48 protein-coding genes and 1 pseudogene (2 of these 49 only partly in view) are annotated in these 57,671 nt (G+C 33.8%); 23 read left to right on the top strand and 26 right to left on the bottom strand.

The annotated features are described in order from the left end of the window. The 8 genes from J7574_RS01050 to uvrC all read right to left on the bottom strand — a co-directional run. Window positions 1-12: the 5' end (the start) of a peptidoglycan DD-metalloendopeptidase family protein gene (locus tag J7574_RS01050; protein ID WP_290963043.1), read on the bottom strand. 1,209 nt of this gene lie to the left of the window's left edge; the window shows 12 of its 1,221 coding nt (coding positions 1-12); the start codon lies at window positions 10-12; its stop codon lies beyond the left edge, outside the window. 24 nt (window positions 13-36) lie between these two features. Then, complete coding sequence (locus J7574_RS01045; protein ID WP_290963041.1) at window positions 37-978, bottom strand: tryptophan 2,3-dioxygenase family protein; 942 nt, start codon at window positions 976-978, stop codon at window positions 37-39. Then, the gene (locus tag J7574_RS01040; protein ID WP_290963038.1) at window positions 978-1,748 is read right to left on the bottom strand and encodes a DUF3108 domain-containing protein; all 771 of its coding nucleotides are present in this window, start codon (window positions 1,746-1,748) and stop codon (window positions 978-980) included. The genes J7574_RS01045 and J7574_RS01040 overlap by 1 nt, the downstream gene beginning before the upstream one ends. 297 nt (window positions 1,749-2,045) lie before the next feature. Beyond that, window positions 2,046-3,206 (bottom strand): 4-hydroxyphenylpyruvate dioxygenase, encoded by a 1,161-nt coding sequence (gene hppD / locus J7574_RS01035; RefSeq protein ID WP_008465353.1) that lies wholly within the window; start codon window positions 3,204-3,206, stop codon window positions 2,046-2,048. Between the two features lie 88 nt (window positions 3,207-3,294). Beyond that, window positions 3,295-3,654, bottom strand: a complete 360-nt coding sequence (locus tag J7574_RS01030) for a four helix bundle protein (protein WP_290963035.1) — start codon at window positions 3,652-3,654, stop codon at window positions 3,295-3,297. Between the two features lie 137 nt (window positions 3,655-3,791). Further along, on the bottom strand, window positions 3,792-4,949 hold the full coding sequence (locus J7574_RS01025; protein WP_290963033.1) for a homogentisate 1,2-dioxygenase: 1,158 nt from the start codon (window positions 4,947-4,949) through the stop codon (window positions 3,792-3,794). A 318-nt stretch (window positions 4,950-5,267) separates the two neighbouring features. Continuing rightward, window positions 5,268-7,562: a patatin-like phospholipase family protein gene (locus tag J7574_RS01020; RefSeq protein WP_290963031.1), complete on the bottom strand. Its 2,295-nt coding sequence runs from the start codon at window positions 7,560-7,562 to the stop codon at window positions 5,268-5,270. A gap of 6 nt (window positions 7,563-7,568) precedes the next feature. Next, on the bottom strand, window positions 7,569-9,362 hold the full coding sequence (gene uvrC / locus J7574_RS01015; RefSeq protein WP_290963029.1) for an excinuclease ABC subunit UvrC: 1,794 nt from the start codon (window positions 9,360-9,362) through the stop codon (window positions 7,569-7,571). Window positions 9,363-9,497: 135 nt separating this feature from the next. On the opposite strand from uvrC, the gene J7574_RS01010 reads away from it, so the two are divergent. From J7574_RS01010 to J7574_RS01000, 3 genes and pseudogenes are all read left to right on the top strand, one after another. Then, window positions 9,498-10,478, top strand: coding sequence for a succinylglutamate desuccinylase/aspartoacylase family protein (locus J7574_RS01010; RefSeq protein ID WP_290963027.1), 981 nt, complete (start codon window positions 9,498-9,500; stop codon window positions 10,476-10,478). After that, window positions 10,465-11,037, top strand: coding sequence for a 5-formyltetrahydrofolate cyclo-ligase (locus J7574_RS01005; protein ID WP_290963025.1), 573 nt, complete (start codon window positions 10,465-10,467; stop codon window positions 11,035-11,037). The genes J7574_RS01010 and J7574_RS01005 overlap by 14 nt, the downstream gene beginning before the upstream one ends. A 479-nt stretch (window positions 11,038-11,516) precedes the next feature. Continuing rightward, a pseudogene (locus J7574_RS01000) lies at window positions 11,517-12,905 on the top strand (von Willebrand factor type A domain-containing protein); the annotation flags it as partial. A gap of 75 nt (window positions 12,906-12,980) precedes the next feature. On the opposite strand, the gene J7574_RS00995 reads toward J7574_RS01000, so the two are convergent. The 10 genes from J7574_RS00995 to J7574_RS00950 all read right to left on the bottom strand — a co-directional run bounded on the left by J7574_RS00995 (window position 12,981) and on the right by J7574_RS00950 (window position 23,491). Further along, window positions 12,981-13,499 carry a hypothetical protein gene (locus J7574_RS00995; RefSeq protein ID WP_290963023.1) on the bottom strand — a complete coding sequence of 173 codons (519 nt, stop codon included), beginning with the start codon at window positions 13,497-13,499 and terminating at the stop codon, window positions 12,981-12,983. 41 nt (window positions 13,500-13,540) lie between these two features. Next, window positions 13,541-14,287, bottom strand: coding sequence for a tetratricopeptide repeat protein (locus J7574_RS00990; RefSeq protein WP_290963021.1), 747 nt, complete (start codon window positions 14,285-14,287; stop codon window positions 13,541-13,543). 86 nt (window positions 14,288-14,373) lie between these two features. Beyond that, complete coding sequence (locus J7574_RS00985) at window positions 14,374-16,122, bottom strand: BatD family protein (protein ID WP_290963019.1); 1,749 nt, start codon at window positions 16,120-16,122, stop codon at window positions 14,374-14,376. Between the two features lie 108 nt (window positions 16,123-16,230). After that, a complete protein-coding gene (locus tag J7574_RS00980; protein WP_290963017.1) occupies window positions 16,231-17,001 on the bottom strand; it encodes a tetratricopeptide repeat protein in 771 nt (256 codons plus the stop codon). A 157-nt stretch (window positions 17,002-17,158) separates the two neighbouring features. Then, window positions 17,159-18,193 (bottom strand): VWA domain-containing protein, encoded by a 1,035-nt coding sequence (locus tag J7574_RS00975; protein ID WP_290963015.1) that lies wholly within the window; start codon window positions 18,191-18,193, stop codon window positions 17,159-17,161. A 139-nt stretch (window positions 18,194-18,332) separates the two neighbouring features. Continuing rightward, a complete protein-coding gene (locus tag J7574_RS00970) occupies window positions 18,333-19,334 on the bottom strand; it encodes a VWA domain-containing protein (protein ID WP_290963014.1) in 1,002 nt (333 codons plus the stop codon). After that, a complete protein-coding gene (locus tag J7574_RS00965; RefSeq protein WP_290963012.1) occupies window positions 19,334-20,968 on the bottom strand; it encodes a hypothetical protein in 1,635 nt (544 codons plus the stop codon). Before J7574_RS00965 ends, J7574_RS00970 begins: the two co-directional genes overlap by 1 nt. An 86-nt stretch (window positions 20,969-21,054) precedes the next feature. After that, on the bottom strand, window positions 21,055-21,411 hold the full coding sequence (locus tag J7574_RS00960; RefSeq protein WP_290963010.1) for a four helix bundle protein: 357 nt from the start codon (window positions 21,409-21,411) through the stop codon (window positions 21,055-21,057). Window positions 21,412-21,484: 73 nt separating this feature from the next. After that, window positions 21,485-22,348 carry a DUF58 domain-containing protein gene (locus J7574_RS00955; RefSeq protein ID WP_290963008.1) on the bottom strand — a complete coding sequence of 288 codons (864 nt, stop codon included), beginning with the start codon at window positions 22,346-22,348 and terminating at the stop codon, window positions 21,485-21,487. A gap of 138 nt (window positions 22,349-22,486) precedes the next feature. Next, a complete protein-coding gene (locus J7574_RS00950) occupies window positions 22,487-23,491 on the bottom strand; it encodes a MoxR family ATPase (protein ID WP_008465328.1) in 1,005 nt (334 codons plus the stop codon). A gap of 212 nt (window positions 23,492-23,703) precedes the next feature. Here J7574_RS00950 and J7574_RS00945 point away from each other — a divergent pair, with 212 nt between their 5' ends. The 3 genes from J7574_RS00945 (at window position 23,704) to J7574_RS00935 (ending at window position 26,151) form a co-directional block, all read left to right on the top strand. Beyond that, window positions 23,704-24,579 (top strand): aldo/keto reductase, encoded by an 876-nt coding sequence (locus J7574_RS00945; protein WP_290963005.1) that lies wholly within the window; start codon window positions 23,704-23,706, stop codon window positions 24,577-24,579. Between the two features lie 295 nt (window positions 24,580-24,874). Continuing rightward, window positions 24,875-25,588 (top strand): hypothetical protein, encoded by a 714-nt coding sequence (locus tag J7574_RS00940; protein WP_290963003.1) that lies wholly within the window; start codon window positions 24,875-24,877, stop codon window positions 25,586-25,588. Between the two features lie 35 nt (window positions 25,589-25,623). After that, window positions 25,624-26,151: a GNAT family protein gene (locus tag J7574_RS00935; protein ID WP_290963000.1), complete on the top strand. Its 528-nt coding sequence runs from the start codon at window positions 25,624-25,626 to the stop codon at window positions 26,149-26,151. A gap of 97 nt (window positions 26,152-26,248) precedes the next feature. Here J7574_RS00935 and J7574_RS00930 read toward each other — a convergent pair whose 3' ends face one another. After that, a complete protein-coding gene (locus J7574_RS00930; RefSeq protein WP_290962999.1) occupies window positions 26,249-27,058 on the bottom strand; it encodes a DUF4382 domain-containing protein in 810 nt (269 codons plus the stop codon). 268 nt (window positions 27,059-27,326) lie between these two features. Here J7574_RS00930 and J7574_RS00925 point away from each other — a divergent pair, with 268 nt between their 5' ends. Both J7574_RS00925 and J7574_RS00920 read left to right on the top strand, forming a co-directional pair. Next, complete coding sequence (locus J7574_RS00925; RefSeq protein ID WP_290962997.1) at window positions 27,327-28,082, top strand: SDR family NAD(P)-dependent oxidoreductase; 756 nt, start codon at window positions 27,327-27,329, stop codon at window positions 28,080-28,082. Window positions 28,083-28,243: 161 nt separating this feature from the next. Then, window positions 28,244-29,389, top strand: coding sequence for an ATP-binding protein (locus tag J7574_RS00920; RefSeq protein WP_290962995.1), 1,146 nt, complete (start codon window positions 28,244-28,246; stop codon window positions 29,387-29,389). 164 nt (window positions 29,390-29,553) lie between these two features. Here J7574_RS00920 and J7574_RS00915 read toward each other — a convergent pair whose 3' ends face one another. Continuing rightward, entirely contained in the window at window positions 29,554-30,297 is a 744-nt protein-coding gene (locus J7574_RS00915) for a DUF3298 and DUF4163 domain-containing protein (protein ID WP_290962993.1), read from the bottom strand. A 104-nt stretch (window positions 30,298-30,401) separates the two neighbouring features. Between J7574_RS00915 and J7574_RS00910 the strand changes: the two genes are divergently transcribed. Continuing rightward, the gene (locus J7574_RS00910; protein ID WP_290962991.1) at window positions 30,402-31,544 is read left to right on the top strand and encodes a cystathionine gamma-synthase; all 1,143 of its coding nucleotides are present in this window, start codon (window positions 30,402-30,404) and stop codon (window positions 31,542-31,544) included. Between the two features lie 83 nt (window positions 31,545-31,627). On the opposite strand, the gene J7574_RS00905 is transcribed toward J7574_RS00910, so the two are convergent. Further along, the gene (locus J7574_RS00905) at window positions 31,628-32,419 is read right to left on the bottom strand and encodes a glutamate dehydrogenase (RefSeq protein ID WP_290962989.1); all 792 of its coding nucleotides are present in this window, start codon (window positions 32,417-32,419) and stop codon (window positions 31,628-31,630) included. A 326-nt stretch (window positions 32,420-32,745) separates the two neighbouring features. Here J7574_RS00905 and gdhA point away from each other — a divergent pair, with 326 nt between their 5' ends. From gdhA to J7574_RS00880, 5 genes are all read left to right on the top strand, one after another. Next, window positions 32,746-34,089 (top strand): NADP-specific glutamate dehydrogenase, encoded by a 1,344-nt coding sequence (gene gdhA, locus J7574_RS00900; RefSeq protein WP_290962987.1) that lies wholly within the window; start codon window positions 32,746-32,748, stop codon window positions 34,087-34,089. 125 nt (window positions 34,090-34,214) lie between these two features. Further along, complete coding sequence (locus J7574_RS00895; RefSeq protein WP_290962985.1) at window positions 34,215-36,497, top strand: T9SS type A sorting domain-containing protein; 2,283 nt, start codon at window positions 34,215-34,217, stop codon at window positions 36,495-36,497. Window positions 36,498-36,584: 87 nt separating this feature from the next. Further along, entirely contained in the window at window positions 36,585-37,298 is a 714-nt protein-coding gene (recO, locus tag J7574_RS00890; RefSeq protein WP_290962983.1) for a DNA repair protein RecO, read from the top strand. A gap of 130 nt (window positions 37,299-37,428) precedes the next feature. Continuing rightward, the gene (gene ileS, locus J7574_RS00885) at window positions 37,429-40,830 is read left to right on the top strand and encodes an isoleucine--tRNA ligase (RefSeq protein WP_290962981.1); all 3,402 of its coding nucleotides are present in this window, start codon (window positions 37,429-37,431) and stop codon (window positions 40,828-40,830) included. 6 nt (window positions 40,831-40,836) lie between these two features. Continuing rightward, window positions 40,837-41,217 (top strand): TraR/DksA C4-type zinc finger protein, encoded by a 381-nt coding sequence (locus tag J7574_RS00880; protein WP_012022792.1) that lies wholly within the window; start codon window positions 40,837-40,839, stop codon window positions 41,215-41,217. A gap of 255 nt (window positions 41,218-41,472) precedes the next feature. On the opposite strand, the gene J7574_RS00875 is transcribed toward J7574_RS00880, so the two are convergent. Further along, window positions 41,473-41,853: a hypothetical protein gene (locus J7574_RS00875; RefSeq protein WP_290962976.1), complete on the bottom strand. Its 381-nt coding sequence runs from the start codon at window positions 41,851-41,853 to the stop codon at window positions 41,473-41,475. A 36-nt stretch (window positions 41,854-41,889) separates the two neighbouring features. Beyond that, window positions 41,890-42,246: a roadblock/LC7 domain-containing protein gene (locus tag J7574_RS00870; RefSeq protein WP_091494460.1), complete on the bottom strand. Its 357-nt coding sequence runs from the start codon at window positions 42,244-42,246 to the stop codon at window positions 41,890-41,892. 181 nt (window positions 42,247-42,427) lie between these two features. On the opposite strand from J7574_RS00870, the gene J7574_RS00865 reads away from it, so the two are divergent. The 7 genes from J7574_RS00865 (at window position 42,428) to J7574_RS00835 (ending at window position 53,257) form a co-directional block, all read left to right on the top strand. Then, on the top strand, window positions 42,428-42,643 hold the full coding sequence (locus J7574_RS00865; protein ID WP_290962971.1) for a hypothetical protein: 216 nt from the start codon (window positions 42,428-42,430) through the stop codon (window positions 42,641-42,643). A gap of 119 nt (window positions 42,644-42,762) precedes the next feature. Beyond that, window positions 42,763-43,359 (top strand): lipoprotein signal peptidase, encoded by a 597-nt coding sequence (locus J7574_RS00860; protein ID WP_290962969.1) that lies wholly within the window; start codon window positions 42,763-42,765, stop codon window positions 43,357-43,359. 84 nt (window positions 43,360-43,443) lie between these two features. Beyond that, window positions 43,444-46,602 carry an exodeoxyribonuclease V subunit beta gene (locus J7574_RS00855; protein ID WP_290962967.1) on the top strand — a complete coding sequence of 1,053 codons (3,159 nt, stop codon included), beginning with the start codon at window positions 43,444-43,446 and terminating at the stop codon, window positions 46,600-46,602. An 82-nt stretch (window positions 46,603-46,684) separates the two neighbouring features. Beyond that, a complete protein-coding gene (kbl, locus tag J7574_RS00850; RefSeq protein WP_290962965.1) occupies window positions 46,685-47,878 on the top strand; it encodes a glycine C-acetyltransferase in 1,194 nt (397 codons plus the stop codon). Between the two features lie 113 nt (window positions 47,879-47,991). Further along, window positions 47,992-49,458, top strand: a complete 1,467-nt coding sequence (locus tag J7574_RS00845) for an OmpA family protein (protein ID WP_290962963.1) — start codon at window positions 47,992-47,994, stop codon at window positions 49,456-49,458. 64 nt (window positions 49,459-49,522) lie between these two features. Next, window positions 49,523-52,285, top strand: coding sequence for a PD-(D/E)XK nuclease family protein (locus J7574_RS00840; RefSeq protein ID WP_290962961.1), 2,763 nt, complete (start codon window positions 49,523-49,525; stop codon window positions 52,283-52,285). Between the two features lie 297 nt (window positions 52,286-52,582). Further along, on the top strand, window positions 52,583-53,257 hold the full coding sequence (locus J7574_RS00835) for an ATP-binding cassette domain-containing protein (protein ID WP_290962959.1): 675 nt from the start codon (window positions 52,583-52,585) through the stop codon (window positions 53,255-53,257). A 498-nt stretch (window positions 53,258-53,755) separates the two neighbouring features. Here J7574_RS00835 and J7574_RS00830 read toward each other — a convergent pair whose 3' ends face one another. Beyond that, window positions 53,756-54,532, bottom strand: a complete 777-nt coding sequence (locus tag J7574_RS00830; RefSeq protein ID WP_290962957.1) for an alpha/beta hydrolase — start codon at window positions 54,530-54,532, stop codon at window positions 53,756-53,758. Window positions 54,533-54,837: 305 nt separating this feature from the next. After that, window positions 54,838-55,641, bottom strand: coding sequence for a TIGR00266 family protein (locus J7574_RS00825; protein WP_290962955.1), 804 nt, complete (start codon window positions 55,639-55,641; stop codon window positions 54,838-54,840). Between the two features lie 177 nt (window positions 55,642-55,818). Here J7574_RS00825 and J7574_RS00820 point away from each other — a divergent pair, with 177 nt between their 5' ends. Together J7574_RS00820 and J7574_RS00815 are read left to right on the top strand one after the other, a co-directional pair. Continuing rightward, window positions 55,819-56,175, top strand: coding sequence for a hypothetical protein (locus J7574_RS00820; protein ID WP_290962953.1), 357 nt, complete (start codon window positions 55,819-55,821; stop codon window positions 56,173-56,175). An 89-nt stretch (window positions 56,176-56,264) separates the two neighbouring features. Continuing rightward, window positions 56,265-56,783 carry a ferritin gene (locus J7574_RS00815; RefSeq protein WP_290962951.1) on the top strand — a complete coding sequence of 173 codons (519 nt, stop codon included), beginning with the start codon at window positions 56,265-56,267 and terminating at the stop codon, window positions 56,781-56,783. Window positions 56,784-56,848: 65 nt separating this feature from the next. Here the strand turns inward: J7574_RS00815 and J7574_RS00810 are convergent, their stop codons facing one another. Continuing rightward, on the bottom strand, window positions 56,849-57,671 hold the 3' portion of the coding sequence (locus tag J7574_RS00810; protein WP_290962949.1) for an aminopeptidase P family protein. It continues 470 nt past the right edge of the window; the window shows 823 of its 1,293 coding nt (coding positions 471-1,293); its start codon lies off the right edge, out of view; it ends in the stop codon at window positions 56,849-56,851.

Genomic DNA, 57,671 nt, shown 5'->3' with positions numbered 1-57,671 from the left:
TGCTTTTTTCAAACTTTATAAATTTTTGTTGAGAAATTAAACTTCGGTTTCATTTCCCCAATTGGACAATTCTTCTTCGGTCCACAATTTAGGAAAAAAGATGCGTCTTTGGTATTTTGGGTGCATATATTTTTGCCAATCGCTTCCGCCTGTTGCTTCGCCATTGCCTTTTCCGCTTTCAAGTATGTATTTTCTCGCTGTATTAAGGTGCTGCATTACCCAAGTAATATTTACCGTTTTGTCGTAATGGCGCATGGCATCGATCAATGCTGCATTTTGCTGATCTTCAATAGGTAGTTGAATGAATTTTTGCCAAAGATTCTTGGTTTTAAAAGTAGCCATTTGTCTTAAAAACGGCTCTTTGTATTTTTTCTCAAACTCATTCAGCAAGTATGATTTTTCGCCAGTGTGATAATCTTTTCCAGCAGCTTGCCAATAAAGATGTTCAAAGCTAGTTTCTAAGTCTGTATTTTCATCAAAGTTTGCTTTGTATCTGCGATCTGTTAAATTAATAACATCTGTCGAAGCAAATTCGATCATTCTATACTGTGCACTTTGGAATCCGCTGGCTGGAGTTAGTGTGTTTCTGAATTTCATGTATTGATCTACTTCCATACCATTTTCCATGATGCTGAAAGAGTTGGTAAGCATGTCAAAATATCTTGTAATTCTGGATAATCTCTCGCTGAAAAAGTCGACTTGAATGTTTTCTGTTTCGGCAATCTGATCAATTTCCCACAAAATCATTTTAAAAATCAATTCGTTTACCTGATGGTACATGATAAAAACCATTTCGTCAGGAAGTGTAGTACGCTGAATTTGCAGGTTTAGAAGTGCATCGGTTTGGATGTAATCCCAATAAGTAATTGGTTTGGCCCAAAGCAATCCTTCCAATTGAACATCAGTTTTTTGATTTATGGCTTGAAATTTAAGATCAATTTCTTTTAAAATTGCTGCAGAATTATCTGTAGGGTTCATTATTTTTTTGCTTTAAGTGGACTTTGCAATCCTTTATATTCATCGAGATCAGCTTTAAGAGAACCTACGGCTAAATCTGCTTTTATTCTTATCGGAACTTTATTTACATCGTCTGTTATCCAGAGTGTTAAGCTCTCTTTTTCTTTAAATACTCTACCAGTTTGGACCAATGGCTTAAAAACCATTGTAGAAACGGTTCCAAATTTAGTCGTAATATCTTGACGGCCTACATATTTTAACTTAAATTTTGTGATTTCATCATCAAAAAACATATCAATTGTAATGGCTTCACCAGATTTAAGTTTGTTGATGTTGGGATGGTTTCTTAAAAAGTAAAATGCCGATACAATATCTTGCACTTCTTCAGATACCATAATTGTTTTTTCTGAATTACGCTTGTAGTCTTTTACCAAAACTTTATTTTCATTTTGATTAAAAAAACCTTCTTGATTTTTGGTGTAGCCGCCTTCGTCAATTTTCCTAACATAACGGTATGGTTTTCCTGTTTCTTTATCAAAATAACTTTCGTATAAATCTTCTACTTTAAAGAAAAATTTGGACATTCCGGTTGTGTAACCTTTTCCAATAGAGTGAAATACCTTTTTATTGTTTATGGTAGCATCTTTAACTTCAAGAGTGGCATATCCTGCGTTTACAAAACCATAATGTATTCTAAATTTGAAATATTCTCCAGTATCGAAAGCGTCTTCTTTTTGAGGCGCAAAAGAGAGTATAGTTAGTGCTAATATAATGAAGATGAGCTTTTTCATAGTATAATCTTTACGTTTTATTATAAAGGTAGACAAATGCAAATTCTATTCCAAATGTACCAAAACAAAAAAACTCAGTCAAAGATGACTGAGTTTTTATGCTATTAACTAACCAAAAAACTATAAATTATGAAATTTATATCAATTCGGAAGGAAACCACCCCTTCCTTATTTGCGGTGCAAAGATAGATAGAAAGTTCAAAAATAAAATAGCAAAAGTCAAGTTTAACATAACATTTGCAAAAAAAGCATCGTTTTTTGGAGAATTATGCGGTTTTCTATATGAAAATTAACATTTTATAGCGTTCCTCTCAATTCTTGCTCTCTTTCGATAGACTCAAAAAGGGCTTTAAAGTTACCTGCACCAAACCCTTTTGCACCCATTCTTTGAATAATTTCGAAGAAAAGTGTCGGTCTGTCTTGAACAGGCTTCGTAAAAATCTGTAATAAGTACCCATCTTCATCAGCATCGACCATGATCGCCAATTTTTCGATTTCGTTCAAATCTTCTTTCATCATATCCATGTGAACACCCAATCTTTCAGGAATTGCTTCATAATAAGTATGAGGTGGAGCTGATAAAAATTCAACACCGCGAGCTCTTAGTTGTGATACTGTTTTAATAATATCATCTGTAGCAATAGCGATATGCTGAATTCCAGGCCCGCCGTAGAAATCTAAATATTCTTCAATTTGAGATTTTTTCTTTCCTTCAGCTGGTTCGTTGATTGGGAATTTAATTCTTCCGTTTCCGTTAGACATTACTTTACTCATCAAAGCCGAATATTCTGTAGTGATTTGTTTGTCATCAAAAGATAAGAAGTTTACAAATCCCATTACTTCTTCGTAAAATTTCACCCAAGTATTCATTTCGTTCCAACCTACATTTCCAACCATATGGTCGATGTATTTTAATCCAGTTGGTTCTGGGTTGAAATCAGATTTCCATTCTCTATAACCTGGAAGGAAAACACCATTATAGTTTTTTCTTTCTACGAAAATGTGAACGGTTTCTCCGTAAGTGTAAATTCCAGAACGAACCACTTGGCCAAATTCATCTTCTTCTACAGTTGGTTCCATAAAAGAGCGAGCTCCACGTTTCATTGTTTCTTCATACGATTTTGTAGCATCTTCAACCCAAAGCGCCGCCACTTTTACTCCATCACCATGTTTTTTCAAATGTTCGTTTATTGGAGAATCTGCTGTTAAAGGCGTTGTTAAAACAATTCTGATTTTGTCTTGTTTCAAAACATAAGATGCTCTGTCTCGTACTCCAGTTTCCAATCCGGCATAAGCCAATGACTGATATCCAAATGCAGATTTATAATAGTGAGCAGCTTGCTTAGCATTGCCTACATAAAATTCTACATAATCTGTTCCTAATAATGGAAGGAAATCTTGTGCTCCTTCAAATATTTTCTCTAATCCGTATTCTACTGATTTTACTTCTTTACTCATAATTAGATAATTTGATAATGAGAAAATGAGATAATTTTTGAAATGTAATAATTGGAACAATTTTCTAATTGACACATTTTCTAATTTCCTAATTCCTCTTAGATGTTGATATTATTTTATTTAAAATTTTTAAAATTTCTGAAAGATCATTTAATAAACTTTTGCAATTTGGATATTCACTATGGGCATCACATAAAAACAACCAATATTCAGTTTCGTCTGCTTCTTTAATCGCTATTTTTAATTTATGAATAAAATCGGCTTTGCTTTCTGCATTTTGGGACTCTTTCGAATTAGCTCCAATTGATGTTCCGCTTTTTAATAATTGATTGGCAATAACAAACTTTTTTTGTTCTTGAAGTTCTGTAGTGTAATCAATAATGTTTAAGGCGAAATTGAAAGTCTTAATTAAAAGAGCGTTGTCTTTGTATTTTTCGTTAAAAGTCATTTGGGCAATTAGATAATTTGAAAATGTGTCAATGAGATAATTTATTTTGTAAGTTTAAAATTACAATAATTATTTAATTTATACGCTTTTCAAAGTATTATCTAATTGACAAATTGCCATATTGCCACATTTTCTAATTATTCAGTCCATGACTTATAGTACTGGCCATCGTCTAATCTCATAGCTTCTTCAGTAACCATTAACGGACGGAAAGTATCTACCATAACAGCTAATTCCTGAGTTTCTTTGTGACCGATGCTGCGTTCCATTGCTCCAGGCGCTGGTCCGTGCGGAATTCCTTTTGGGTGTAAAGTAATATGACCTTGCTCAATATTATTACGGCTCATAAAATCGCCATCTACATAATATAGTACTTCATCTGAATCTATATTGCTGTGATTATATGGCGCAGGAATCGCTTTCGGATGATAATCGTAAAGTCTTGGGCAGAATGAACAAACAACAAAAGTTGCCGTTTCAAAAGTTTGATGTACTGGTGGCGGTTGGTGAACACGTCCCGTTATAGGTTCGAAATTGTGAATTGAAAATCCGTAAGGGAAATTGTAGCCGTCCCAGCCTACAACGTCAAACGGATGTGTGGCATAAACCACTTCGTGAAGCATTCCTTCTTTTTTGATTTTAATTAAAAAATCACCTTTTTCGTCATGCGTTTCCAATTCGTTTGGCAAAATAAAATCGCGTTCGCAAAATGGCGAATGTTCTAAATGCTGCCCAGATTGGTTTTTATAACGTTTTGGAGTATAAAAAGGAGAGTATGATTCTACGTAAAAAAGTCTATTGTCTTCTGTTTCGAAATCAATCTGATAAATAATACCACGCGGAATAATTAAATAATCGCCATATTCAAACGGAATATTTCCTAACATGGTTCTTAATTTTCCTTTTCCTTTATGGATGAAAAGCATTTCATCGGCATCGGCATTTTTATAGAAATAATTTCGAAGTGACTCTTTCGGAGCAGCCAAACCAATAATACAGTCCTTGTTGACTAACATGGCTTTACGGCTGTCTAAAAAATCGTTTTCAGGTTTTAGTTCAAAACCTTTGAAAAGCAGTGATTTTATGTTTTTTCCGATTGCAATTTTAGGCTCAACCGAATAAGAGTTTAAAATTTCTTTAACCTGTGTTGGTCTGTGTACGTGATAAGACAGAGACGAATGTCCGTGAAAACCTTCGGTTCCAAACAATTGTTCGTAGTAAAAACCTCCGTTTGGTTTTTCAAATTGGGTGTGTCGCTTTTGAGGAAAATCCCCAAGTTTATGATATAGTGGCATGGCTTTTTCAATTAGATAATTAGTAAATTAGATAATTCGAAAATTTGAATTGCAGAGATAATAACCAGATCAATTTTTGCAATTAACTGATTATTTCAATTCTATAGAGCCATTACTCAGGATTTCTCTTGATGAGGAATTGAAGATACTCTAATAAACCTGTCCAATTTGTTTTCATTATAACAAATGTCGTAATTTTTTCGGAGTAAAAATAAAAATTATATTATTTATAACTATAAAATAACTTAGTTTTTTTGATTTAATTTTTATGATGTAAAAAAATAGATCGATTTTGTTGAAGTATTCTCGGTTATACTACTAAAATTGAAACCCAATGCTAAACCATGTGAAACTTTTGGACATTTCTGGAGACCACGATTGTTTGATTTCGATAGGACCGATAATGGTTTCTAAGCCATAGCCCACAGCATAACCAGTATATTTTGGCATCGAAATCCAATCTACACCAGAAAAAATATCATCACCAAGATTCGCAAAATTAGCAGATAAGTTAACGTGGTTTCTCTTTAAAAATTCATAATCCAATGTAACTCCTGTTTTGATGTAGCTGTTTCCGGCAATACTTAAAAAGTCATATCCATAAAAGTAATTGAAGTTGTTGATTTTGCTATACCCGTAACCTCCTAAAATAAAATCAAAAAACGGAACGCTGGTATTTCCAAAAGTGAAACCAGCATCGGCATCAATTTTAAAAGTAGCTTTTCTAAACAAAGTATTTACATAAGAAATCTCTGCTTTAGCAATGGAAAAAGGCTTAAAAGTCTTGGTATAATCTGAAGAAGCCATATAGGTCTGAAGATCTGTAGAAAAATACAATCCAGAATTTGGGTAATATTTTTCATCGAGCGAATCGTACTTTAAATAAGCAAAAGCACTAAAATAACTGCTTTTGTCTATAATATTGTCTTCGTTGGCAAGTGTTGGCGAATTTATTTTTAAGTATTTATATTCGAGACCTCCGCCCATTAAAAATTTCTGAACAAAAATGGTCTGGAAATAAGCCTGATTACTGAGATCCATAAAGTCAACATTAATCAAGTTAACATTCGGATTTTCGTTCAGAACACTACTAAGGCTAGTGGTTACATTTCGATTAAACTGATTCAATCTAGAACGGAAACCAAAACTGATATTAAAGCCGTTTTCTACATAATAATTTAAATCATATCTGAAATTATCTCCCAAAATAATATCCAGAGAAGTAACATCATTTTTTACAAATGTCTTTTTATGGGTAAGGTTTAATAAAATACCACTTTTATAAAGTCCGTCATAATGAAGTCCAAGTTTTAAATAAGTCTGTGTTGGATTTTCTCTTAAAACCAGATCCAGATTGTCTTTATCGCCATTTGGCTGAAGGCAATACGAAATTGTGCTAAAGTTTTGTGTAGCATTTAGGTTGTTTATTCCAGCTTTAAGTCCGTCATAAGTTATAGTGCTTCCTGGTTTAAAACGAAGTTTACCACGAATATACTCTTTGGTGTAATTTTCTAGTTTATCTGTATTTATATCCTGAATATGAAGCGTATCTGTTGCAACTTTTAATTTTGGCTTTTTATAAAAGTCGCTTTCGTTTGTTAAAGATTTGAGTTTTTCGTAGACAGCAAAAGCGGCTTCTTCTCCTTTTCTAATGATTTCTTCTCCGCGATCAAACGAAATAACACCAAAGTCACGAATGTCTGGTTTGATATAAATATCGGTTTCCTTTCTTTTGCCTTTCATTTTTTCAATTGATTGCAGATTTGTAATCTGAACCAAAATTCGAGTGGCATTTTTTAAACCTTTTCTATTTTGTAGATCGTCTTGCACATCTACACCAATAACAATGTCTGCACCGAGATCTCGAACTTCTTGAATAGGGTAATTATTTACCACACCGCCGTCAACTAAAAGTTTTCCGTCAATTTCAACTGGTGTAAATAAGGAAGGAAAAGCAGCGCTCGCCATCATGGCCTGAACCAAATTGCCTTTGTTGAGTAACACTTCCTCTCCAGTTTCAATATTTGTTGCAATACATAAAAATGGAATTGGCAAATCGTTGAAATCGCGAACATGACGCACATTTCTGGTTAAACTGGTTAATAAATTATAATTGTACATTCCTTTTGAAAGCGCTTCTGGAATTCCAATTCTGAAATTGCTGAAAGGCAAAGTAATGGCATACAATTCGTCATTCTTCTTACCATAAAAATTCTTTGAAGAACGCGGAATATAATCGTTTATTAATTCGTCAAAATTGGTTTTTTTGAAAATAGAGTCAATTTGAGAAGCGTTGTAACCAGATGCGTAAAGACCGCCGATTACAGATCCCATACTAGTTCCACCGATATAGTCAATTTTGATTCCAGCTTCTTCCAGAACTTTCAAAACTCCAATATGCGCGAAACCTTTGGCACCTCCGCCACTTAAAACTAATCCGATTTTTGGTCTTTTAACGCTGTCTTTTTTTACTTCTTGCGAAAATGTTTTTGATGAAAACAAAAATGTGCTTAAAAAAACAAATAGGAATACGCGCCAAGAAACTCCTTTTTCGGATTTAGAGCAAAATCCTTTTGACCAAATATTTAAAATGTATAATTGGGATGGGCGCATAAATTTTTAGTTGGTTTTGTAAAAGTCGACAATTTTTTTGGCTTTAGAAACACCAATAACTTCTGAAATTTCTTTTTCTGTGGCTAATTTCAATCTTTTAACACTTTTGAAATGTTGAATTAACGCGAGCATCGTTTTTTCTCCAATTCCTGGAATGCTTTCTACAGAAGAATTAAGCGCCGACTTGGATCGTTTGTCTCTGTGAAAAGTGATTCCGAATCTATGCGCTTCGTTTCTTAAATGCTGAATGACTTTTAAAGTTTCCGATTTCTTATCCAAATATAACGGAATCGAATCTCCAGGATAAAAAAGCTCTTCAAGACGTTTTGCGATTCCTATTATGGCTACTTTGCCTCTCAACCCTAAATCGTCTATACTTTTTAAGGCTGCAGAGAGCTGTCCTTTTCCACCGTCAATAATAATTAATTGCGGAAGAGGTTCATTTTCATCCAATAATCTTTTGTAGCGGCGATACACAATTTCGGTCATCGAAGCAAAGTCGTTCGGGCCTTCAACGGTTTTAACATTAAAATGGCGGTAGTCTTTTTTGCTTGGCTTTCCATCTTTAAAAACTACGCAAGCCGCAACAGGATTTGTCCCTTGTATGTTCGAGTTATCAAAACATTCAATATGTCGAGGTTCAGACGGAAGACGTAAATCTTTCTGCATCTGAGCCATAATTCGGTTAACGTGACGATCAGGATCAACAATTTGCAATTGTTTCAATTGCTCAATTCGATAAAATTTAGCATTTCGAATCGACAAATCTAGAATCTGTTTTTTATCTCCAAGCTGCGGAACAGTTGTTTTGATGTTTTCGCCCAAATCCATTTCAAAAGGCACAATAATTTCTTTTGATAATAACTGAAAACGTTCACGAAGTTCTACAATGGCCAATTCTAATAATTCTTCGTCGCTTTCGTCCAGCTTTTTCTTCATTTCTAAAGTGTGTGAACGAATAATCGAACCATGAGAAATTTGAAGGAAATTGACAAAAGCTGCACTTTCGTCAGAAACAATAGAGAAAACATCAACATTGGTAATCTTCGGATTAATGATCGTCGATTTGGATTGATAGTTTTCTAAAACTTCAATCTTTTCCTTTATTTTTTGAGCCTCTTCAAATTGTAGATTCTGCGCATAAGTGTTCATCAATTTCTTGAAATCCTTTAAACTTTCTTTGAAATTTCCTTTTAAGATTTCGCGAATAGCATTGACTTGCCTTTGGTATTCTTCTAAAGGCTCCAAACCTTCGCAAGGGCCTTTGCAATTGCCAATATGATATTCCAAGCAAACTTTAAACTTACCCGAATTAATATTCGATTCACTTAAGTCGTAATTGCAAGTGCGAAGCGGATACAATTCTTTGATTAGATCTAAAATGGTATGTACTGTTTTAAAATTGGTGTACGGACCAAAGTATTCAGAGCCGTCTTTGACCATTCTTCGAGTAGAAAATATTCTCGAAAAAGGTTCTTTTTTGATACAGATCCACGGATATGTTTTATCATCGCGAAGCAAAACATTGTATCGTGGCTGAAGTGTTTTAATTAAATTGTTTTCTAATAAAAGCGCATCGGTTTCGGTAGGAACTACGATGTGTTTGATAGTCACGATTTTTTTTACCAGAACATTTGTTTTGGCAGTATCGTGAATTTTATTGAAATAAGATGAAACCCTTTTTTTTAAATTTTTGGCTTTGCCGACATACAAGATTTTTCCATCTTTATCATAATACTGATAAACACCAGGATTGTCGGGCAAGGTTAAAATTTGAAGATCTAAGGCCGGTTTTTGCATTCTATTGTGTTTCTGAAGAGGTTCGAGAAGCTTTTCAAAAACCATTCTGATTTCTGAAAGAAGCTTAACATTGAATTAGTTTCAAATTTACAAAATCAAAAGAATAATTTCTATATTTAGATTTTATAATTCTACATGAAAAATAGTGCCCCATTGGTTATTTTTGGCGAATCGATTTTGCCAGGAGAACATAGAACCATAAATGTCGAAATTGCCAGACTGCATACTACAACCAAGTTGAATATTCCTGTTATTGTGCGCCGTTCCAAACAGGATGGCCCAACAATTTTATTTTCAGCAGGAATTCATGGTGACGAAATTAATGGTGTTGAAATCGTTCGTCAGATTATCAGTAAAAAAATAAACAGACCCGCTCGCGGCACAATAATCTGCATTCCGGTCATCAATATGTACGGATTTGTCAATAAATCTCGAGAATTTCCAGACGGGCGTGACTTAAACCGAGTTTTTCCTGGAAGTAAAAAAGGTTCGCTTGCCAGCCGATTTGCATTTCATATAGTCGAAGAAATTTTGCCGATTTTAGATTATGCGGTTGATTTTCATGCAGGTGGAGCAAGCCGTTTTAATGCGCCGCAGATTCGAATTACCGAAAACAATCCTGAATTGAAAGTCTTGGCCGATATTTTTAACGCGCCATTTACCCTTTATTCTAAAAATATAAACGGCTCTTTTAGAAAAACTTCTGAAAATGCCAATGTAAAAATGCTTCTTTTTGAAGGCGGAAAATCTTTAGATATCAATAACGAAATTGCCAATCAAGGCGTTTTAGGCACTAAACGTTTGCTTCATTATTTAGGAATGCTCGATTCTAAACAAATTATGGAGCCTGCATTAACACCTTCCATTTACATAAAACAGTCGGTTTGGCTTCGAGCAAAATGTTCGGGTTTGCTGCATGATTTTAATCTGGTTGGAAAATTTGTAGCCAAAGGCACTATCTTAGCGATTATTACAGATCCGTTCGGAAAATTTGAGCAAAAAGTCAAAGCACCGCATGAAGGTTACGTAATTAATGCCAACCATTCGCCAATTGTTTACGAAGGCGATGCCATTTATCATTTATCTAAAATTCCCGACGATAATGCCGACGAGTAAAAAAGAACTTCGAATAGAATATAAAAATTTCAGAAAAGCACTTTCTTTTGATGAAGTAGAAGAGAAGAGCTTGGATATTGCCAACCAATTGATTCAAATGCCAATTTGGGACAAAACTTACTATCATGTTTTTCTTCCTATCGAAGAACAGAAAGAAGTCAATACAGAATATGTCCTGCATTTGCTTTCTGGAAAAGACAAGGAAATTTTAGTTTCGAAAAGCGATTTTGAAACCAGAAAAATGACTCATTTCCTTTTGACCGATAATACTAAAATCAGAAAGAACGAATATAATATTCCAGAACCAGTTGACGGAATCGAAGTGCCATCTTCTAAAGTTGAAGTGGTTTTTGTACCGCTTTTGGCTTTTGATATTTTTGGAAATAGAATCGGTTACGGAAAAGGTTTTTACGATAAATTCCTAGCCGAATGCAAACCCGAAACCATCAAAATCGGACTTTCTTTTTTTGAATCTGTATCTCAAATCGATGATGTTTTTGAATCGGATATCAAATTGGATTATTGCGTAACCCCAGAGAAGATTTATCAATTTATTTAAATTTCCAATTTTTGCCGATATGCTGGATGTAGACGCACTGCAGTGCGTCTCTACGATTCTGTATGGACAAAATACAGAATTACATTTTACGTTTCACATTTTTCATTTTTACAAAAATCAAAAAAATATTTCCAGACTAAATGCCTCATAAAACAAGGGTTTCCAAATTTATTTTCTCGTAAGAAAAACATTTTAAAATTTTTGGCACGATTTTGCTTACTCGAAAAATTGCAAATAATCGCCTCTAGTACATCCGGAATGCTAGTCCTTATTTGAAGCCAATAACCTTTTATTAATTTTTAAAAATTTACTTTATGAGAAATCTTAATTTCTTTATGATGGCATTCCTCGTACTTACTATTTTCAGCTGTAAGAAAGCTAATTATGAAACTGCAGAAACTGCAGATTCTACAGCTGTTGCGGTAACAACGACCGATTTAACTCCAGAGGAAACTTACATTCCCGAGACGAATACAGAAAGTTATGCAGGACTAGAAGAAAATCCGTTTGAATCTCCGCTAAAAGAACCTCTATCTACTTTTTCTATCGATGTTGATAATGCATCGTATACCAATATCCGCAGATTTATAAATGAAGGGCAAAAAGTTCCAAAAGACGCTGTTCGTGTTGAAGAGATGATTAACTTTTTTAAATACCAATATCCGCAACCAGAAGGTCAGCATCCGTTTTCTATCAACTCAGAATACAGCGATTGTCCGTGGAATAAAAACAGCCGATTGCTAAAGATTGGTTTGCAGGGAAAAAACATTCCAATGGCAAATTTGCCAGCTTCTAATCTTGTTTTTTTAGTGGATGTTTCGGGTTCTATGGACGAGTAGAATAAATTGCCACTACTGAAAGAATCAATGAAAGTTCTGGTAAAAGAACTGAGAAGCATTGATAAAGTTTCGATCGTCGTATATGCAGGATCGGCGGGAGTAGTTTTAGAACCAACTTCTGGCGATAATAAAGATGAAATTATAGATGCTTTTGATGATTTGCACGCAGGTGGAAGTACAGCAGGAGGAGAAGGAATTGAATTAGCTTACAAACTGGCACAGCAAAATTTTATCAAGGAAGGAAATAATCGAGTAGTGATAGCTACCGATGGTGATTTTAATGTTGGCGCTTCGTCTGATGATGATATGTTGAAATTGATTGAGCAAAAAAGAGAATCTGGTGTTTTCTTGACTGTTCTTGGATTTGGAATGGGCAACTATAAAGATTCTAAAATGGAAATCCTTGCTGATAAAGGAAATGGAAATTATGCTTACATCGATAACATTCAAGAGGCAAATCGTTTTCTTGGGAAAGAATTTAAAGGTTCTATGTTTGCTATCGCGAAAGATGTAAAAATTCAAATTGAGTTTAATCCGAATCATGTTCAAGCCTATCGATTGATTGGTTATGAAAACCGAAAACTGAATGCTGAAGATTTTAAAAACGACAAAATTGATGCGGGCGAATTAGGTAGCGGACATTCGGTTACGGCTTTATACGAGATTGTCCCGACTGGAGTCGAAAGTGATTACGTTCCGTCAGATTTAAAATACACTAAAACGCAGAAATCTACCGAAAATCATAGTGATGAGTTGGCAACAGTGAAATTTAGATATAAAAAACCTGATGGCAATAAAAGTATTGAAATTATAAATGTGATTGCAGATAAGAAAACAGACTTAGAAAACAGCTCTCCAGATTTCAAATTCACTACAGCCGTTTCTTGGTTCGGATTAAAATTACGTGATTCAAAATATATCGCAAATAGTTCAAGCTCGGATATCAAAAGATTGGCAAAATTGGGTTTGTCCAATGATGAAGATGGGTATAGATCTGAATTTGTACGATTGGTTGATGCAGTGAATTAATTCAAATTCCAAAAATGAAAAATTCCAAATTCCAATTTTACTTTGGAGTTTGGGATTTTTTTATTTGAAAATATGTTATTGTAATTTAAAATATTTTAATTGTGGATTACTACAGACCAATTCTGATATTCCATTTTCATTTTCTTCTCCAATGTAAGTAGCAATCAAATTTCCTGAATTTTCATCAACAAAATATTGCCAAACCTCTTTGTTTGAATAAACCATTAGCAACGGATTAGAAGTTAAATTTTCTTTATCTGAAAAAATGATTTTTTCCGTTTTGACTAAACTCCACTTTTTTACTTTCGGATAAAGTTCCAAAAACGATATTTGACTTGGCTCGATTGTGATCATTTTTCCAACCACACTATCCGAAGGTTCTCTCAATGCCCAAGACTCAGTAGTAAGCATCTTCCAATTGCCAGTAATTTCTCGAACGTGTTTTTGTCTTTTAATGATTTTTAATGAATCTGTCTTTTTTTCTGGTTGTTCAAAGGAATATTTTTGTTGGTTTTCAAGACTTAATTTTTCTTGTTGAGCCAATAGTGAAAAAGAGAAACCAAATAATATAACTAAAAACAGTTTTTTAATCATTTCAATGTTATTTAAGTGATTTCAATTCCGTATTAAAAAAACTATTTCACTTCTTTAATCGTTGAAGAATCTATCCAACCTTGAGTTCCATCTGTTAATTCGATTTTTTTCCAGCCTGCAATGCTTTCCAAAACATAAACTTTTGCTCCTTCGTGCAATAAAATAATTCCATTCGAAGATTTTTTAGGTTCATGTCTCACTTGGCTTAATTCAGAAAAAACTACGGCAACACGATCGTTTTCAAAATGGCTTTTCTCAGACATTCCGGCTGAAATGCTTAAAGCAAAAGCAACCAAAATAATGAACATTCCAACAAAATAAATTCGTTTTGCTAATGTAGCGTTTGAGAAATAATAACCAATAAAACTCAGTAAAAACACAAAACCAAGCGCCACAGAAATTTTGGCCCAAGTATTATAATCAAAAATAGAAGTAAAGTTCTGAATCAGTTTTGCAAAACCTACTTTAGGAACTTCTTTGATTTCGTCAATCGTTAATTTTTTGGCGAATTTTAAATTATTTAAAGTTTCGGGATCGTGCGGTTTCAAAACCAAAGCCTTTTCATAATTGTAAATCGAAGGCGCAACCTGATTTAATTTGTAATAACAGTTTCCTAAATTAAAATACAACTCTGCAGAATGTAATTTATCTTCTTTTATGATGTTTTCATAAACCTGTGCCGCTTCTTTATATTGTCCCTTTTGGTACAACGCGTTAGCCGATTCAAAGCGCCCTTGCGCAAAGAAAACCTGCGAGATTAATAAAAAGAGATATAGTATGTTTTTCATTTTCTTTATAATAAGATTTTCAACTTTGCGAACTTAAATTCGACTCTATCTAAATCAATTTTCTTAACGAACTTTGCGGTAAAAAATTAAACAATCTGTTTTTCTAATTCAGAAATAATCACCACAGCCTTATCATAATCTTGCTGAATTGAAGCGCTTGATGCTGGTGCATAACGTGCAAATTCGCAGTTTTCAGTCAGCACAATAAAATTCTGCACCGTTTCAGCATTTGCATTTCTAGACAACAGCAATTCTCTAATATTATCTTTACTCATTTCTGAAGTTTCGATATGCAGTTTTGCTTTCAAGAAATTATGCATTGCTTTCTCCAATGCGATATAGAAAGGCTCTTTGTTATTAAGATGTTTTTTCGCTTGCGATAAATATTTCTTCGCCAGCTTGTTGTTCATTCTAATTCTATTTCCGGTAACATCACTATCCATAGCTTCTTTTTTCTTTCTAGCTAAAATGATGATCGGAATGATGATAAATGGTGCAAACAGCAATCCTAGATATAAATTAGAATCGTAAAAATCATTTTTAGCAATCGGAATCAATGCTGTTTTAGATTTGATATTCTTGAAATGATCTGCTGTCGCGACAGCATTTTTAGACGCTGATGCTCCTGTATTTGCCTCTGCAGGTGTTGGTCCATCCAGAACATCAACCATAATTTCTTTTGATGTGATCGTTTTGTAAGTTCCTGTGCTCAAATCGAAATACGAGAACTGCATTGGTTTTATGGCATATTTTCCTCGGTATTGTGGCACAATTGTGTATTTGTCTGTGATTCTTCCAGACATTCCGCTTAGCGAAGTAGTAACTTGTTCGTCATGAACAGGATCGTACATTTCTAATGCATTTGGCACAACAGGTTTTGGAAGCGTAAATAACTTCATGTTTCCAGTTCCCTGAGCACTTACGATTAAGTCAAGACCCTCACCATTTTTAAGTGTTGTTTTTGATGGAGTAACGGTAAAATTCAATCTTCCTACAGCTCCAGTAAATCCTTCTGGTTTTGTGCTTTCAGGAAGAGGTCTTACGTTGATTGTTTTTGCTCCAGCAGAAACTACTTTATTGTCTTCTGTAATAATCATTTGGCCAAACATATCACGACGGTTTGTTGGCAATTGTACGCCAATATCTAGCGAAAGTGGTTCAATTGTAAGTCTTCCTGATTTTTGAGGATATAAAATGGTCTTTTTCAGGATTACATAATAACACCTTTGGCCTTGGAAACTTCCTTCTTCGATAGCCAATTGTTTAATATCGATATTTTGATTCCAGAAATCATTGTATTTCGGCTTTGCTAATTCTTTAAAACCGGTAACTCCAATATTATTGAAATACAATTTGTAAACCGCTGTAATAGGCTCGTTTAAGTACGGATTTGTTTTTGAAATCTCGGCAACAAGAGTCAATAACTCATTTCCAGATCCTGGAGGTCTGTCGCTTGGATCTCTTTCTTGAGCAACGGCATTGGTTACCGTAACCTTGATCGGATTGGTTTTGTAAACTTGACCATTGAATTCTATTGCGGCCTGCTTAATTGTGATTGCTCCCTTTCTTTCAGGCTGCAGGATATAAGAATATATTTTTTGAAAAGAGCTTCGCCCATTTATCCAAGACTGGCTAATCTGCTGGCTTGGTCCCGCCACCATTCTGAATCCTTCAAAAGAAGGTTGCTCGAAGTTGTCTCCGTCAACATTCATAATGAAATCTATACGAAGTCTTTCGTTTAGTCCAAGGGTGTTTTTGCTAACTCTGGCTTCAAATTGAACCTGAGCCATAAGTCCTTGAAAAGTGATTAGAAATAGAATTAGATATCTTTTCATTATTTGTTTAATCGTTTTTTTTAATGTTTAATCGTTTAATCGTCATTTTGTTTAATCGTATTGTTTGGATCAAATAAACAAATTAACGGTTAAACGATTAACCAAATTTTACCAGTCTTTTTCTGTTTTCTTAGGATTAGCTTTTACTTTCTGAGCGTTTACTTTGTCTTGAATTTTCTTCTCTTCATTGTTTACCGCGTCTAGCAAATTCTGAACACGCTCTTTTGATATTCCGCCAGGTTGTGGTTTTGGCTCTCCTTGATTGTCTGACTTGTCATCTTTCTTAGGATCGTTTTTACCATCTTTTTTGTCTTTGTCCTGGTCGCCTTTATCGTCTTTTTTATCCTTGTCTTTGTCTTTATCCTTATTGTTGTCCTTGTTCTTGTCTTTGTTTTTATCCTTATCCTTGTCTTTGTCCTTGTTTTTATCTTTATTCTGATCGTTTTTAGGAGGATTCTCTTTTAATTTTTGTTTGGCATAAGCATAATTGTAACGCGTTTCTTCATCGGTTGGGTCATTCCGAAGTGCTTGTTTGTAAGCTTCAACTGCCTGCGTATAATCTTTCTCTTTCATGAAAGTGTTTCCAAGATTATGATAAGCTTTGTGCTTTTCAGGCCTCGTTTTGGCATTTTTTATGGCTTTCGCGTAAGCAAATTTAGCTTCCGAAATCTGATTTTGTCTATAAATGGTATTTCCTAAATTATATGCCGCAGCTGATTTTTTAGGAAATTTTGATTCCGAAATTCTATAGTTTGCCTCAGCATCAGTAAATTTATTCTGTTTATATTCTTCATTCCCGGCAGGCAATGTTTTGTCTTTTTCTTGAGCAGAAACTGCAAAAGAAACTGTTAGTAAAATATAAAGGAGTAAATTTTTCATTCTAATTTTGTTTTTTGTTTGCCACGAATTTGCTTCGCCTGTTCACTATCGTTCGAGTCACCAATTGTCACTAATTAATTCGTTACTTATTATTTGAATTTCACAAAACTTTGCTGTTTGTTTTCGCGTGAATTTGAGTAATTAGTGGCTAACTTTTTTATTTCTTTTCATTAAATAAATCCAATTCTTTGATCCAGCTTGTTTTTCTTTCCAATAAGAAAAGATCTAGGAAAAGCAATAAAAATGCAAATCCGATAAACCATTGAAACTGCGATTGAAATTCGGCCATTTGTGTAGCTTCAAATTCAGTTTTCTGAATATTGTTTAAAGCATTTTTTACATATTCTAAAACTTCTTTGGTGCTTCCGCCGTAAACATAACCGCCTTTTGTTGCTTTTGCAATAGTTTTTAAACCTTCTTGATTTAATTTGGTGATTACCGTTTCTCCATTTTGATCTTTCTGATATCCTCTAACAACACCATTTTCTTTTAACGGAATTGTGCCTCCTTTTTCTGTTCCAACACCAATTGTTATGATTTTCATTCCTAATTTATTGGCTTCTTCTGCAGCAGCAGCGGCACCTTCAGAATGATCTTCACCATCAGAAATTAGGATTAATAATTTGCTGGTTTTACTTTTTTCGTCAAAGTAAGTCGAAGACAATTTAATCGCTTCATCCAAAGAGGTTCCTTGAGACGAAACCATTCCTGGACTCATACTTTGCAAGAACATTTTGGCAACACTGTAATCGGATGTGATAGGTAAAACTGGGAAAGCGCTTCCTGCATACGCTACGATTCCGATTCTGTCACTTCCTAAATTATTAATAATTTGAGAAACCAGCTGTTTGCTTTTATCCAAACGGCTAGGAACGACGTCTTCTGCAAGCATACTTTTAGAAACATCGACAGCAAAAACAATATCGATACCTTCTCGTTTTACGGTTTCCATTTTGGTTCCAATCTTCGGATTTACCAAACCAATAATCAAGCAAGTAAGCGCCAGAAGAATTACTACGATTTTTAAAATAGGTTTAAAAACCGATTTCTCTGGGCTCAATCTTTTTACCATTTCCAAATCACCAAATTCGCGCTGTGTTCTTCTTTTCCAATAAAGATTGAAAAGAAAAATACATACCACAATTGGGATAAGTAATAAGAGATATAAATATTTTTTTTCGTCTAATTCCATAAATGTTTTAAAATTCCAATCCCATCTTTGTCGGGATAAATTCCAAATTCCAATTCCCTTTTTAATCTTCAAATTCCAAATTCCAAATTGTTATTTGGTCCCTATAGTTATCGGGAGGAATTTTTGGATTTTGAAAAAATCAAATAAAACTTCTGTAAACCGTATTTCTTAATCCAACTTCTAATAATAGCAAGAACCCTGCAAACAAAACAAAAATTCTGTATTTTTCGTCGTAATCGTAGAATTTCAATTCTTGAATTTCTGTTGTTTCTAGTTTATTGATCGAGTTGTATATTTCTGCTAATTTATCGTTGCTTGTTGCTCTAAAATAAGTTCCATCGGTTTTTCTAGCGATGTTTCTCATCAACTTTTCATCGATTTCAACTTTTTGCATTTTGAACAAGAAACCGCCGTTTGGAGCGTATGCGTATGGTGATTCTGCCATTCCGTTGGTTCCAAGACCAATCGTATATACTTTAATTCCGTATTGTTTTGCAATATCAGATGCTGTTTCTGGTTCAATAAAACCTGCATTATTAACTCCATCGGTAAGTAAAATAATAACGCGGCTTTTTGCTTTACTGTCTTTCAAACGGTTTACGGCAGTTGCCAATCCCATTCCGATGCCTGTTCCATCTTGTAAAACAGTATCATATTTAATGCCTTTTATGGCTTCAAGAATAATGGCTTTATCGCTTGTAACTGGAGTTTTAGTATAAGCTTCAGAAGCATATAAAACTAATCCGATTCTATCATTTGGTCTTTCTTCTACGAAATCGGCGGCTACTCTTTTTAAAGCCTCCATACGATTTGGCTTTAAATCTTTTGCTAGCATCGATCCAGAAACGTCAATTGCCATTACAATATCAATTCCTTTTGTTGTTTTAGTCTGATTGCTGATGTCTACTGTTCTTGGTCGTGCCAAGGCAATTATTAGCGAACTTAAAGCAAGAATTCTAAAAACGTATAAGCAAGGTTTTAATTTCGTAAGTAAAGATTCGCTGTTTTGGAACCCAGCTGTCGAACTCATTTTTAAGGTAGCCGACTGCTGGTTGCGTTTCCAGAAAAACCAAATTATTGCAATCGGGATTAATAGAAACAACCAAAGAAATTCTGGATTTAAAAAACTGATATTGCCCATTAGTTGCTTGCTCTTTGAAGTTCAACAGAATTTAATACTCGGGTTGTAATGTCATTCGCATAAGTATCACCTTCTTCATGTAAAATCATGATTTGCTGTAAACCTTGATCTTGTTTGAAAAGCAATAATTCGTAATATGCTTTTGTACTTGTTTTGGTTGCTGGATTTAGAATCGACATTGTTCCGTAACCTTTTACTCCCTGAATACCTTCATTAGTTTGAAAATCTTCTTGTTTTACAATAATATTTTGTCCGCCTTGCGCTTCGATTACTTTTAAAGATCCTTCTAGAGCTTTAGATAAATCGATATCAGTTGGCTGTTTGAATTTTGTTGTAGAAACCGTAATGTAAAAATTGTCGATCATGCTTCCGTATGCAAACAGCTGCATTTCTTTAATTAATGCCATGGTTTCTTTTGGAAGTACTTTTTCGGCATCCATTCTTTTTAAGACCTTTGGAGTTTCAATAAGAACGGCTGGATTTCCGTAAGCACTTTTTACCCATTCTCCTTCTAATAATTCTTTAGACGGATGTCCAATGATGTTGTCTTTTACGTAGTTGAATCCTTTAGTAACCACAAAGAAAGTCGTTGTTGCAAACAATAAAAATATGATAGCCGCAACTGTGTAACCAATTCTAGCATTACGTTTTTTGCGCAGTTGTTCCTTAATTTGTTTTTGTCTTTGCGCTTCGTTCAATAACTGATCTTCAATATTTTCTGGAACTTCAGTTGGGATAGCATTGTCAAGTGTTAAAATGACTTTCTGAATTTTATTTCTATCTTCAGTAATTTCAAATTCAAGCGGTTTCGATTTTGCAAATTTTACCAAATCGGCCTGACGTAAAACGCGCTCCAGATTCTCAACTGTTTCTGGCGTAAGGGTCATTTTCTTTTTGGTAGAAGCTTCTCTAATTGCGGTAATTAATTCAGAAGTCGTACTTTCCATTGCCGGAATGTGAATGGCTTCTTCGATATAATTTCTAGCAATATCTGTAAGTTCGCTATAGTATTCTTTAATTTCTCCTTTTTGTACAAGTTCTTTTTGTTCTAGGTTGTTTAATAAACTTGTTGCTTTCTCGATAGGCGTTTTATAAACTTCTTCTTCGATTTTTTTCAGCTGGCGTTTTTTAACATACCAGTAAACGAAAGCGCCAACACCTAAAATTGCTAGAACTATTAAGACATAAATCCACCAGTTTCCAATTCCTTCATCAACAGAAGAAATATCTTTGATGTCGTACATTTTCTGCTGTAAAGTATCGACTTTCACAGCGGCAACTTCAACTTTTAGCGAATCAGAATAAAAAGCTTTTTTATCGATTAAAATTTTAATGCTAGGAATTGTATAACGGCCAGAATCAAATTGTGTTAAACCATATTTTTTGATAAGTTCGTAATTGGTAGCATCTTTCTTAACCGTATCAATTGGATAAGATTGAATTACTTCTAACGGACCAATATTTTTAAGTTTAGGAAATTCAACTTTTGCTGTTGAAGATACAACTGTCTTAAGCGTCAGTTTGAACTCAGCACCAATTTTGTTTTTGGTGGTATCAATACTTGTTTCTACTTGTTTTTGAGCAAAAACAGTAGAAGTAAGTAAAAATAAAAATATATAAAGTTTAAATTTCATTTGATTAACGATTGAAGATTAACGATTTCTGATTTTTGATTTTTCCAAGGATTGTCAATAGTTTCTAAAATTGTAATCTTTAATTTTTATGAATTGATTTTTGATGTTTTAATGCTGGATACAAAAATTGAAATTAATTGATTTGCTTCTATTTTTACTTGCATTAAACCTTCACGGTCTGTTGATAAATTTGCTTTTTCTATAATTTTTAAACATACAAATGTTTCTCTTAATTCTTTTAAACAAATTCCCATTTTATGAATAAAATCTTTTTTGCTTTCTGCACTTTGCGCTTCTCCGTAATTCAAAGCTGGCGATGTTCCTGATCTAATTATTTGTCCCGACAAATGATTTCCTGCATAATTTTTCTCAAACTTACTTGCTATAATTATAATTGTTGCAGCAAAATCAATCAATCTATTTTCTAATTCTTGTTTAGTCATTTTTAAATACTTCCTTAATCATAAATCATTCAATATCATAAATCAAAAATCGTTAATCAAAAATCAAAAATCTCTATCTCGATTTGAAATAGCCTAATAGTTTAGTTACATAATTTTCATCAACTCTGGTGTTGACAATTCCTGCTCCTGATTTACGAAACGTATCTTTAAAGTAATTCAGCTTTTCTTGATAATGTTTCTCGTAATTCATTCGAACAGTTTTTGAACCGGTATCGACCAATTGAATTTTTCCTGTTTCGGCATCCAGCATGTGAACCATTCCTAAATTTGGAATTTTTTCTTCACGAATATCGTACACACGAACTCCTGTGATGTCGTGTTTTTTAGAAGCAATTTTTAAAGTATGCTCATAAGAATCAGACATAAAATCGGAAATCATAAAAACGATCGCTTTCTTTTTTTGGGTTCCAGATAAAAACTTCAAAGCTTGTGCAACGTCTGTTTTCTGGCTTTTTGGTTCAAATTCGATCAATTCACGAATAATGCGAAGTACGTGCGAACGTCCTTTTTTGGGCGGAATATATAATTCTACAGTATCAGAAAATAATATTAAACCAATTTTGTCATTATTCTGTGTAGCCGAAAAAGCCATCGTTGCCGCAATTTCGGTGACGATGTCTTTTTTGAATTGATTTTTAGAACCAAAAGATTCCGAACCCGAAATATCGACCATTAAAACCATGGTTAATTCGCGTTCTTCTTCAAATACTTTTACGTGAGCTTCGTTGTAGCGTGCGGTTACATTCCAATCGATGTTACGAATATCATCTCCGTATTGGTATTGACGCACCTCGCTAAACGTCATTCCTCGTCCTTTAAATGAAGAGTGGTATTCTCCCGAAAAGATGTGATTGCTCAATCTTTTGGTCTTGATTTCTATTTTCCGTACTTTTTTTAAAAGCTCTTTTGTATCCATTTTTTTGAGTGTTCAGTGATCAGTTAGAAAGTGATCAGTATAGTTCAAATCCTAAAAGTCATTCTGTCTTTTATAAGTGTTCAGATATTTAGGGGCAGCAATCACTGAACACTAAAATCTGAACATTGAGCACTTTATTTAAGGTACCTCAATCTCGTTAACGATTTTGTTGATAATGTCTACAGAAGTAATGTTTTCTGCTTCTGCTTCGTAAGTGATTCCAACTCTGTGACGTAACACATCGTGAACAACTGCACGAACGTCTTCTGGAATTACATAACCACGACGTTTGATGAAAGCATAACATTTTGCAGCATTAGCCAAGTTGATACTTCCACGAGGAGAAGCTCCAAAACTGATAAGCGGTTTTAAATCGGCTAATTTGTATTTTTCTGGGTAACGTGTAGCGAAAATAATATCAAGGATATATTTCTCGATTTTTTCGTCCATATAAACTTCACGAACAGCTTCCTGAGCACGTAAAATCTGATCTACAGATACAACGGGATTTACTTTTTCGAATGAACCTTTTAAGTTCTGGCGAATTACAAAACGCTCTTCGTCAATTTTTGGATAATCGATAACAGTTTTTAGCATAAAACGGTCAACTTGTGCTTCAGGAAGCGCATATGTTCCTTCTTGCTCCACTGGGTTTTGTGTTGCTAATACTAAAAACGGACGGTCTAATTTGAAAGTAGAATCTCCAATAGTAACTTGTTTCTCCTGCATTGCCTCTAATAACGCTGACTGAACCTTTGCAGGTGCACGGTTAATCTCATCGGCAAGTACGAAATTGGCGAAAATTGGTCCTTTTTTAATTGAGAACTCATTTGCTTTAATATTGTAAATCATGGTTCCGATAACATCGGCAGGTAATAAATCTGGCGTAAACTGGATACGGCTGAAAGATCCTTGAACCGCTTGAGAAAGCGTGTTAATGGCCAAAGTTTTTGCCAAACCAGGAACTCCTTCCAATAAAATATGCCCTTGTCCAAGTAATCCGATCAATAGACGCTCGACCATATGTTTCTGACCCACAATAACTTTGTTCATTTCCATTGTAAGAAGGTCTATAAAAGCACTTTCTCTTTCAATTTTTTCATTTATCGCTCTAATGTCTAAAGTCGTTGTATTTTCTTCCATATAAATATTTTTAAAACCTTGATTTTTACGCCTAATTTTTGAGAGTGCAAATTGAATATTTTTTGAGAAGTAAGATGTTAAAGAATGGTTAAAAATTCGACCAATGACCTAATTTTAAGGACTAATTGTGAATCTATTTTTATATTTTTAAGAACTTTGATGATTATGTTTTATTAAAGCATAATTATTACCAAAAATAACGCATAATTATTATGAGCAAAACAGTCTTATCGCCTATAATTTCGGGCACTATGAATTGGGGAGTTTGGGATAAAAACCTTACAACTAGCGAAATGGAAAACATGATACAGGTAAGTATCGAAAACAAAATCACAACTTTTGACCACGCGGACATTTACGGTTCGTATACAACCGAAGCCGATTTTGGAAAAGCCTTCCACGCTAGTAAAATCGATCGCGAAAAATTACAATTAATTACCAAGTGCGGTATTCAGATGATTGCTGATAAACGCCCCGAAAACAAAATCAAACATTACGATTATTCTAAAGATTATATTATTAAGTCTGTAGAAAAATCTTTGAAGAATTTAAAAACTGATTATGTTGATGTTTTTTTACTTCATAGACCAAGTCCGTTAATGCAGGCTGACGAAATCGCAGAAGCTGTAGAGAAATTAAAAGGAGAAGGAAAAATTATTGATTTTGGACTTTCTAATTTTACTAGTTCTCAGACAGAATTAATTCGTCAAAAAACAGAAGTTAGTTACAATCAAGTGCAATTTTCGGCAACACATTTTGAACCAATGCTAGACGGAAGTTTAGATTATATGCAAACTCACGGAATTCGTCCTTTATCTTGGAATCCGCTTGGAACTGTTTTTAGAGAAGATACAAAACAGACTCGCCGTTTGAAAAAACTGTTTTCTACTTTGTTAGAAAAATATCATTTAGGTGCAGATACGCTTTTATTGGCTTGGATTCTAAAACATCCGGCAAAAGTAATTCCTATTGCAGGAACTGTTAACGTTGCTCGAATTCAATCTTTATCAAAAGCGGTTGAATTAGAAATGGAGAAAGAAGATTGGTTTGCGATCTGGACTGAAAGTATGGGCAACGATGTGCCTTAATTCAAAATTAAAATAATTTGTTGGGCGACATGAATAAATGTAATTTAAACACATAGAAGCATAGATTTTTATTGCTTTTGTTTAAGATTACCGAAAAAGCAAGCTTTAACACATAGCTATGTGAATTAAAATTAGTGAAACGCCTTTTTTAAGTTTACACAAGCTATGTTTCTATGTGTTAAAAATAATTTCACCCAACGAGTTAAAATAAAAAGAGAATACGATTTTACGATCGTAAACATTAAAAAGTAGGATATGTTGCGTATCCTACTTTTAAACAATCAAATTTAAAGCAATGCCACAAATAAAGTTATTTCCTCGCATTGAGGAAGTATTTGAAAATCCTTCAGAGTTTCACAAAATTGTTTTTTTTCCACTTCTTACGGTTGAATTAAGTTCTATAAATAAAGGGAACGGAAAAGTCCATTTCATTACATTATTTGGAAATGGCGATCCCGAAGTTGAAATTTTAGACAGTAATTTTGATTACAATTTTGTTAAGTTTCAAAGAGTCGGAGACAAGTATAAGTTTGAAGGAGATTTTTATCAGATTCCTAAGTTTGAAAAAGCTATTGAATGGTATAAAGAGGCAGAAACTATTTATAAAGAACATAAAGATAAATACATAGTAAAAACAGAATTTGTCAAAGAAGAAGATCAACGAAGAAGAAAAATAAATTTTGATTATTACTATTATATAAAAGGAGTGATTAATTATTGGCTAACTAGAGATATGTACCTTGAAACGGGTAAATTTATACAAGGAAATAGTTATTCAGGCGGATATAGCAATCATGAAAGAGAGAAATATGAATCTTTAGGAGATGATCACGAATATGATTTTGAATACCTGCAACCTATCTTAGATTATTTGGAAATGGATTTAGAAAGCTTAGATTTTATTGGAAATCTGACAGGATATAATTATTCAGAATTGGGTGAAGACAAGATTTTCCTATTTGTAGATGAAAAGAAAAATGAAGTCCTGCAATATTTTGCCTGGAGTTAAATATTTTGAAGCTTTGGTTTCGTAATTTTTGAAAAATGATACACTTAGAAAAATTTGAGAAAAAAGATTATTCTGAATTGATTAATGCTGTCAAAAGTGCAAAAGATTTAATGCAATTTGGCGGACCAGAATTTACTTTTCCCTTAACAGAAAATCAAATAGACAAGACGCTTTCTGATGAAAATAGAATAGCTTTTAGGGTTGCAAATGCTTCTAACGGCAATACGATCGGACATTGCGAAATTTACTTTTACGACGGTTTTGCAAAATTAGGACGAATCTTGATTATTGACGAGAACCAGAGAGGAAAGGGAATTGGCGAGCAAATGGTAATTTTATTGCTGCAATATATTTTGGAAAACAGAAAAGAAAGAAACATTGAATTGAATGTTTTCGATTTTAATATTGGAGCCCAAAAGTGTTATGAAAAAGTTGGGTTTATTTTTAATGCTAATAAAAAATACTTAAGAGAAGTAGACGGAGAAACTTGGACAGCGCTTAATATGGTGTTGAATTTGGACGAATGGAAAAATAAGAACGTAGAATCGTTTCCATTTGAGTGATAAATATAGAAGAGTTGTGACTTAAATTCTTAAAACGAGTCATAAAAAAAACAGCTATCTTATTTTTAGGATAGCTGTTTTTTTTAGATCTAAAGATTTATTGTAAAGTAAGTGTGTTCATGTTTGAGATTTGCCCATTTACCACAACCACATTAGGAACCACTAACGCTGGTAGTTTTGAACTTGCATCGGGTGTAATGGTTACAGAGTAAGTTCCTGCCGGGATACCATTTAGCTGAAATACTCCTGTTTCGTTTGTATAAGTTGAAACAGTTGTATCTCCAACTTGAACAGATACTAAAGATTGGAAAGAGAATGGCGTTACTATTCCTTTAATTATTCCAGATGTGGCAGTTGTAGACACTCTAATTACAGGATGTAAATTGAAGTTGCCAGAATTGCCAGCTTCTACAACAACAGAATGTTCCACATCAAAATCTAATAAAAAATCATAAGTTGCACCAGCTGTTAAGGTTTGATTAACTTTTAATTTTAAACCAGATTGTTGCGCGCTTGGCGTTTTTAATGGGTAAGTTACACCACCTTTAACAACAGTATTATGCTCTCCAAGAATTAATCGAATCTGACCTAAAAAACCAGAAGGAACATCGTTATCTGCTAAAAGCACATTTACACCGCCAGTTAAATCCAATAAATTATATACTCCAGGTTTTATATTTCCAATACTAACCCAGCCGTCTTCACTAGTTTCTGCATTGCTTTTAATTTTAACGTCTAAAACTTCAACATTTACCTGATCGTAATCACCAGGCGCATCAGTCATTCGTACACTAACTTTTGAAGTTTGTGTGCCATCATTACCATCGCTACTGCTACAGCTTGCTAGTAATAAGGTGGATAATGAAGCCAAAAGAAAAATTCTAAATTTGAGGTTTGGACTTTTCATAAATTTGTTTTTTAAAAAATTAGTAAATTAATAACGAAAAACAGAATTCATTTAGTGTTCTTATCAGTAATTTTGCATTGATATTAATCAAATCTTAAGGAAAAGGTTAAGAAAGAAAAATGGATACACTGCTTTAAATCTGTGGAAAAATAATTAGAATAGTTGGCTTCATATTTCACCTGTACAAGTACGTGTATCGGTTTAAAATAAAATGCCTTTTTTAGATAAAGTAGAACGATGGTTCTATGTATTAAACAAAATATTTGCAATGAAAAAAACAGTTTTAATTACTGGTGCTACAAGTGGAATCGGAAAAGCGACCGCTCAGATTTTAGCAAAAAACAATTATAAAGTGGTGCTTTGCGGAAGACGTAAAGATCGTTTAGAAGAACTTGAAAAAGAACTTTCGGCTTTTACAGAAGTACATTCTTTGGCATTTGATGTTCGTGATAAAGAAGATGTGCTGCAAAAAATAGGTACTTTGCCAAACGATTTTGCCACAATTGACGTTTTAATTAATAATGCTGGAAATGCTCACGGTTTAGATCCGATTCAAAATGGGAATTTAGACGATTGGGATGCAATGATCGACATTAATGTGAAAGGTCTTTTATACGTTTCAAAAGCGATAATTCCGCAGATGGTAGAAAGACAATCTGGTCACATTATTAATATTGGTTCGACTGCAGCAAAAGAAGTTTACCCGAACGGGAATGTCTATTGCGGATCTAAACATGCCGTTGATGCCATTACTGCTGGAATGAGAATCGATTTAAACCCGTTTGGAATTAGGGTTGGAGGAATTCACCCCGGAATGGTGGCAACAGAATTTAGCGAAGTTCGTTTTAAAGGAGATGTTGAAAGAGCTGCCAATGTTTACAAAGGATTTGATCCGTTGCAAGCTGAAGATATAGCCGATATTATTCATTTTGTGGTTTCTAGACCTTATCATGTAAACATTGCAGATTTGGTCGTTATGAGTACGGCACAAGCTTCATCTACGATTGTTAAAAAGAATATTTAAAAATTAGAGCATTAGACTTCTTAGAAGTTAGATCTTTAGATTATCTTAGGAATCTGAAAATCATAAATCTAAGAAGTCTAAAATCTAAAAAGAATTTAGTTGCTGAGTTGATATTCTAAGTTGGTCTAAAATTCTAATTTTCTAAGTAAGTCTAAAAGAAGATGATTAATAAGCGCCTTTTAATTAAAAATCTCCTCGCTCATAATGACGAAAGCAGTTTTTATGATAAGAAAAGGCAATTGAATCTTCATTCGCGAGAAGGGAAAGGCAAATTTCTAAAACACATTTGTGCATTATCCAATTCTAACCCGAATAACAATTCATATATCGTGGTTGGAGTAGAAGATCAAGACAATGAAATTGTAGGCGACGACTTTTTTGATGATAGCCGAATTCAGAATCTGGTTAATGCTTTTTTAGAAAATCCTCCAAAAATTCAGTACGAAAACGTTCCTTTTCCCAATCTTCCAAAAGACAAAGTAATCGGTTTGGTTACGATAAAGCCGAAAAGTAAAATCTCTTACTTTAAAAAAGGAATCCATACCATTTTGGCCAACAGTGTTTTTATAAGACGTGGCAGTAATTCAATCCCTCTGGAAGAACACGAGGAAATTGAAAAAAACAATCAGAATACAGAAACAGTAATCGGAATTGAGAATAGCTCTCGAAACAGCATTCAGTATACTTTAGACGGCGTTATCGATTTTATGAATTTCAGGCATAAAGATATGTCTCCGAAATATCGCGTTTTCAAAGAATTATTTGTGATTTGCTGGGCAGGTGTACCCAAAAAAATGCGAGATAAAACCTTTCTCTCAAGAGTTGATATCGAATTAATCAACGAACAGATCAAGCTTTTTTATTCAGCTCAAGATGTGGTTACGATCGAATATAACGATGATACTTTTACCATTACAGAATATGTTCCGCTAGGATTAAATGACAAAACGAGTTATTATCCGTTAGAAGAGCAAACCATTCATTTCTTTGACAACGGTTATTATAAAATCGACCGTCAGATGCTTTTTCAGCCGCCAGAATTCAATAGAAAAATGCTTCATCATATTTATAACTCCAATATTGTACTGCTTCGGAAATTGGAGAAAGAGATTTCTTTATCTGATCGAGAAATGAAAGATCTGGAAAATCTGCCTTCTACTTTTATGATTTGTTATTTGAATGGTTTTGAAGATGCCAGACAAAAACTAATTGATGCAAAATTGCTTTTGAAACCTTATAAAAATGTGTATTCTTCTTTTAAAGAAGCATTGAGGGTTTTGCGTAAGATGAAGTATGATGTGCAGTAACCTAAGGTTCTGAGTTGCTGAGACGCTAAGATTCTGAGTTTTTTTATGTAGAGACGCACTGCAGTGCGTCTACGTCCAGCATATCGACAAAGATTGTGTTAGACGCACTGCAGTGCGTCTCTACGATATACAGGGGTCAAATTAAATGGCTTAATTTATTTTTTCTATTGAAAATTCAAATATTTCTTTACTTCTTCGTATGGAAATAATAATTCTTTTGGACCGTCTGCGTACGATGCCGCTTCATATGAGTTGTAATATAAAAGCAAGCCTGCAGAGGTGTAAAAGATATTTTGAGGAAGTTGAAATGTATCGTTTTCAAACATTAAACCTGTAGCATTGATATTGGCCCTTTCTGGAATTTTATATTTGGATCGGAATGTTTTTTCAGCGAAAGCTTTAAACTCTTTTTCGTTTTTAAATAGCTGTTTATTGAAGATAGTTTTTCCTGTTTTTTTATCGAATAATAAAGAACGATAGCCTTGATAGCCATGAGCGCCTCCTGTAAAAGTATAATGGTCAATTTTAAGGTTTAGAACCTGATCCGATTCGAACTCAACGTTTCCAACTATTTTAGCTTCCCAACCAAAAGTGTCGTTTGGGAATTTTTGATGCATTTCTTGGTATGAAGTAATAAAAGATTTTGCCAATGATCTGTAATCATCAACTTTTACCGAATCTTCTTCAAAAAATACCATCTCTTTAATTACAGCAAAGACTTTTTTATTGATGCTGTCTGACGTTACTTTAACATTTTTAGCAATGGGGACTTTAATTGAGATTTTTGGACAGTCTTTTGTGCAAGGCACAGTAGATTTTTCTTCAAACGTTTCATTCTCAAATGAAAGCTCTTTTTTGCAACTTGTAAAAATCAAACACAAAAAGATTATAAATAAGTAATTTTTCATATCAAAAAGTGTTAATTATCTACAAAGGTAAGAAGTTGTGTCGCGATAAAATAAATTAAGCGGTAAATTTGTACAAGAATTTAGAAATTAAAATTTATAACTATATGAAATTCAATACAAAAGTTATTCACGGAGGACAGCATCATGATCCAAGTACAGGAGCTGTTATGCCGGCAGTGTACCAGACTTCAACATTTGTGCAAACAAGTCCAGGGAAACCTTTGGCAGATTACGAATACAGTAGAGCTTCAAACCCAACTCGTACGGCTTTGGAAGAAGCGCTGGCAAGTATTGAAAACGGAACTCGCGGATTGGCATTTTCGTCTGGTCTTGCAGCAACAGATTGTGTTTTAAGATCTTTTAAAGCTGGAGACGAAATCATTGCAATGGATGATTTGTATGGCGGAACATACAGAATGTTTTCTCGCGTTTATAAAGATTCGGGTATTAAATTTCATTTTGTTGATATGACGAATATCGAAAAACTGAAAAGTTTAATCAACGAAAATACAAAGTTAATCTGGGTAGAAACTCCGACCAATCCGTTAATGAAATTGGCAGACATTCAGGAAATAGCTAAAATTACTCAGGAGAAAAAAATTCTTCTTGCAGTAGACAATACTTTTGCAACTCCTTATTTACAAAAACCTTTAGATTTAGGAGCAGACATCGTAATGCACTCGGCAACAAAATATTTAGGAGGACATTCTGATGTTATTGCAGGAGCATTAATTGTAAAAGATACTGCACTTGGCGAACAATTGCATTTTCAGCAATTTGCAACAGGAGCAACTCTTGGGCCAATGGATAGTTTTTTGGTTTTGAGAGGAATTAAAACTTTGGCTTTAAGGGTTCAAAGACATTGCGAAAATGGGGAAAAAGTGGTTGAATACTTGAGTAATCATCCTAAAATTAAAACCGTTTATTATCCAGGTTTAAAGAATCATCCGTTTCACGAAATTGCTAAAAAGCAAATGAAAGCTTTTGGAGGAATGGTTTCTTTCGATTTTAAATCAGGTAAAAAAGAAGATTCTATTGCATTTTTAGAAAAACTGAAAGTGTTTACATTGGCTGAATCTCTTGGTGGAGTAGAATCATTAGCTAATCATCCTGCTTTAATGACACACGCTTCTATTCCTGCAGATAAAAGAGCAGAAGTTGGTATTACTGATGATTTAGTTAGATTAAGCGTTGGTATTGAAGATGCAGAAGATTTAATTGCAGATTTAGAACAAGCTCTTTCTTAACGAAAGAAATTCCAATAAAAAAATCCCAAATTCCAATTAATAGTTTTGGAATTTGGGATTTTTTATTTGGTAATATTTTAGATTTAAAATTCTAAGTAGTAGATGTATCCAAAGTTAAACCAAACCTGCCAATCGTTAGATTTGTTTTCTTTGTAAATATCTTTATTTGGGTTTAATCCGTCAATCCAATCTGTGCTATACATCTGGAAACGAGTTTCAAACATTAAATCACTCATGGTAGTTAATTTGTAATGAACTCCGATAGCCGCTGTTGCAGATAAAGCTATACCTGTTTCTGTAGAAAAACCATGTGCTCGTCCATCAGATGGAGTTAAGTACTTTCCTGGAGTATTAGCAGGAAGTGTAATGTCTCCTAAATGTGATCCAACTTTTGCTGAATAATAGCTTGCCTGAAACCCTACAGCTCCATACGGACTAAGGCTACCAACTGAGTTTTCGAAGTCGTGAATTTTCATAAAAGGAGAAAATTCGAACTGAGCTCCTAAACCTAATATGCTAGAACTTGCGTGCATGTTTTTTAATTGCTGTGCAAATAGACCATTCGGCTTATGTTCGACCCATTGTCCAAAATGTTTTAAAGTAGTTCTGCTAAAAGATAGATCAGTTCTAACTTTAAAATGTTCTGTGAAATAATTTTCTCTATTGTTATTGGCAGAGAAGTTAATAAAGTGCATAATTCCGACACCAAAACCAGTGTTTCCTACGTTGGTGTCAAAGTTATGTCTTTCACCAAAATCAGATTGTAATGTAACGGGGCCGGCGTAGATTCCGATCTCTTGAGCTAATCCTTGAGCTGATACAGCACTTGTTATGCCGAATAAGGCAAGTAATGTGATAAATAGGGGTTTAGACATTTTTTGGGGGCTTACAAATCACGGCAAATATATAAAAAACATAATCGATTCAAAATATTAAATCGCTGTATTGAAAAATAAGTATCAAAATACTTAATTTACTAACTTTTAAAAGGTAATTTGCATGTAAACACCTACATGTAAAATGTGTTTTTTTGGAATGCTTGAAAAAAACACAAATCGTTTCAAAAAAGTGAAAAATGTAACATCGAATCATTATTTGCTATATCTTTGTCTGTTAAAACGAAAACGTTTTCTTAAACATGATTTCTTAGTTTATAAGAACGAAAACTAAATCTAAATTATCTGAAAAATTTATTTCAAAGATGGAACAAAAAATAAATGAATTTATGGCTCTAATTGAGTCAAAAAATCCAAACGAGCCAGAATTTCTTCAAGCTGTTAGAGAATTTGCTGAAACAGTTATCCCGTTTATAGCAGAGCGTAAAAAATACGATGGAAAAAATCTGCTTTTAAGAATTGCAGAACCAGAACGTTCTATCATTTTTAGAGTTCCGTGGGTAGACGATAAAGGAGAAATTATCGTTAACAGAGGTTTCAGAATTCAAATGAACTCTGCAATTGGACCTTACAAAGGAGGAATTAGATTTCACCATTCAGTAAACCTGTCTGTTTTAAAATTCTTGGCTTTTGAGCAAGTATTCAAAAATAGTTTGACAACACTTCCTATGGGAGGTGGAAAAGGAGGTTCTGATTTTGACCCAGAAGGAAAATCAGATGCTGAAATTATGCGTTTCTGCCAGTCATTCATGACAGAATTATGCCGTCATATTGGTCCAGATCTTGACGTTCCTGCTGGAGATATTGGTGTAGGAGCTAGAGAAATTGGTTACTTATTCGGGCAATACAAAAGAATTAGAAATGAATTTACAGGAGTTTTAACTGGAAAAGGTTTGGCTTACGGAGGTTCATTAATTAGACCAGAAGCAACAGGATATGGAGTAGTTTACTTTACAGATCAAATGCTTCGTACAATTGGTCATGAAATTAAAGGAAAAAAAGTGGCTATTTCAGGATTCGGAAACGTGGCTTGGGGTGTTGCTTTAAAAGTAAATGAATTAGGAGGTAAAGTAGTTACTATTTCTGGTCCTGACGGATACATTTATGACGAAGAAGGTATTTCTGGAGAAAAAATCGACCATATGGTTGAAATGAGAGCTACTGGAGATAACAGAGCAGAAAGATATTTGGAGAAATATCCAAATGCTATTTTCCATAAAGGAAAAAGCCCTTGGGAAGTAAAAGTAGACATCGCTATTCCATGTGCTACTCAAAACGAATTGAACGGAGATGATGCTAAGAAGTTAATTGATAATGGCGTTTTATGTGTAACTGAAGCTGCAAACATGCCTTCTACTTTAGATGCTATTAAACTTTTCTTAGATAATAAAGTGTTATTTGCTCCTGGAAAAGCGGCTAATGCTGGAGGAGTTGCTGCTTCTGGATTAGAAATGACTCAAAACTCTATCCGTTTAAATTGGACTAGCGAAGAAGTAGACTTAAGATTGAAAGATATCATGGTTGGAATTCATAACCAATGTAAAAAATACGGTGCAGAAGAAGACGGATATGTTAACTATGTAAAAGGAGCTAACATTGCAGGATTTGTAAAAGTTGCCGATGCTATGCTTGCACAAGGTGTAGTTTAAAATTTGGCTGCAACAATTAAAAATGCCCTCGTTATCTTCAAAAGATATCGGGGGTATTTTATTTAGACTAAAAATTAAATAAAATCCCGTTTGTAGTATATTTGTCTATTCGAATATATGAAATGATGAAAAAAATATTTTTCTGCGGTTTATTTTTACTTCTCATTCAGCTTTGTGGAGCGCAAAGCAAATTGTCTTGGCAGGGATATTTTTCATTTAACGAAATAAAAGATATATCCGAATCGGCAACGACTGTCTACGCCGCTTCAGAAAATGCCTTGTTTTCAAAAAATACAACTACAAATATCCTCAAATCGACTACTACAGTTGACGGACTTTCAGGCCAGACCATTTCGGCAGTTTATTATAGCGAAGCATTCAAAAAAACAATAATCGGTTACGAAAATGGTTTGATGATTTTAATAAATGAACTCGATGGAAGTATTCTTAAAGTAGTAGATATAATTAATAAGCAACTGCCAGCAAATACGAAAAAGATCAATCATTTCATGGAAAATAATGGTTTGGTATATGTGTCTTGCGATTTCGGAATTGTTCAGTTTAATCTTAAAACGTCTCAATTTGGAGACACGTATTTTATTGGTGATAATGGAGTCGAAATAAGCGTAAAGCAAACCGCATTGTTTAACGGATTTATTTTTGCAGCAACATCAAGCGGTATAAGAAAAGCAGATAGTGCAAATGGCAATCTTATTGATTACAAACAATGGTCGGTTGTAAATGCAGGCGATTGGTCTAGTGTTGAGACTCTCGATACAGAACTTATTGCAATAAATAGTACAGGATACATTCATAGATTTAATTCAAATACTTTTGTAGGCTTTTTGCAACTGCCTCAAGCGACTGTTGACACAAGAGCAAAAAATCATAATTTATTTGTTACAACTCCAAATACTGTTTATGTGTATAATAATCAGATGGTGCTCAATCGCCAGATTACAAATAGTCAGGTTTTGGACAATACTTTAAATTTTAGCTGTGCAACCGTAGTAGGGAATCAGATTTTTATTGGAACAAAAGAAAAAGGATTGTTTGTTTCTACTTTAAGTAATGTTTCTGCTTTCGAAAATAGCACGCCTAGCGGTCCAGTTCGCAATAATATTTTTTCTATAGATGCTGGGGCAAATACTTTGTGGGCAGTTTATGGCGATTATGACGTTTCGTATAATCCGTATCCATTAGACAGTTACGGAGTTAGCCGATTTAATGCTTCTGGATGGCTGAATGTTCCTTATTCTAATGTTTTTGATGCAAAATCAACAACTAGAATCTGTATAAATCCAAATAATGAAAAACAGGTTTATGCCAGTTCTTTCTTCTCTGGGCTATTAAAAATTCAAAATGAGGTTCCAACTCTTTTGTATAATGAAAAAAATAGCGGTTTGGAATCCATTTCTACAGAAGGACCAAATTATATAGACGTTCGAATTAATGCAACTGCTTTTGATAAATCTGGCAATCTTTGGGTAACCAATAGCCGAATCAATAACGGATTGAAAGTACTAAAAACAAACGGGCAGTGGGGGAGTTATGAGATGACTTCGATCTTAGACGATGCAGAAAAAGATAACTATTCAAGTATAGCTATAGATCGAAATAATGTAAAATGGATTGGAACTTTTAAAAGTGGAGTTGTCGGATTTAATGAAAGTACTAATACATTCAAGAAAATGACTTTTGGTGTTGATGCCGGTAATTTGCCAATTGCAGATGTTAGGGCGATAGCTCTAGATACAAAAAATCAGCTATGGATAGGAACAACAAAAGGTTTAAGGGTTTTGTCTAATATTTCGAGTTTTCAAACAGAAAGTCAGTTAAAAGCCAATCCGATTATTATAACCGAAGACGATTTGGCTCAAGAATTATTATATGAACAGTTTATTACTTCAATTGCAGTTGACGGAGCAAACAATAAATGGATAGGAACTGCCGATTCTGGCATTTTTATGGTTTCACCAAATGGTCAGGAAACAAAATATCATTTCACGATAAACAATTCGCCATTGCCGAGCAATTATGTAAATGATGTTAAGATAAATCCGAAAACAGGAGAAGTGTTTATTGCAACCAACAAAGGATTGGTATCGTTTGGCGGAATAGCAACAGAACCAAATGATGATTTGAATAATGTATATGTCTACCCAAATCCAGTTCGTCCAAATTACAACGGAACAGTGAAAGTTGCTGGATTAATTGATAAAGCCAATGTTAAAATCACTGATATTGAAGGAAATTTGGTTTACGAAATAACTTCCTCTGGAGGAACAATCGAGTGGGATACTACCGCTTTTGGTAAATATAAAGTAGCTTCTGGAGTTTATATGGTTTTTATTTCTGCGCAAGACGGAGGAGAAACTAAAGTTAAGAAAGTAATGATTATTCGATAGAAATTAGTGTTCAGTGTCTAGTTTTTAAGTGTTCAGTTTGATAAAAACTTGAAACTTGAAACTCGAAACAAAAAAAACAAAAATCTTTTGCAAGTCAAAACCAAAGCCATAGTAATTTCTTCTTTAAAATTTCAGGAAAAAAGCTTGATCGTAAAATGTTTTACGCTTTCGAGCGGACTGAAATCTTATTTTGTGCGTGACGCTTTTTCCAGCAGAAAGGCCGGTCAGAAGATTGCTTATTTTCAGCCATTTTCTATTTTGGAAATTGAGGCAGTTCATAAGAACAAAGGGACTTTAGAAAATTTCAAAGAAATAAAAACCGCCGTTCCGTTTCAGAGTATTCATACCGATATAGTAAAAAGTACGATGGTTATGTTTCTTTCCGAAATGTTGCATTATTCCATTCAGGAGGAAGAGAAAAACGAACAGCTTTTTCTGTTTTTAGAAACCGCACTTACCTGGCTGGATCATCATGACGAAATTTCAAATTTTCATTTAATTCTACTTTTAGAAATTACAAAATACCTCGGGTTTTATCCCGATCTTTCAGATATTAACCTTCCTTTTTTTGAAATGAATGAGGGAGTTTTTACGTATTTTCAAAAGACAAATGTCCTTTCAGAACACGAGACAAGTTTGTTTAAAAAACTATTGGAATTAAAATTCGATAACGTCCAAAAAGTCTTTCATGTTTTAGAAAGGCAAATACTTCTTAAAATTTTAATCGATTATTATAGTCTTCATTTGGAGGGATTCAAAAAACCTAAATCTTTAGAGATTTTAAAAGAAGTTTTCTCTTAAATCGATAAAATGAGTGTTGTTTGTTGCGGAATGTACTCAAAATTTCCTGAAATCGGTCTTTTTTCCGTTATCTTTTATCTATTTCCCTCAAAATTCCTTACTTTCGCACCTCGTTTAAGAAAAGGATAAAATGAGTACAAAATTTACTGAATACAAAGGACTTGACTTGCCAACTGTAGCGTCTGAAGTTCTTGATTTTTGGAAGAAAGAAAATATATTTGAAAAGAGTGTAACAACTCGCGAAGGTGCTGAGCCTTTCGTATTTTTTGAAGGCCCGCCTTCAGCAAACGGATTACCTGGAATTCACCACGTAATGGCACGTGCGATTAAAGATATTTTTTGCAGATATAAAACTCAAAAAGGTTTTCAAGTAAAAAGAAAAGCTGGATGGGATACTCACGGTTTGCCTGTAGAATTAGGTACCGAAAAAGAATTAGGAATTACAAAAGAAGATATTGGTAAAACGATTTCTATCGAAGAATATAACGAAGCGTGTAAAAAAACCGTTATGCGTTATACCGACGTATGGAATGATTTGACCGAAAAAATGGGATATTGGGTTGATATGGAAGATCCGTATGTGACTTATAAACCAAAATATATGGAATCTGTTTGGTGGCTTTTAAAACAAATCTACGATAAAGGTTTGTTGTACAAAGGATATACCATTCAGCCATATTCTCCAAAAGCAGGAACAGGATTATCTTCTCACGAAGTAAATCAGCCTGGAGCTTACCGTGATGTAACGGATACTACAATTGTAGCACAGTTTAAAACGCTTCCAGAAACTTTGCCTTCATTCTTGCAAGGTTTTGGAGATATTCACATTTTAGCTTGGACGACAACTCCTTGGACACTTCCGTCAAACACCGCTTTGACAGTGGGGCCAAAAATCGATTATGTTTTAGTTAAAACTTTCAATCAATATACTTTTGAGCCAATCAATGTGATTTTGGCTAAAAATTTAGTTGGAAAACAATTCGGAAAAGGATTTTTCTTAAGTGAAGACGACGCTGATTTTGATAATGTGAAAAACGGCGACAAAAAACTTCCGTACAAAATCTTAACCGAAGCAAAAGGAGCAGATTTAGTAGAAATCCGTTATGAGCAATTATTGCCTTACGTATTGCCTTATGAAAATGCTGAAAACGCATTTAGAGTAATCTCAGGCGATTTCGTTACAACAGAAGACGGAACCGGAATTGTGCATACAGCTCCGACTTTTGGTGCAGATGATGCTAAAGTAGCAAAAGAAGCAAAACCAGAAGTGCCGCCAATGTTGGTTCTGGACGAAAACGGAACTCCAGTTCCATTAGTAGATTTACAAGGAAAATTCACTTCTCATTTAGGTGACTTAGCTGGTAAATACGTTAAAAACGAATATTACGATGCCGGACAAGCTCCAGAGAAATCTGTAGATGTTGAAATCGCTATTCGTTTAAAAGAAGAAAATAAAGCTTTTAAAGTTGAAAAATACGTGCACAGTTATCCACACAGCTGGAGAACAGACGAGCCGTTATTATACTATCCTCTAGATTCATGGTTCATCAAAGTAACCGATGTAAAAGATAGAATGTTCGACCTGAACGAAACTATCAATTGGAAACCTAAATCTACTGGTGAAGGACGTTTTGGAAATTGGCTTAAAAATGCCAACGATTGGAACTTATCTCGTTCTAGATATTGGGGAATTCCGTTGCCAATTTGGAGAACAGAAGATAAAACAGAAGAAGTTATTATTGGTTCTGTTGAAGAATTGTACAATGCAATCGAAAAATCGATCGAAGCAGGTTTCCAAAAAGAAAATCCATTCAAAGGATTTGAAATTGGTAACATGTCTGAGGCCAATTATGATTTAATCGATTTACACAAAAATGTGGTTGATGGACTTACTTTAGTTTCAGCTTCAGGAAAACCAATGAAGCGCGAAAGTGATCTAATCGACGTTTGGTTTGATTCTGGAGCAATGCCATATGCACAATGGCATTATCCTTTTGAAAACAAAGAAAAAATTGATGACAACAAAGATTTTCCAGCAAATTTCATTGCAGAAGGAGTAGATCAGACTCGTGGATGGTTTTATACTTTGCATGCAATCGGAACTTTGGTTTTTGATAAAATAGCCTACAAAAACGTAGTTTCAAACGGTCTTGTTTTGGATAAAAATGGAATTAAAATGTCTAAGAGTAAGGGAAATACAATAGACCCATTTAAAACCATTGCAGAAAACGGTCCAGATGCTACACGCTGGTATATGATTATGAATGCAAATCCGTGGGATAACTTGAAGTTTGACCTTGAAGGAATTGCTGAGGTTAAACGTAAATTCTTCGGAACACTTTACAATACCTATTCATTCTTCTCGTTATATGCTAACATCGACGGATTTAAATACGAAGAAGCTGAAATTCCGTTAAACGAAAGACCTGAAATCGATCAGTGGATTATTTCTGAATTACATACGTTGATAAAATTTGTTGACGAATGCTACGAAGATTACGAACCTACAAAAGCAACAAGAGCGATTTCTGACTTCGTTCAGGAGAATTTAAGCAACTGGTACGTTCGTTTATGCCGTCGTCGTTTCTGGAAAGGAGAATATGCAAAAGATAAAATTGCAGCTTACCAAACGCTTTATACTTGTTTGCTTACAATCAGTAAATTGAGCGCTCCAGTGGCTCCATTTTTTATGGACAAATTGTACCGCGATTTAACAACTTCTACGGGAACCGAGGATTTTGCTAGTGTTCACTTGGCTGAATTCCCAAAATTTGTCGAAAACTTTGTTAATAAAACGTTGGAAAGCAAAATGCAGAAGGCGCAAACGATCTCTTCTTTGGTGTTATCACTGCGTAAAAAAGAGATGATAAAAGTTCGTCAACCTCTGCAAAAGGTAATGATTCCAGTACTTGACGAGAATCAGCGTGCTGAAATCGAAGCTATTTCTGACTTGGTAAAAGCGGAGGTAAACGTGAAGGAAATCGAGCTTTTAGACGATGCTTCAGGTATTTTGGTAAAACAAATTAAGCCTAATTTTAAAGCTTTAGGGCCACGTTTTGGTAAAGATATGGGGCTGATTTCTAAGGAGATACAAGGTTTTTCTGCAGATCAGATCAACCAACTGGACAAGCAAGGGTCGCTAGATATTGTTATTGCAGGAAATAGTGTAACTTTATCATTAGAAGATGTGGAAATTACATCACAAGATATCGAAGGATGGTTGGTTGCTAATTCAAACGGAATAACAGTTGCGCTTGATATTACTCTTACCGAAGAATTAAAAAATGAAGGTATCGCTAGAGAATTAGTTAATAGAATACAAAACATCCGTAAAGATTCAGGATTTGAGGTTACGGATAAGATTAAAGTTCAAATAAAACGAGACGGTATTTTAGAAAATGCAGTTTCAAAAAATGAAGACTATATTAAGTCTGAAACATTAACAGACGAACTGGTTTTTGCTGACACGTTAGAAAACGGCACAGAAATTGAGTTTGATGATATTAGAACCATTATATTAATTTCAAAATAGTAGAAAATGATAGATGAAATTACAAGATACTCTGATGCAGATTTAGCAGAGTTCAAAGAAATAATCCAAGCAAAAATTAAAAAAGCACAAGAAGATCTTGATTTGATTAAAAGTGCCTATATGAACGATTTGAATAACGGAACTGACGATACTTCTCCAACTTTTAAAGCTTTTGAAGAAGGAAGTGAGACCATGTCAAAAGAAGCAAACTCACAGTTGGCTATCAGACAAGAGAAATTCATTCGTGATTTAAAAAATGCTTTATTCCGTGTAGAAAACAAAACATACGGTATCTGCAAAGTAACTGGTAAATTAATTAGCAAAGAAAGGCTTAAAATCGTTCCTCATGCTACAATGAGTATCGAAGCTAAAAACTTGCAAAGATAAACTGCGTAGAAATACGTAAGAGAAAAAGCGCTCCTTTAGGGGCGCTTTTTTTTGTTTAATGTTTAATGATAGGCGAGTTTGCTACTAATATCGCGCTTTGAAAGAAATTATCTATAATTAATCAAAATAATTTTAATCAAAAGGTGTTTCTTTTTGTAAGAACTATTTTGATTGGCTTGTTTTTGTTTTTTGAGTGCTTTTAATAAAAAAAACCGCCTTAAAAGGCGGTTTGTAATACAATTGAATTCAAGAAGCTTATGCTAGATTTTTTTCAACTTCAGCTTTATGTTTTCTTAAAATAGCTCTTGTCATACCTAAATTAGCTTTAGAAGCATCGGCAGCCAAATAGATCATGAATTTTTTGTTTGGAGAAATGTCGATAATATGAATTTGATTAGAAAGTGTAATCAAAATATCTTCGATATCCTGGTTTAAATTTAGGGCCTTTACAGCGCTTAATTTAGCTTTTACAACTTCGAGGTTATAAGCGGCAGCAAGTTCAGGATCAAAACTTGGGTCGATAGTTAAATTTCCGAAACTTAATCCAGATTCAATTTCTGTTACTGCTACAGCGATAAAGCCGTTTACGTTGCTTTTCATTTCATTTAAAAACACGTTTAAAAAATCATTGCTCATAGTTCATTTGGGTTATTTGTTAATAGAATTTTTGGTTTATTTCAATAGAGAATTTTTACTTAATTCGGCAGAAACTTCTTCTGTAGATCGCATTAATAATGCTAGATTGCTTCCTTCTTTAGAAAAAGCAACAATAAAATTAGAACCGCTTATTTTGTTTCCAACAATTACGCCTTCGGCGCTTTTCAGATACAATTGCTTTAAAGAGCCTTTTTCTAAATCAATTAAGAATTTTTCGCTCATCGATAAAATTGCAGCACTCATTGCAGCAATACTGTCTCCGTAATCCAGATTCAGTGAAGTAATAAGTTTGCCTTTTCCGTTTAATATTAAAGCTGCAGTAGATTTGGTGCTGACAAGAAAGTCATTAAGTGTGGTTGTGATTTCATTCATGATTTTGTAGGATTTTGGGAGGAATGTTAAATTGAGTTCATTTTGGTATTCATTTTCAAAAATTATTCACACTTATCCTAAACAAGTGTTAATTTTTATTAACAAATATAAATTAAATTATGTATCATTGTAGTACCAAATCAGTAATAATTTAAATTATTTACGACGAAAAACTTACATTATGGCTAAAGTATTGAAATTCAAAGAAGTAAACTCTGATACAGAGCGTAGAATGAAAGAATTTGAAAAACTGCGCGTGAAGTTTAAAGCTGATGTAAAAAAAGGAGAAGCTAAGAAATTGGCGGCCGGAAAAGAAAACAAAGGAATCTTTAAATCAATCTCTGATTTCTTCTCAGACAGTCCAAAGACACCAGCAAAAGCTGCCGTGAAAAAGTAAACTTTACAAGGTTTAGATTGGCAGATAAACTTGTTTAGTTGGTTGCAAAACAATTAACGCTCCTTTGGGAGCGTTTTTTTTGATTAAATTGTTATTTTTGCCCATCAAAAAATCATAAAATGTCATTACGAAAAGCGTACTTCCTTATATTCTTAGTTTTAATTGTTGATCAGCTTTCTAAAATTTATGTCAAAACAAATTTCGTTTTAGGCGAAGAGGTTGTCATTGCAGATTGGTTTAGAATTCACTTTATTGAAAATGAAGGAATGGCTTGGGGAACAAAAATACCAGGAGAATACGGAAAATTGATTTTGACAGTCTTTAGGATCTTTGCTGTAGTTGGAATTGGCTGGTGGCTTTCTGATTCGGTAAAAAAACGCCATTCAACTTATTTAATAGTTGCTATTGCATTAATCTTCGCAGGCGCAGCAGGAAATATTATCGATTCTGTTTTCTACGGAGTTATTTTTGATGACAGCACACATAATCTTGCAACAATTTTTTCTCCAGTGCCATACGGAACCTGGTTTCATGGTTTAGTTGTAGATATGTTTTATTTTCCTATTTGGGAAGGTGAGCTTCCGGCTTGGCTGCCGATATTTGGAGGAAAGCACTTTGCTTTTTTTAACGCCATTTTTAATGTTGCCGATGTAGCAATTTCTACTGGAGTAGGTATACTTTTGGTTTTCAATAAAAGAGCTTTTCCAAAACACTAGTTTTATCGATTTCTCAATTTTTTTTGATTTTTTAATTAATAGTGCGCTAGAAGTGCTATTTTTACGATATAAAAAATCAAAACTATGCAAAGTCCGTCTTTTTCCATTTATGATGCTTCTGCGGGATCAGGAAAGACATATACTTTGGTAAAAGAATACCTGAAAATTATTCTTTCTTCTCCAAAAAACGATGCATACCGAAATATTTTAGCCATTACCTTTACCAACAAAGCGGTTCATGAAATGAAAAGCCGTATTGTTGGAAACCTCTCCGAATTTGCAAAAGACGATCCGTCTCCAAAGGCATCGGATTTAATGGAAGATTTGTCTCGAGAAACAGGACTTTCAATTATTAAAATCAAGACCAAATCGCAACAAATCATTAAGCACTTAATTCATAATTATGCTGCTTTTGATATTTCTACCATAGATAAATTTACGCATAAAGTCATTCGCGCTTTTGCGCATGACCTTAATCTTCCAATGACTTTTGAAGTTACTTTGGATACCGAAAATTTATTGGTCGAAGCTGTTGATGCCATTATTGCTCAAGCCGGTGAAGACGAGACATTGACCAAACTGCTTATCGATTTTACAATGGAAAAAACCGATGATGACAAAAGTTGGGATGTTTCGCGCGAAATTCTTGATACGGGAAGATTGGTTTTGAATGAAAACAATCGAAATGAAATTCTGCATTTTCAAAACAAAACAATTGAAGAGTTTGTCGAGATTAAAAAGAAAATGCAAGAGCTCTGTAAAGAACTAGAAGATATAAACGAGGTTCTTGCAACAAAGGCAATCGAATTAATCGATAAAAACGGAATCGACCCAAAATCATTTTCAAGAGGCACTTTTCCGAATCATTTGCAAAGTATTCGTGACGGAAAATTCAATCCAAAAAATAAAACTTTTCATGAGTTTGACGATATTGCGATTAACAAAACGGCAAAAGATCGAGCGTTAATAGAAAATATTATTCCAGAACTGCTTCAGATATTAAAAGAGGTTTATCAAAACTTCGAAAAAAGAGATTTTTATAAAGCCTTTCTAAAAAATATTACGCCACTTTCTTTATTGAATACAGTAAGTAATGAGCTTGCCAAGATTCAGTCGGAGCAAAATATCCTATCGATTTCAGAATTTAATGCGATCATTCATCGTGAAATTCAGAATCAACCCGCACCTTTTATATATGAACGTTTGGGTGAGCGCTATCGTAATTTCTTTATTGACGAATTTCAAGATACATCAGAAATGCAATGGCAGAACTTGATTCCGCTTATTGATAATTCGCTTTCTGGCTTAGATGATTATGGCAATAAAGGTACTTTGATGATTGTTGGAGATCCAAAACAATCTATTTATCGCTGGCGCGGAGGAAAGGCAGAGCAATTTATTGAATTAAGTAAAGAAGAAGTTGCATTTTTTCATCATGAGAAAAAAGTAAAACACTTAGATACAAACTATAGAAGTTATAGTGAAGTTATTGAATTCAATAATGCTTTCTTTAAGTTGATTTCGGATGAATTTACAAACAAAGATTATAAGGATTTATACGAAAATCATAGTTTTCAAAACACCAATTCGAAAAAAGGCGGTTATGTAAATATTTCTTTTCTTCCGATAGCAGAGAAAAACGAATCTGTAGATGAGGAAGAAGTTGTAGAGAAGTCAGACTTGTATGTTTTGGCAACTTTAAATACAATTCAAGAAGTAGTTAAACAAGGTTTTGAATATAAAGATATTGTAATCCTGACCAGAAAAAGAGATCAAGGAATTGCTGTTGCCAATTATCTAACAGAACAAGGTATTCCGTTGCTATCTTCAGAGACTTTGATGATTAAAAACGCATCAGAAGTTTGTTTTATAATTCATCTTCTACGATATCTAAACAACAGTGCTGACTTAGAGTCAAAGGCTAACTTTTTACATTTTCTTTCTTCAACAAAAGATTTGTCAATGCCTGTGCATGATTTTATTGCATTAGGGATGAGTTATAGATTTGAAAAAGAATTTGAAGAATGGCTTACAACTTTCGATGTTTCTTTTTCTTTTGAAGATGTTAGAAAAAAGTCTTTGTATGAAGCTGTAGAGATTATCATTTCTAAATTTATTCTTCCGTCTGAAGGAAATGCTTATGTGCAATTCTTTTTAGATATCGTTTTAGAAAGAGATATTCGAAATCAGTCTGGAGTTGCAGACTTTTTGATTTTCTGGGATAAAAATTCAGAGAAATTCAGCATTCCATCCCCAGAAGGAAATAATGCAGTTCGAATAATGACTATTCATAAATCTAAAGGATTAGAATTTCCAGTGGTAATTATGCCTTTTGCAGACGAAGATTACAATCGAAAACCAAAAGATAAGTTATGGCTAGATACTGAAGAAATGGATTTAGGAGTTCCAAAAGCTTTGGTTGATAATAGCAGTGCAGTTGAAAGTTTTGGTGAAAATGCATCGGCAGTTTTCAATTTGAAAAAGCAGGAAGAACTTTTAGATAATATAAATGTGCTGTATGTGGCACTAACACGTGCTGAAGAACAATTGTATGTGATTTCCCAATCATTAAAAGCGAAAAACGATGGCGAGTATCCGAATAACATGGCTTCTTTTTTTATTAAATTCTTAATTCATGAGGGAGTTTATGAAGAAGAAAAGCTGAATTACGAATTTGGAAATAAAACTCGATTGTCAAAAATCACTAGAACAGTTGATACGGTTAAATCTATTCCGGTTGTGAGAGAGGTTTTAAATCCAAAAAACATTAAAATAGCACAGCGTGAAGCTTTAATGTGGGGAACGCATCAGCAAGAAGCGATATCATATGGAAATATTGTTCACGAGATTTTGGCTTTTGTTAAAGATAAATCAGATGTTGATCTGGCAGTGACCAAAGCGTTGGAAAATGGTTTGATAACGTATGATCAGGTCGATCAGGTTTTGCAGACTTTAAAAGAAATTGTAAATCATCCAGAGCTGAATCTTTGTTTTGATGGGAAAGATACTGTTTTAAATGAACAAACCATAGTTCAAAAAGAAGGAAGAATTTTAAAACCAGATCGGGTTGTGTTTTTAGAAAATAAGCAAGCCTACTTATTGGATTATAAAACAGGAGTTGCTAATGCTAAATATCAGCAGCAAATTCAGGAATATCAAGATGCAATTGAGGATTTGGGTTACAATGTTTTGAAAAAGGCTTTGGTGTATATTGGAACAGAAATCGAAGTAGTAAATTTGTGATAAAATTAATCAGATGTTAAAGAAAAAACGAAGCTATATTTTGGTTAAGTTGTTAATTTTTAACGTTTTAAATAAATAAAAAATGTACGGTAAAATAAAAGAGCATCTGCAGAAAGAATTGCAGACGATTGAAGAAAATGGAATTTTTAAAAAGGAGCGTATTATTACATCTCCACAAGGTGCGGAAATCAAAATCTCGACTGGAGAAACGGTATTGAATTTTTGTGCTAATAATTATTTAGGGCTTTCGTCTCATCCAGAAGTGGTGCAAGCAGCTAAAGATGCAATGGATACACATGGTTTTGGGATGTCGTCTGTTAGATTTATTTGCGGAACACAGGATATTCATAAAACATTAGAAAAAAAGATCGCTGATTTTTATGGTACAGAAGATACTATATTATATGCAGCAGCTTTTGATGCTAACGGAGGTGTTTTTGAACCTCTACTAGGAGAGAATGATGCAATTATTTCAGATAGTTTGAATCACGCTTCTATTATTGATGGAGTTCGTTTGTGTAAAGCAGCTCGTTATCGCTATGAAAATAATAATATGGAAGATCTGGAGCAGCAATTAATAAAAGCAAATGAGGCAGGAACTCGTTTTAAATTGATTGTGACAGATGGAGTTTTTTCTATGGATGGTCTTGTAGCGCCATTGGACAAAATTTGTGATCTTGCTGATAAATACGATGCAATGGTAATGGTAGACGAATGTCATGCCGCAGGTTTTATAGGAGCAACAGGAAAAGGAACTCTTGAAGCAAAAGGAGTTATGGGAAGGGTAGATATTATTACAGGTACCCTTGGTAAAGCCTTAGGTGGAGCAATGGGAGGATATACTACTGCCAAAAAAGAAATTATTGAGTTATTGCGTCAAAGATCTCGCCCTTATTTGTTTTCAAATTCATTAGCGCCAGCTATTGTTGGGGCTTCTATAAAAGTATTTGAATTATTAGAAAAAGATACAACGCTTCGTGATAAGCTGGAATGGAATACCAATTATTTTAAAGAAGGTATGAAAAAAGCAGGTTTTGATATTATTGATGGAGATTCTGCAATTGTTCCAGTTATGTTATACGATGCAAAATTGTCTCAGACAATGGCAAATGAACTTTTGAAACAGGGAATTTATGTTATTGGATTTTTCTTCCCTGTTGTTCCAAAAGAGAAGGCAAGAATACGCGTACAGCTATCTGCAGCACATGAAAAAGAGCACTTAGATAAAGCTATAAATGCCTTCACAGTTGTCGGTAAAATGTTAAAAGTTATATAATTACCACTTCTGTTAAATTTTTGTAGGTTTTTTTTAACATTTCATTTTGTATTTAAAAAATTTGGTGTTACTTTTGCTTGTAATTAACTAAATTGTAATTAAAAAAATTAAGTATGAAACATCTTAACAAACTTTTAGTTGCTGTATTGATGGCGATGGGTTTAAGTTCTCACGCGCAAGACAGTAACAATCCATGGGCGATCTCTTTCGGGGTTAATGCTGTGGATACTAGAACAAGTTCTGGTGCTGGTCATGGGTTTTTTGACCAACACTTTTCTCAGCCATTCGCTGTAAAAGACAACTGGAATATTCTTCCATCTCTATCTTACATTGGAGTAAATAGATATGTAGGACATGGTTTCTCAGTTGGTTTACAAGGATCTGTAAACAAAATTGATAAATACGTTGTTTTTGCTCCTACTGCTCCAGGGCATGACGGAAGAGGAAACATCGTTTACAACCCAGGGGATTTAATGTACTACGGAATTGATGCTACTATCAAATACAGCTTCCAAGAATTAATCAAATCTAAAGTGGTTGATCCTTCGTTATCTGTTGGTGGTGGTTATACTTTCTTTGGTGATAGTAGTTTTGGAACTGTTAACCCAGGTGCTGGTGTTACTTTCTGGTTTACAGATGCTATTGGTCTTGAATTAGGTACAAAATACAAATGGGCAGTAAGTGGTGACAGACAAGAAGCTGATGGAAGAACTCCTAACGCTGTTTCTCACTTCCAACACACTGCAGGTTTAGTTTTCAAATTCGGAGGTAAAGATACTGACGGAGACGGAATCTATGACAAAGATGATGCTTGTCCAGATGTTGCTGGTTTAAAACAATTCAACGGATGTCCTGATACTGACGGTGACGGAATCGTTGATGCTTCTGACGCTTGTCCAGATGTATTTGGTTTAGCTGCATTAAACGGATGTCCTGATACTGACGGTGACGGAATTGCTGATAAAGATGACGCTTGTCCAGATGTTGCTGGTTTAGCTGCTTTAAAAGGTTGTCCTGATACTGACGGAGACGGAATCGCTGATAAAGACGATAAATGTCCTACAGTTGCTGGTCCTAAAGAAAACGGTGGTTGCCCATTCTTAGATGCTGATAAAGATGGTGTTGCTGATAAAGATGATGACTGTCCTACAGTTTATGGTCCTGCAAGCAACAGAGGATGTCCAGAAGTAACTTCTGAAGCATTAGAAGATCTTAAAGTTCAAGCTAGAGCGGTATACTTCAACTCAGGAAAAGCTACTTTCAAAACTGGTGACAAAGAAACTCCAGCTAGATTAGATGCTATTAAAGAAATCCTTAAAAACTATCCAAACGCGAAATTCTCTATTGAAGGACACACAGATAGTACAGGTTCTGCTAAGATCAACCAAAAACTTTCTGAAGACAGAGCTAAAGCTGTAATGAACGCTTTAATTGAAAGAGGTGTTAATCCAGAGAATTTAGAGTCTAAAGGATTTGGATCTAGCCAACCAGTTGCAAGTAACAAAACTGCTGCAGGTAAAGCACAAAACAGAAGAACTGAAATTAGACACATTGGTTCTAAATACCAAGGTAAACTATAATTAGTTTTCTAAATAAATAATGAAAAGCCATTCTTAATTGAATGGCTTTTTTTATTTTTATGCTATGGTAAACACTTCTTTTCTTCAAAAAATTGCCTCTACTGTAATTCAGAACTTTGCAGAGAAACTTCCTGAAATAACAATAATCCTTCCTAATAAGAGGGCAAAAGTTTTTTTGATCGAAGCTCTTAGAAAAGAGACTTCAAAGACTATTGTTGCTCCAGAAATTACTAGTATAGAAGATTTTGTTCAGAATGTTGCTTCAATTCGGGCGGTTGATTCGATAGAGCTTTTGTTTGAATTTTATGAAGTCTATTTATCCATTACAGAAAAGAAACATCAGCAATCTTTTGAGCTGTTTGCAAATTGGGCTAAAACTCTTCTTCAAGACTTTAATGAAATTGATCGATATCTTCTGGATCCCTCGCATGTTTTGTCTTATTTAAAGGATATTGAAGATATAAAAAAATGGGGATTAGAAGTTGATCAAAAAACTAGACTTCTGGAAAATTATATTGATTTTTGGAAATTACTTCCGTTATATTATGAGTCATTATATAATCATTTGCTTTTCAAATCAATTGGATATCAAGGGTTGATTTATAGAGAAGCAGTAAATAATCTGAATCATTTTTCAAATACGATTGGAAACCGCACTTTTATTTTTGCAGGTTTTAATGCTTTGAACGCTGCAGAGGAAAAAATAGTGCAACATTTGCTTGCTTTAGATCAAGCTAAAATCTACTGGGATGCTGATCAAGCTTTTTTAAATGATCCGTATCATGATGCTGGGCTTTTTTTGAGGCGATTTAAAGAAAGTTGGAAACACTATAAATCAAATATTTTTGAATGGATTGTCGATGATTTTTCGCAACCCAAAAATATTCAGATTATAGGAACTCCAAAAACAATCGGACAGGCAAAACTTGCAGGAAGTATCATTGAAGGCTTGATAGATCAAAACCCAGATGCTTCACTTGATAAAGTTGCAGTCGTACTTGGTGAAGAAAACTTATTGGTTCCTGTTTTATATTCGCTTCCTTCATCTGTTGGAGCTCTTAATATTACAATGGGATATTCTGGAAAAAATAATCCGTCGCAGATTTTTGTTGCCAAATTGTTTAAAATGCATACCAATGCGATTTCTCGTAAAGGTGGTAGTTATGTTTTTTATTATAAAGACGTGCTTGATATTTTGACACATCCGTTGGTTGAACCATATGCAAATTCGCACAGATTGGTAAGAATTATAAAAGAGAATAACTACACTTTTATTACTCATCATAAAATTTTAGAACTTCATCCTGAACCTTCAAGTTTTTTTAATTTATTATTTGAAAAATGGGAAAATGGTTCTATTGCAGTTTTAAAAAATATTTCCACTTTATTAATTGCAATTAAAGATCATTTTAGTAATGATAATGAGGAAGAAAAAATTGCCAAAGCTTTTGTTTATGGAGTTTTTAAAGTGATTAATAAGCTTATAAATTATTATTCGAAACACCATCATATTGATAATATTGACACGCTTCATTCAATTTACAAGCAAATTATCGATTTGGCTGAAGTGTCTTTTGAAGGTGAACCATTACGCGGTTTGCAAATTATGGGAGTTTTAGAAAGTCGTGTTTTAGATTTCGAAACCGTAATTATCACTTCGATGAATGAAGGTAAATTTCCGGCTGGGAAGTCACAGAATTCGTTTATTCCTTATGATGTAAAAAGGGAGCTTGGACTTCCGACTTTTAAGGAGAAAGATGCAATTTATACGTACCATTTTTATCATTTGTTGCAGAGGGCCAAAAATATCTATTTAATTTATAATACTGAAAATGATGGGTTAGATGCTGGAGAACGAAGCCGTTTTATAACCCAGCTAGAAGTCGAAAAGAAATCACGGCATAATATTACATTTGATATCTACAATCCAGATCTTCCAAATACAGCTTACGAGCCTATTTCTGTTCCGAAATCTGAGCTAGTAATGGAGCGCTTGAAAGAAATTGCGGTTAATGGTTTTTCTCCATCGGCATTAACTAGTTATATCCGTAATCCGATTGAGTTTTATTTTCAAAAGATATTGAGAATTCGTGAAGTAGAAGAAGTCGAAGAAAACATCGCCTTGAATACTTTAGGAACGATTATCCACGAAACATTAAAAGCGCTTTATGAACCTTTTATTGGTAAGTTTATTTCTGAGAATGATCTTTTAAATTGTTTTAAATTATTGGATGATGAAGTTCTTAAACAATTTAAATTGGTTTACAAAGAAGGGGAAATCAAGAAAGGACGAAATCTTTTGGCTTTTGAAGTGGCAAAACGAAATGTCTCGAATTTCCTGAAAATGGAATTAGAGTCTGTTAGAAATAATGAAGCGATTCAGATTGTTGCTTTAGAGCAAACTTTCGAGCGAGAATTTATTCACCCTAAATTGCCATTTCCTGTTTTAATTAAAGGAAATGTCGATCGTATAGAACGTAGAGACGGAAAAATTAGAATTATCGATTATAAGACTGGAAAAGTAGAAAAAGCTAATGTTGTATTGAAAACTTGGAACGGATTGACTCAGGAGCTTAAAAACGATAAAATCATTCAGGTTTTGGCGTATGCTTTTATGTTTGAGAAAGAAGCGGGTGGCCTTCCAATAGAAGTTGGAATTATTTCATTCAAAAACTTAAAGTCTGGATTCTTGCCTTTTGGTTTTAAAGAAGAAAAAGATTTAGACGTTATCGTAACGCCTCAAATCTTGAATTCTTATTTGGAAGAAATTGCCAATTTGCTAAGTGAGATTTTTGATATTAATATTCCTTTTGAGGAAAAAATCTAGAAATCTTATCAGAAAGTTTCGAAACATATTTGAGTTTTATAAGACAACTTTGATTGTAAATTTGGCAGTTTCTGCTATTGCATTTCTTTTTGGAGGAGTTGGTTATTTTTTGGTAATGATAGTTTCGTTAGGTTTTGTGTTGAGTATTGGGTTTAAAGAAATTTATCGTAAAAACGAGTATTTGTTTTATAGAAACAATGGTTTTTCAAAAAGATGGCTTTTGTTTTATAGTTTCTTACTCAATTTTGCTTTTGTGTTTTTGTTTCTGATGGGACTAATTTCAATTCAGAAAATATTTTGAAAAAACACATTCTAGAAATAAGTGGTATTCAAAAAAGCTTTAACGATAAATTATTGCTTTCAGATATTTATTTGAAATTGGAAACAGGGCAAATCATTGGTTTGCTTGGCAGAAATGGCTCTGGAAAATCTACTTTGTTTAAAATTATATGTGCGATCATATCAGCTTCAGATAGAAGTATTTTTATTGATGGAATTTCGAAGAATAAGTCTCATCTTTTATTAAATGAAATTTCGTACTTGTATCAAAACCAATTTGTTCCCAATCATTTTTCGGTTTTGCAGGCAATTCAACTTTCTATCGATAAACAAAATGTGGTCTTTTTTTGTAGTGATTATTTTTTAAAGCCTCTTTTAAATCAAAAAATTAAAAATTTATCTTTTGGAGAATTGCGATATCTTCAGGTTAAGTTGATACTTTTTAACCAATCAAAATTTGTGTTATTAGATGAGCCTTTTACTGGGTTGTCTCCAAAAATGATTGATATAGTACATGAATTGATCAAAGAAAATTCTCAAGAAAAAGGAGTAATCATTACCGATCATAATTATGAAAAAGTAATTGAAATTGCCACAGATTTAAGATTATTGAAAAACGGCAAATTGCATACGATCAATAAAAGGGCAGAACTTATTCAAAAAGGTTATCTGAGAAGTTTGGACAATTTTTAGTTGCTTTTGCCTGAATATTTGTTGGAAAGTTGCTGACTTTTTTTCAAAGTTATTTTGTTAAAACGCAATTCGTAAAAGGTTTTTTTTCGAAGAATTTTTCAAAAATAACCTCTTAATAACTGCAATAAACAGTAAATGTTAATTTTAGAAATGAATTTTATCAAGTAAAATGTTACGATTTTAATGTTGTTTATTTTTTATGTTAATTTTTTTTGCAGATTCTCTGAAAAAAAATAAGATTAATTATGTGATGAATAAAACTGCATTAATACGTTGTAATGCATCTTTTTTTAACAAGTGTTTATCGCACAATTGCTAATATTAAAATATCTTTGGCGCTTCTAAAGCATAACAATCTTGGTAGGACAAGAGTGGCTTTATCTAAATATAGAAAAGTGATTATTTCAAAGTTATAATGATATTTTGCCCCCAAGAATGAGAAAAAGGCTGTTTCAACTTAGGTTAGAAATGGCCTTTTTCGATTCTAATAGTTTGGTTCTATTGAAAGAAATCTAACAAAACAGTTTTTAGCTCTTCATTATTTTCAATTTGGCTCATGTGTCCGTCTTCAAACGAAACCAATTCTGCGGTTGTATCTTCAATTTGCGAAAGGCTTTCTTCGTAGTTTAAAACGGGATCTTTTTTGCCTAATATCAATATAATCGGAAATAAATTTTTACGGACTAATTCTTCTCGATCTTTTCTAATTTTCATTCCTTCCTGAGAGGCAATAATTCCTTGTAAAGGTGTTTTTAAGGCTTCTGTTTTTACTTTTTCGATTTCTTCTGCCAATCGAGTTCTGTTGTTTTCACTAAATAAATTAGCTATGGCCAAACTCACAAAGCTCACATAATTTTGTTTTACCGCTTTAATGGCGCGGGTTCTATTTAGTTTTCTCTCTTCGCTGTCTTCTTTGGAAGTTGAATTCAACAAAACTAATTTTTGGATTTTTTCTGGATGCAATTCGGCGAAAGCCAAACCAACATAACCGCCCATCGAATGTCCGACAATGATAGCTTTTTCGATATTCAAATTTTCTAAAACTGCATTTACAGCGTTGGCATTATCTTCCATTGTATGCACATAGCCTAAACAATCAGAATCTCCATGTCCGAGTAAGTCGATTGCTACAACGCGATATTTTTCTGAAAACAGTTCAATATATTCTGCCCACATTTTTTTGTTTTCGAGAAAGCCGTGAAGTAAAACAATTGCTTTTCCTTTTCCTGAATCTGTAAAAGAGATATTGGTGTTTTTATAAAGAATATTTTTCAAAATGATGTTTTAAATGTAAAATGCAAAGATAAAAAAGCTGAAAGCATCTAAGAAATATAAGTTCATTTGAGTTAAAAATAGTAATCGTTAAGTTCAATATTTAGTTTTAAACACCTAGAAAATAGATTTTTATTCTTTCTAGTTTAAGATTGTAGAAAAAGCAAGCTTTAAAACAAAGCTCTATGTGAATTATTCTAAGTAAAAAAATGATTTCACATACAGAGGTTTGTAATATTAAATGAACTTATATAACTTATATGGTTAAAAAAAACGGCTCTCATTTCTTGAAAGCCGTTCCTAATTATTTAAAACCGATTATCACCATCCAAAAGGTTTCCTAATCCGCCGAGCAGACTTCCTTCTTCACGGCTGTTTCCGCCAGATCTTGGTGCCGATGCAATAATACGATCTGCTAATCTAGAGAAAGGCAATGATTGTATGAAAACCGTTCCTGGACCTTTTAAAGTGGCATAAAATAAACCTTCGCCTCCAAAAATAGAGTTTTTAATTCCGCCAATAAATTCAATATCATAATCTACATCTTTGGTAAAACCAATAATACAGCCAGTATCTACTTTTAAGATTTCGCCAGGAGCCAATTCTTTTTTAGCCATTGTTCCTCCAGAATGTACAAATGCCATTCCGTCTCCTTCAATTTTCTGCATGATAAAACCTTCACCGCCAAATAAGCCTCGGCCTAATTTCTGAGAAAATTCTATGCCAACAGAAACGCCTTTGGCAGCGCATAAAAAAGAACTTTTTTGGCAGATAAATTTTCCTTGAAATTCGGTCAAATCAATCGGAAGGATTTTTCCAGGATAAGGTGATGCAAATGAAACTTTACCTTTGCTATTGCCTTGATTTAAAAATGCCGTCATAAACAAGCTTTCGCCAGTAAGCACTCTTTTACCAGCATTTAAAAGTTTGCCAAATAAGCCAGATCCTTGTTGCTGCGAACCGTCTCCAAATATGGTTTCCATTTGGATGTTGTTTTCCATCATCATAAAACTGCCCGCTTCGGCAATTACAATTTCCTGCGGATCTAATTCTATTTCCACATACTGCATTTCTTCTCCAAAAATCTGATAATCTATTTCGTGTGCTTGCATAATTCCTAAGTTATTTGTTTTGAAAATTAGTCGAATTATGCTTTAGAATGTTACAATTTGATTGTTTTTATGGTAGATTTAAAAATATAAATGGAGTTTGTTATTTTAAATTAGTCTTAATTATGTATTTAATTGGTTGAAATTCTATACTTTTGCATTGTTATAATTTTTATTAGAATGGCATTAGTTAGCGATTTGACTACAAAAGTATTATTTGAAACAGAAAAAGGATACAGTTACCAATGTGATTTGACCAATAGCATCATTATCAATTTTGTTGATACAGTGTCAAGTTATAAAATTCATGATTTTTTGATTTTTCAAAGAAAGGTTAACAACGTTGATATTCTTAATATGCTTTATGATCTGTCTGACCAGTCTGATGCGCAGCTGATTGAAACTACCAAAAGAAATTTTTCCAGAAATCTTACTATCTGCGAAATAGTACAGTTGAGAGAATTATTAAACGGAACCAAATTTATTCTCAGCCTACATTCTATGCTTTGCAGTGTTGCAAACGTGGAGCTAATTTAGATTCTTACTTAGATTAAATCCAAATTCTCAGGCAGTTAGGATTGCGTCCTTTAAATTTTGTAATTTTACAAGTACTAAAATTTAAGGTTATGAAAGATTTACTAAGAACAAGCACTTCATTAACTGAAGGCGTAGAAAATATATTGAATTTACAGGCAAAGATAGAAAGTGACGCTTCAAATAAATATTTGGCTATGGCTGCATGGTTGGATAGAAACGGTTATGCACATTCGGCAGAGTATTTATATAAACAAGCGGAAGAAGAAAGAGAGCATTTTCTAAAAATTTTCAAATTCATTACAGATATGGGAGGGATTGCCGTTACGCCATCTGTTCCAGAAGTGCAGCAAGAATTTGCTTCTTTTAGAGAAGTATTTGAAATTGCTTTGCAAAACGAAATTGCAGTTACTCAAGCAATCAATAAAGTAATCGCAAAATGCAGAGCTGAAAATGATTATGCTACAGAAGATTTTATGATGTGGTATGTGGCTGAACAAAGAGAAGAAGAGAAAAATGCAAGAAGAGCATTAGAGCTTTTTGACTTGATTAATGAAAATGAAGCTACTGGCAAATTTGAATTAGATGTTCAAATATCAAAAATCGGATAACGAAACGATTAATTAATAAAATTTAAAAAGCCCTTAATAATTCAGTTTATTAAGGGCTTCTTTATTTATGAGTTCATCAAAGTTTCAATTTCATCTGCTTCAATAGGAATATTGCGCATTAAATTAAAAGGTTCTCCTTTTTCCTGAATCACAACGTTGTCTTCTAGGCGGATTCCGAATTTTTCTGCTGGAATATAAATTCCTGGCTCAACTGTAAAAACCATATTGGCTTTCATTGGTTCGTGTAGCAATCCGTAATCGTGTGTGTCCAATCCTAAATGATGAGACGTCCCGTGCATGAAATATTTTTTGTAAGCAGGCCATTCTGGGTTTTCGTTCTGAACATCAGCTTTGTCAATTAAACCTAAACCAAGCAATTCAGAAGTCATGATTTTGCCCACTTCAACATGATATTGTTTCCAAAGCGTTCCTGGCGTAAGCATTTTTGTAGCTTCGTTTTTCACTTTTAAAACAGCGTTGTAAACTGCTTTTTGGCGATCTGTAAAACGTCCAGAAACCGGAATTGTTCTCGTCATGTCGCTAGAATAATTGGCATATTCAGCTGCAACGTCTAACAAAATCAAATCTCCGTCTTTACATTGCTGGTTGTTTTCGATGTAGTGTAAAACATTTGCATTGTTTCCAGAAGCGATAATTGGTGTGTAAGCAAAACCTTTAGAACGGTTACGGATGAATTCGTGAGCCAATTCAGCTTCGATTTCGTATTCGGTAACATTTGGTTTTACGAATCCTAATAATCTGCGGAAACCTTTTTCTGTAATATCACAAGCATGCTGAATCAAATCGATTTCTTCGCTTTCTTTTACCGAACGAAGTCTTTGTAAAATTGGGTTGCTTTTTGCAACATTGTGTGCTGGATAACGCTCT

The sequence above is a fragment of the Flavobacterium sp. genome (assembly GCF_017744675.1).
Classification (GTDB): Bacteria; Bacteroidota; Bacteroidia; order Flavobacteriales; family Flavobacteriaceae; genus Flavobacterium.
The sequence above is the reverse complement of the archived record's forward strand: the minus strand, read 5'-3'. Positions and strand labels throughout refer to the sequence as shown.

Bases quoted from the DNA above. Each gene is read 5' to 3' on its own strand.
- J7574_RS00985 (WP_290963019.1), bottom strand. From the start codon at position 16,122: ATGAAAAGATATCTAATTCTATTTCTAATCACTTTTCAAGGACTTATG.
- J7574_RS00975 (WP_290963015.1), bottom strand. From the start codon at position 18,193: ATGGAATTAGACGAAAAAAAATATTTATATCTCTTATTACTTATCCCA.
- J7574_RS00825 (WP_290962955.1), bottom strand. From the start codon at position 55,641: ATGCAAGCACACGAAATAGATTATCAGATTTTTGGAGAAGAAATGCAG.
- J7574_RS00955 (WP_290963008.1), bottom strand. From the start codon at position 22,348: ATGGATACAAAAGAGCTTTTAAAAAAAGTACGGAAAATAGAAATCAAG.
- J7574_RS01040 (WP_290963038.1), bottom strand. From the start codon at position 1,748: ATGAAAAAGCTCATCTTCATTATATTAGCACTAACTATACTCTCTTTT.
- uvrC (WP_290963029.1), bottom strand. From the start codon at position 9,362: ATGCAAAAACCGGCCTTAGATCTTCAAATTTTAACCTTGCCCGACAAT.
- J7574_RS00905 (WP_290962989.1), bottom strand. From the start codon at position 32,419: ATGTCTAAACCCCTATTTATCACATTACTTGCCTTATTCGGCATAACA.
- J7574_RS00925 (WP_290962997.1), top strand. From the start codon at position 27,327: ATGAAAAAAACAGTTTTAATTACTGGTGCTACAAGTGGAATCGGAAAA.
- J7574_RS01025 (WP_290963033.1), bottom strand. From the start codon at position 4,949: ATGCCACTATATCATAAACTTGGGGATTTTCCTCAAAAGCGACACACC.
- J7574_RS00875 (WP_290962976.1), bottom strand. From the start codon at position 41,853: ATGAGCAATGATTTTTTAAACGTGTTTTTAAATGAAATGAAAAGCAAC.
- J7574_RS00960 (WP_290963010.1), bottom strand. From the start codon at position 21,411: ATGACTAAACAAGAATTAGAAAATAGATTGATTGATTTTGCTGCAACA.
- kbl (WP_290962965.1), top strand. From the start codon at position 46,685: ATGTACGGTAAAATAAAAGAGCATCTGCAGAAAGAATTGCAGACGATT.
- J7574_RS01045 (WP_290963041.1), bottom strand. From the start codon at position 978: ATGAACCCTACAGATAATTCTGCAGCAATTTTAAAAGAAATTGATCTT.
- J7574_RS00815 (WP_290962951.1), top strand. From the start codon at position 56,265: ATGAAAGATTTACTAAGAACAAGCACTTCATTAACTGAAGGCGTAGAA.
- J7574_RS01005 (WP_290963025.1), top strand. From the start codon at position 10,465: ATGCCGACGAGTAAAAAAGAACTTCGAATAGAATATAAAAATTTCAGA.
- ileS (WP_290962981.1), top strand. From the start codon at position 37,429: ATGAGTACAAAATTTACTGAATACAAAGGACTTGACTTGCCAACTGTA.
- J7574_RS00895 (WP_290962985.1), top strand. From the start codon at position 34,215: ATGAAAAAAATATTTTTCTGCGGTTTATTTTTACTTCTCATTCAGCTT.
- J7574_RS00880 (WP_012022792.1), top strand. From the start codon at position 40,837: ATGATAGATGAAATTACAAGATACTCTGATGCAGATTTAGCAGAGTTC.
- gdhA (WP_290962987.1), top strand. From the start codon at position 32,746: ATGGAACAAAAAATAAATGAATTTATGGCTCTAATTGAGTCAAAAAAT.
- J7574_RS01010 (WP_290963027.1), top strand. From the start codon at position 9,498: ATGAAAAATAGTGCCCCATTGGTTATTTTTGGCGAATCGATTTTGCCA.
- J7574_RS00920 (WP_290962995.1), top strand. From the start codon at position 28,244: ATGATTAATAAGCGCCTTTTAATTAAAAATCTCCTCGCTCATAATGAC.
- J7574_RS00940 (WP_290963003.1), top strand. From the start codon at position 24,875: ATGCCACAAATAAAGTTATTTCCTCGCATTGAGGAAGTATTTGAAAAT.
- J7574_RS00845 (WP_290962963.1), top strand. From the start codon at position 47,992: ATGAAACATCTTAACAAACTTTTAGTTGCTGTATTGATGGCGATGGGT.
- J7574_RS00995 (WP_290963023.1), bottom strand. From the start codon at position 13,499: ATGATTAAAAAACTGTTTTTAGTTATATTATTTGGTTTCTCTTTTTCA.
- J7574_RS00860 (WP_290962969.1), top strand. From the start codon at position 42,763: ATGTCATTACGAAAAGCGTACTTCCTTATATTCTTAGTTTTAATTGTT.
- hppD (WP_008465353.1), bottom strand. From the start codon at position 3,206: ATGAGTAAAGAAGTAAAATCAGTAGAATACGGATTAGAGAAAATATTT.
- J7574_RS01030 (WP_290963035.1), bottom strand. From the start codon at position 3,654: ATGACTTTTAACGAAAAATACAAAGACAACGCTCTTTTAATTAAGACT.
- J7574_RS01020 (WP_290963031.1), bottom strand. From the start codon at position 7,562: ATGCGCCCATCCCAATTATACATTTTAAATATTTGGTCAAAAGGATTT.
- J7574_RS00865 (WP_290962971.1), top strand. From the start codon at position 42,428: ATGGCTAAAGTATTGAAATTCAAAGAAGTAAACTCTGATACAGAGCGT.
- J7574_RS00935 (WP_290963000.1), top strand. From the start codon at position 25,624: ATGATACACTTAGAAAAATTTGAGAAAAAAGATTATTCTGAATTGATT.
- J7574_RS00990 (WP_290963021.1), bottom strand. From the start codon at position 14,287: ATGAAAAACATACTATATCTCTTTTTATTAATCTCGCAGGTTTTCTTT.
- J7574_RS00910 (WP_290962991.1), top strand. From the start codon at position 30,402: ATGAAATTCAATACAAAAGTTATTCACGGAGGACAGCATCATGATCCA.
- J7574_RS00840 (WP_290962961.1), top strand. From the start codon at position 49,523: ATGGTAAACACTTCTTTTCTTCAAAAAATTGCCTCTACTGTAATTCAG.
- J7574_RS00965 (WP_290963012.1), bottom strand. From the start codon at position 20,968: ATGAAATTTAAACTTTATATATTTTTATTTTTACTTACTTCTACTGTT.
- J7574_RS00820 (WP_290962953.1), top strand. From the start codon at position 55,819: ATGGCATTAGTTAGCGATTTGACTACAAAAGTATTATTTGAAACAGAA.
- J7574_RS00855 (WP_290962967.1), top strand. From the start codon at position 43,444: ATGCAAAGTCCGTCTTTTTCCATTTATGATGCTTCTGCGGGATCAGGA.
- J7574_RS00970 (WP_290963014.1), bottom strand. From the start codon at position 19,334: ATGGGCAATATCAGTTTTTTAAATCCAGAATTTCTTTGGTTGTTTCTA.
- J7574_RS00980 (WP_290963017.1), bottom strand. From the start codon at position 17,001: ATGAAAAATTTACTCCTTTATATTTTACTAACAGTTTCTTTTGCAGTT.
- J7574_RS00950 (WP_008465328.1), bottom strand. From the start codon at position 23,491: ATGGAAGAAAATACAACGACTTTAGACATTAGAGCGATAAATGAAAAA.
- J7574_RS00915 (WP_290962993.1), bottom strand. From the start codon at position 30,297: ATGAAAAATTACTTATTTATAATCTTTTTGTGTTTGATTTTTACAAGT.
- J7574_RS00870 (WP_091494460.1), bottom strand. From the start codon at position 42,246: ATGAATGAAATCACAACCACACTTAATGACTTTCTTGTCAGCACCAAA.
- J7574_RS00945 (WP_290963005.1), top strand. From the start codon at position 23,704: ATGAGCAAAACAGTCTTATCGCCTATAATTTCGGGCACTATGAATTGG.
- J7574_RS00930 (WP_290962999.1), bottom strand. From the start codon at position 27,058: ATGAAAAGTCCAAACCTCAAATTTAGAATTTTTCTTTTGGCTTCATTA.